General features: G+C 44.1%; 35 protein-coding genes (2 of these 35 cut by a window edge). 12 read left to right on the plus strand and 23 right to left on the minus strand.

The genetic code is table 11. The features are described 5' to 3' along the window. From bamB to OTK50_RS00165, 6 genes are all read left to right on the plus strand, one after another. Nucleotides 1-14,148 carry the 3' portion of a bacillomycin D non-ribosomal peptide synthetase BamB gene (gene bamB, locus OTK50_RS00140; RefSeq protein ID WP_224224330.1) on the plus strand. Its footprint begins 1,944 nt before the window's first position, so the window shows 14,148 of its 16,092 coding nt (coding positions 1,945-16,092); its start codon lies beyond the left edge, outside the window; it ends in the stop codon at nucleotides 14,146-14,148. Between the two features lie 83 nt (nucleotides 14,149-14,231). After that, a complete protein-coding gene (gene bamC / locus OTK50_RS00145; protein ID WP_224224329.1) occupies nucleotides 14,232-22,091 on the plus strand; it encodes a bacillomycin D non-ribosomal peptide synthetase BamC in 7,860 nt (2,619 codons plus the stop codon). A gap of 324 nt (nucleotides 22,092-22,415) precedes the next feature. Next, entirely contained in the window at nucleotides 22,416-23,954 is a 1,539-nt protein-coding gene (locus OTK50_RS00150; protein ID WP_224224328.1) for a glycoside hydrolase family 43 protein, read from the plus strand. 51 nt (nucleotides 23,955-24,005) lie between these two features. Further along, the gene (locus tag OTK50_RS00155; protein WP_224224327.1) at nucleotides 24,006-25,277 is read left to right on the plus strand and encodes a glycoside hydrolase family 30 beta sandwich domain-containing protein; all 1,272 of its coding nucleotides are present in this window, start codon (nucleotides 24,006-24,008) and stop codon (nucleotides 25,275-25,277) included. 143 nt (nucleotides 25,278-25,420) lie between these two features. Next, a complete protein-coding gene (locus OTK50_RS00160) occupies nucleotides 25,421-26,128 on the plus strand; it encodes a response regulator transcription factor (protein WP_059367382.1) in 708 nt (235 codons plus the stop codon). A 2-nt stretch (nucleotides 26,129-26,130) separates the two neighbouring features. After that, nucleotides 26,131-27,531, plus strand: a complete 1,401-nt coding sequence (locus OTK50_RS00165; protein WP_101670431.1) for a sensor histidine kinase — start codon at nucleotides 26,131-26,133, stop codon at nucleotides 27,529-27,531. 49 nt (nucleotides 27,532-27,580) lie between these two features. On the opposite strand, the gene OTK50_RS00170 is transcribed toward OTK50_RS00165, so the two are convergent. Beyond that, the gene (locus OTK50_RS00170; protein ID WP_224224326.1) at nucleotides 27,581-27,892 is read right to left on the minus strand and encodes a DUF4870 domain-containing protein; all 312 of its coding nucleotides are present in this window, start codon (nucleotides 27,890-27,892) and stop codon (nucleotides 27,581-27,583) included. 459 nt (nucleotides 27,893-28,351) lie between these two features. Here OTK50_RS00170 and OTK50_RS00175 point away from each other — a divergent pair, with 459 nt between their 5' ends. Together OTK50_RS00175 and OTK50_RS00180 are read left to right on the plus strand one after the other, a co-directional pair. Then, entirely contained in the window at nucleotides 28,352-29,851 is a 1,500-nt protein-coding gene (locus OTK50_RS00175; protein WP_224224325.1) for a cellulase family glycosylhydrolase, read from the plus strand. A gap of 243 nt (nucleotides 29,852-30,094) precedes the next feature. Then, a complete protein-coding gene (locus OTK50_RS00180; protein ID WP_224224324.1) occupies nucleotides 30,095-31,231 on the plus strand; it encodes a choline esterase in 1,137 nt (378 codons plus the stop codon). Nucleotides 31,232-32,099: 868 nt separating this feature from the next. On the opposite strand, the gene OTK50_RS00185 is transcribed toward OTK50_RS00180, so the two are convergent. The 4 genes from OTK50_RS00185 to OTK50_RS00200 all read right to left on the minus strand — a co-directional run bounded on the left by OTK50_RS00185 (nucleotide 32,100) and on the right by OTK50_RS00200 (nucleotide 35,561). After that, complete coding sequence (locus tag OTK50_RS00185; RefSeq protein WP_032858823.1) at nucleotides 32,100-32,309, minus strand: bacteriocin-like WGxF protein; 210 nt, start codon at nucleotides 32,307-32,309, stop codon at nucleotides 32,100-32,102. A 13-nt stretch (nucleotides 32,310-32,322) separates the two neighbouring features. Beyond that, nucleotides 32,323-32,943: an ATP-binding cassette domain-containing protein gene (locus OTK50_RS00190; RefSeq protein ID WP_130570943.1), complete on the minus strand. Its 621-nt coding sequence runs from the start codon at nucleotides 32,941-32,943 to the stop codon at nucleotides 32,323-32,325. Beyond that, nucleotides 32,940-35,105 (minus strand): DUF1430 domain-containing protein, encoded by a 2,166-nt coding sequence (locus OTK50_RS00195; RefSeq protein WP_224224323.1) that lies wholly within the window; start codon nucleotides 35,103-35,105, stop codon nucleotides 32,940-32,942. The genes OTK50_RS00190 and OTK50_RS00195 overlap by 4 nt, the downstream gene beginning before the upstream one ends. Nucleotides 35,106-35,201: 96 nt before the next feature. Continuing rightward, complete coding sequence (locus tag OTK50_RS00200) at nucleotides 35,202-35,561, minus strand: lactococcin 972 family bacteriocin (protein WP_130570945.1); 360 nt, start codon at nucleotides 35,559-35,561, stop codon at nucleotides 35,202-35,204. A 310-nt stretch (nucleotides 35,562-35,871) separates the two neighbouring features. Between OTK50_RS00200 and OTK50_RS00205 the strand changes: the two genes are divergently transcribed. Continuing rightward, entirely contained in the window at nucleotides 35,872-36,660 is a 789-nt protein-coding gene (locus OTK50_RS00205; RefSeq protein WP_224224322.1) for a hypothetical protein, read from the plus strand. 477 nt (nucleotides 36,661-37,137) lie between these two features. On the opposite strand, the gene OTK50_RS00210 is transcribed toward OTK50_RS00205, so the two are convergent. The 4 genes from OTK50_RS00210 to OTK50_RS19895 all read right to left on the minus strand — a co-directional run bounded on the left by OTK50_RS00210 (nucleotide 37,138) and on the right by OTK50_RS19895 (nucleotide 39,330). Continuing rightward, complete coding sequence (locus OTK50_RS00210) at nucleotides 37,138-37,416, minus strand: hypothetical protein (RefSeq protein ID WP_224224321.1); 279 nt, start codon at nucleotides 37,414-37,416, stop codon at nucleotides 37,138-37,140. Nucleotides 37,417-37,588: 172 nt separating this feature from the next. Then, a complete protein-coding gene (locus OTK50_RS00215; RefSeq protein WP_224224320.1) occupies nucleotides 37,589-37,729 on the minus strand; it encodes a hypothetical protein in 141 nt (46 codons plus the stop codon). Continuing rightward, entirely contained in the window at nucleotides 37,726-38,823 is a 1,098-nt protein-coding gene (locus OTK50_RS00220; protein WP_224224319.1) for a Rap family tetratricopeptide repeat protein, read from the minus strand. The genes OTK50_RS00215 and OTK50_RS00220 overlap by 4 nt, the downstream gene beginning before the upstream one ends. Before the next feature lie 363 nt (nucleotides 38,824-39,186). Next, nucleotides 39,187-39,330 carry a putative holin-like toxin gene (locus OTK50_RS19895; protein ID WP_219622380.1) on the minus strand — a complete coding sequence of 48 codons (144 nt, stop codon included), beginning with the start codon at nucleotides 39,328-39,330 and terminating at the stop codon, nucleotides 39,187-39,189. Between the two features lie 240 nt (nucleotides 39,331-39,570). On the opposite strand from OTK50_RS19895, the gene OTK50_RS00225 reads away from it, so the two are divergent. Further along, nucleotides 39,571-39,906 carry a hypothetical protein gene (locus OTK50_RS00225; protein ID WP_031379082.1) on the plus strand — a complete coding sequence of 112 codons (336 nt, stop codon included), beginning with the start codon at nucleotides 39,571-39,573 and terminating at the stop codon, nucleotides 39,904-39,906. 120 nt (nucleotides 39,907-40,026) lie between these two features. Here the strand turns inward: OTK50_RS00225 and OTK50_RS00230 are convergent, their stop codons facing one another. From OTK50_RS00230 to OTK50_RS00285, 12 genes are all read right to left on the minus strand, one after another. After that, nucleotides 40,027-40,629: a hypothetical protein gene (locus tag OTK50_RS00230; RefSeq protein ID WP_101670441.1), complete on the minus strand. Its 603-nt coding sequence runs from the start codon at nucleotides 40,627-40,629 to the stop codon at nucleotides 40,027-40,029. Between the two features lie 1,184 nt (nucleotides 40,630-41,813). Then, nucleotides 41,814-43,442: a YndJ family protein gene (locus OTK50_RS00235; RefSeq protein WP_224224317.1), complete on the minus strand. Its 1,629-nt coding sequence runs from the start codon at nucleotides 43,440-43,442 to the stop codon at nucleotides 41,814-41,816. Next, nucleotides 43,436-44,044 (minus strand): DUF4166 domain-containing protein, encoded by a 609-nt coding sequence (locus OTK50_RS00240; RefSeq protein WP_044801495.1) that lies wholly within the window; start codon nucleotides 44,042-44,044, stop codon nucleotides 43,436-43,438. The genes OTK50_RS00235 and OTK50_RS00240 overlap by 7 nt, the downstream gene beginning before the upstream one ends. After that, nucleotides 44,041-44,856 carry a hypothetical protein gene (locus OTK50_RS00245; RefSeq protein ID WP_266121815.1) on the minus strand — a complete coding sequence of 272 codons (816 nt, stop codon included), beginning with the start codon at nucleotides 44,854-44,856 and terminating at the stop codon, nucleotides 44,041-44,043. Before OTK50_RS00245 ends, OTK50_RS00240 begins: the two co-directional genes overlap by 4 nt. Before the next feature lie 118 nt (nucleotides 44,857-44,974). Then, entirely contained in the window at nucleotides 44,975-46,246 is a 1,272-nt protein-coding gene (locus OTK50_RS00250; RefSeq protein WP_266121816.1) for an MFS transporter, read from the minus strand. 66 nt (nucleotides 46,247-46,312) lie between these two features. Continuing rightward, nucleotides 46,313-47,314 carry a substrate-binding domain-containing protein gene (locus tag OTK50_RS00255; protein WP_077722392.1) on the minus strand — a complete coding sequence of 334 codons (1,002 nt, stop codon included), beginning with the start codon at nucleotides 47,312-47,314 and terminating at the stop codon, nucleotides 46,313-46,315. Between the two features lie 83 nt (nucleotides 47,315-47,397). Beyond that, complete coding sequence (locus tag OTK50_RS00260; RefSeq protein ID WP_168984958.1) at nucleotides 47,398-48,234, minus strand: SDR family oxidoreductase; 837 nt, start codon at nucleotides 48,232-48,234, stop codon at nucleotides 47,398-47,400. After that, nucleotides 48,231-49,307, minus strand: coding sequence for a mannonate dehydratase (gene uxuA, locus OTK50_RS00265; protein ID WP_266121817.1), 1,077 nt, complete (start codon nucleotides 49,305-49,307; stop codon nucleotides 48,231-48,233). The genes OTK50_RS00260 and uxuA overlap by 4 nt, the downstream gene beginning before the upstream one ends. Before the next feature lies 1 nt (nucleotide 49,308). Beyond that, nucleotides 49,309-49,944, minus strand: coding sequence for a bifunctional 2-keto-4-hydroxyglutarate aldolase/2-keto-3-deoxy-6-phosphogluconate aldolase (locus tag OTK50_RS00270; protein ID WP_012117658.1), 636 nt, complete (start codon nucleotides 49,942-49,944; stop codon nucleotides 49,309-49,311). A 13-nt stretch (nucleotides 49,945-49,957) separates the two neighbouring features. Next, entirely contained in the window at nucleotides 49,958-50,977 is a 1,020-nt protein-coding gene (locus tag OTK50_RS00275; protein WP_266121818.1) for a zinc-binding alcohol dehydrogenase family protein, read from the minus strand. Between the two features lie 29 nt (nucleotides 50,978-51,006). Continuing rightward, nucleotides 51,007-51,963: a sugar kinase gene (locus tag OTK50_RS00280; RefSeq protein ID WP_070081888.1), complete on the minus strand. Its 957-nt coding sequence runs from the start codon at nucleotides 51,961-51,963 to the stop codon at nucleotides 51,007-51,009. A gap of 203 nt (nucleotides 51,964-52,166) precedes the next feature. Then, nucleotides 52,167-53,585, minus strand: a complete 1,419-nt coding sequence (locus OTK50_RS00285; RefSeq protein WP_071391774.1) for an alanine/glycine:cation symporter family protein — start codon at nucleotides 53,583-53,585, stop codon at nucleotides 52,167-52,169. Nucleotides 53,586-53,961: 376 nt separating this feature from the next. On the opposite strand from OTK50_RS00285, the gene OTK50_RS00290 reads away from it, so the two are divergent. Both OTK50_RS00290 and OTK50_RS00295 read left to right on the plus strand, forming a co-directional pair. Further along, on the plus strand, nucleotides 53,962-54,315 hold the full coding sequence (locus OTK50_RS00290; protein WP_065180810.1) for a hypothetical protein: 354 nt from the start codon (nucleotides 53,962-53,964) through the stop codon (nucleotides 54,313-54,315). Nucleotides 54,316-54,339: 24 nt separating this feature from the next. After that, nucleotides 54,340-54,465, plus strand: a complete 126-nt coding sequence (locus OTK50_RS00295; RefSeq protein WP_003153957.1) for a hypothetical protein — start codon at nucleotides 54,340-54,342, stop codon at nucleotides 54,463-54,465. 51 nt (nucleotides 54,466-54,516) lie between these two features. Here OTK50_RS00295 and parC read toward each other — a convergent pair whose 3' ends face one another. Next, nucleotides 54,517-56,940 (minus strand): DNA topoisomerase IV subunit A, encoded by a 2,424-nt coding sequence (gene parC / locus OTK50_RS00300; protein WP_032858581.1) that lies wholly within the window; start codon nucleotides 56,938-56,940, stop codon nucleotides 54,517-54,519. Nucleotides 56,941-56,942: 2 nt separating this feature from the next. Beyond that, a protein-coding gene (gene parE / locus OTK50_RS00305; protein ID WP_007611767.1) for a DNA topoisomerase IV subunit B crosses the window boundary here: on the minus strand, nucleotides 56,943-57,671 show its final stretch. It continues 1,239 nt past the right edge of the window; 729 of the gene's 1,968 nt are visible here — the last part of the coding sequence; its start codon lies off the right edge, out of view; the stop codon is at nucleotides 56,943-56,945.

A 57,671-nucleotide genomic window follows, 5' to 3' on the forward strand; every position in this document is an offset into this window, starting at 1 on the left:
ATTGAATATTTAGGGCGGATTGATCATCAAGTGAAAATTCGCGGCTACCGGATTGAGATCGGCGAGGTAGAGGCAGCCATGTTCAATCTGGAAAACGTTCGTGAAGCCGCAGTCGTCGCGCGGGAAGACGCAGACGGGGCCAAGCAATTGTATGCCTATTATGTCGGCGAGCCTTCTTTGACCGCTGCGCAGTTCAGAGAAGACTTATCCCGGGAACTGCCGAATTATATGATTCCCTCCCGCTTTATCCCTTTGGAACGCATTCCGCTCACTTCCAATGGGAAGATTGATCTGAAAGCTTTGCCTGCTGCTGACGAAAATACGCGGGCGGAATACGAATACATAGCCCCGCGGAACACAATAGAAGAACTGCTGGCGTCCATCTGGCAAGAAGTATTAGGAGCAGAACGTATAGGAATTCTGGATAATTTCTTTGATTTTGGCGGAGATTCGATTAAATCAATTCAGGTGTCATCCAGATTGTATCAAGCCGGATACAAGGTTGATATGAAGCATTTGTTTAAACACCCCTCGATTGCTGAACTTAGTCAGTTTGTAGCGCCGGTCAGCAGGGTGGCTGATCAAGGAGAAGTGAATGGCGGAACCAAGCTGACCCCGATACAGCATTGGTTTTTTGAGCAAAAAATGCCGCATGCACACCATTACAATCAGGCCGTCATGTTATATTCGGCGGAAGGCTTTAAAGAGGGCCCGCTTCGCCGGACGATGGAACGGATCGCGTCGCATCACGATGCCTTGAGGATGATTTTTGAAAAAACGCCGGATGGATACGCTCCGCGAATTACAGGAACAGATGAAAGTGAACTATACCATCTGGAAGTGATGAATTATAAAGGGGAAACCGATCCGGCTCAAGCGATTGCCGATAAAGCGAATGGGATTCAAAGCAGCATGGTATTAGACAAAGGGCCATTGATGAAGCTCGGTTTGTTCCAATGTCCGGACGGAGATCATTTGCTGATTGCAATTCATCATTTGCTGATTGACGGAGTATCCTGGCGTATTTTACTCGAAGATTTTGCAAGCGGATATGAGCAGGCAGAACGCGGACAAACGATCCAGCTCCCGCAAAAAACAGACTCGTTTCCATTCTGGGCCGATCAATTGTCCAAATATGCGGCGGAAACCGATATGGAAGAGGAGATTGCGTATTGGACTGAGCTTTCAAGTATAAAGCCTCAGCCATTGCCTAAGGACACTATCAGCGAAGGATCGTTATTAAGAGACAGCGAAGAAGTGACGATTCAATGGACAAAAGAGGAAACGGAGCAATTATTAAAACATGCGAACCGAGCCTACAACACGGATATTAACGATCTGCTGCTGACTTCGTTAGGGCTGGCTGTTCACAAGTGGACAGGCACGGAAGACATTGTCGTGAATTTGGAAGGCCACGGGAGAGAACCGATTATTCCGGATGCTGACATTTCCCGCACGATAGGATGGTTCACAAGCCAGTACCCTGTCGTCCTGAGGATGGAAGCCGGAAAAAACCTGTCGCAGCGGATCAAGATCGTGAAAGAAGGGCTGCGCCGCATCCCTGACAAAGGAATGAATTACAGCATCATCAAATATATATCCGGGCATCCGGAAGCCGACAGCCTGCAGCTGAATCCGGAGATATCGTTTAACTATTTGGGACAATTTGACCAAGACCTGAAGCACCAGGCTTTGCGCATCTCGCCTTTTTCCACAGGGTTATCAATGAACGAAAACCAAGAGAGAACGGCCGTGCTTGATTTGAACGGCATGATTGCCGAAGGGACATTATCACTGACACTGAGCTACAGCAGCAAACAATACGAAAAATCTACTATGACGCAATTTGCCCGGGGGTTGAAAGAAAGTCTGCAAGAAGTCATTGCGCATTGCGTGAGCCGGCAGCAGACTTCTCTCACACCAAGTGACATCCTGTTAAAAGACATCTCAATCGACGAACTGGAACAGCTTTTGGAGCAGACGCGTGAATTAGGCGAAGCGGAAAATATTTATCCATTAACGCCGATGCAGAAGGGCATGCTGTTTCACAGCTTATTTGATCCGAATTCAGGTGCTTATTTTCAGCAAACGATGTTTGATCTGCATGGAGACCTGGAGATTGATTCATTTTCAAAAAGCTTGGACGGCTTATCGCAAAAATATGATATTTTCCGCACGAATTTTTACAGAGGCTGGAAGGATCAGCCGCTCCAAATCATATTCAAAACGAAAAAAATCGGTTTTCAATTCAATGACATACGAGAGATGAAGGAATCACAAAAAGAAGCGATGATTCAGGAATATGCCAGAGAAGATAAGATGCGGGGGTTCGACTTAGAAAAAGGCGCGTTAATGCGGTTATTCATCCTTCGTACGGATGAAAAGACATACCGTTTTATCTGGAGTTTCCACCATATTTTGATGGACGGCTGGTGCCTGCCGCTGATTACAAAAGAAATATTCGAGAATTACTTTGCCTTGCTTCAGCAAAAGCAGCCTGAACAATCATCAATTACTCCGTACAGTCAATATATTGAATGGCTCGGCCGGCAAGATGCGAAAGAGGCCACGGCTTATTGGGATCAGTACTTGGAGGGATATGAGGAGCAAACCGGCCTTCCTAAGGATCACCATGCAGCGGAAGACGGACGATACGTTCCTGAAAAAGTGACGTGTGACATAAGCTCCGATCTCACTTCAAAAATGAAGCGGACGGCAGGCAAGCATCATGTCACGCTGAACACGCTGCTGCAGACGGCATGGGCGGTTTTGCTGCAGAAATATAACCGTAGCCGGGACGTTGTGTTTGGAAGTGTTGTATCCGGAAGACCTGCTGGAATTCCAAACGTGGAAACCATGATCGGCTTATTCATTAACACCATTCCCGTCCGGTTCCGATGTGAAGCCGGGACAACGTTTGCTGAGCTTATGAAAGAGGCGCAGGAAAGGGCTGTAGCGTCTCAACAATTTGAGACACACCCGCTGTACGATATTCAAGCGCGTACAACGCAAAAGCAAGATTTAATTACACATTTAATGATATTCGAAAATTATCCGGTTGATCAGTATATGGAAAGTATAGGCCGCCAGAACGGAACATCCATCAAAATTTCCAACGTACAAATGGAAGAACAGACCAACTACGATTTTAATTTGACCGTTATACCGGGCGACGAGATGAACATCTCTTTTGAATACAATGCAAATGTGTATGATCGGGCAAGCATAGAGCGGGTTCGGGAACATTTCATGCAAATCCTGCATCAAGTCGTGACAAATGCGGATATCCGGGTGGATCAAGCGGAATTGTTAACGGAAGGCGAAAGAAGAACCCTTCTGCAGACGCTGAATGACACGGCCGCGCCGTTCCCGCAGACGCCGGTTCATCAATTATTTGAAGAGCAATCGCAGCGTACGCCCGATCAAGCAGCCGTCATTGATAAGGACAGGCAGCTCACGTACGGAGAGCTCAATAAGCGGGCCAACCGACTGGCGCGAACGTTAAGAGCGAAAGGAGTGCAGACGGATCAGCCTGTAGCCATCATCACAAGAAACAGCATCGAATCGGTGGTCGGAATCCTTGCCGTTTTAAAATCAGGCGGAGCCTATGTCCCTATAGATCCGGAATATCCGCAAGACCGCATCCGGTATATGCTGGATGACTCCCAAGCCGGAATCGTTTTAATGCAGCGGGATGTCAGGAAACAGCTTGCCTATGAAGGCGCCACGGTTTTACTTGATGATGAAAGTTCTTATCACCAAGATGACTCTGACCTTGCTCCGAGAAATGATGCGAGCCATTTGGCATATGTCATTTATACGTCAGGTTCCACAGGGCGGCCAAAAGGCGTATTAATCGAGCACGGAGGCTTGACCAATTATATTTGGTGGGCGAAAGAGGTTTATGTAAAAGGCGAGAAAGCCAACTTCCCATTATATTCGTCAATTTCTTTTGATCTGACGGTGACTTCTATTTTCACGCCGCTTGTCACAGGAAATGCAATCATCGTCTATGACGGAGAGGATAAAACAGCTCTGCTTGAATCGATTGTGCGGGACCCGAGGGTGGATATCATTAAATTGACCCCGGCCCATTTGCAGGTTCTGAAAGAAATGAACATTGCCGATCAAACGGCTGTCAGAAGAATGATTGTGGGCGGGGAAAACTTAAGCACCCGGTTAGCCCGCAGCATTCATGAACAGTTCGAAGGCCGGATTGAAATATGCAATGAGTACGGACCGACGGAAACCGTTGTCGGCTGCATGATTTACCGTTACGATGCCGCAAAGGACAGACGGGAATCGGTACCGATCGGAACCGCTGCGGCAAACACGAGCATTTACGTTCTTGATGAGAATATGAAACCCGCGCCGATCGGAGTGCCGGGAGAGATCTATATCAGCGGCGCCGGTGTGGCAAGAGGATATTTGAACCGTCCCGAATTAACGGCAGAGAAATTTGTCGATGACCCGTTTGAACCCGGAGCGAAGATGTATAAGACCGGAGATTTGGCGAAGTGGCTGGCGGACGGAAACATTGAATATGCGGGCAGAATAGATGAACAAGTGAAAATCAGAGGCTATCGTATCGAATTAGGCGAGATCGAGGCGGCACTACTTCAAGAAGAAGCGATCAAGGAAGCTGTCGTTACAGCCAGAGAGGACGTCCACGGGTTTAAACAATTGTGTGCATATTACGTGAGCGGCGGGCAAACAACGGCAGCCCGGCTCCGGAAACAATTGTCTCAAACCCTTGCAAGTTATATGGTTCCGGCTTATTTTATCGAGCTTGATGAAATGCCTTTAACTTCTAACGGAAAAATAAACAGAAAAGGGCTGCCGGCTCCGGATTTCGAACTGCAGGACAGAGCAGAGTATAAAGCTCCCCGAACAAAAGCTGAAGAAATATTAGTTTCTGCCTGGGAATCGGTATTAGGCGCTGAAAACGTCAGTATTCTTGATAATTTCTTTGACCTTGGCGGAGATTCCATTAAATCCATTCAAGTATCCTCCAGATTAAATCAGCAAGGATACAAAATGGAAATCAAAGACTTGTTTCAATATGCAACAATTGCTGAATTGAGTCCGCATATCAAGCAGAATCTGCGTATAGCCGATCAAGGTGAGGTCAAAGGAAAAGTCAGCCTGACTCCTATTCAGCATTGGTTTTTCGAACAAACAACAACAGATCAGCATTATTATAATCAAGCCGTCATGCTGCATGCGCCGGAAGGTTTTCAGGAAACGCAGCTTCGTCAAACCCTGCAAAAGCTTGCTGAACATCACGATGCGCTCCGCATGACGTTCCGGACTACGGAAAATGGCTGCGAGGCGCAGAATGAAGAAATCGCCCAAAGCGGACTGTACCGCTTAGAAGTCCTGAATCTGAAAGAAGATCCCGATCCGGGGCGTACAATTGAAGCCAAGGCTGATGAGATACAAAGCAGTATGCGTTTAAGTGATGGGCCGTTAATGAAAGCCGGGTTGTTTCAATGCGCAAATGGAGATCATCTGCTCATTGCCATCCATCATTTGATTATAGACGGGATTTCATGGCGCATTTTACTGGAAGATATCGTTAGCGGCTACAAGCAAGCCGAGAACGGGCGAGTAATTCAACTGCCGCAAAAAACAGACTCTTTCCAATTATGGGCTAAGAGACTTTCAGAATACGCGCAAAGTGAAACCATAAAACAAGAACAGGAATATTGGACAAAGATCGAACAAACCGAAGTCAAACCGCTGCCTAAAGATTTTCATGAAACCCATACAACTGCAAAAGACAGTGAAACAGCAACTGTGGAATGGACGAAAGAGGAAACGGAGCTGCTATTAAAACAAGCGAATCGCGCTTATAACACGGAAATAAACGATTTGCTTTTAACTTCTCTGAGTCTTTCCATATCGCATTGGTCAGGACTGGAACAAATTCCGATTCATTTAGAGGGACACGGCCGAGAACAGGTTATACAAGATATAGATATCTCCCGCACGGTCGGGTGGTTTACAAGTCTGTATCCGGTTGTGCTGCACGCGCAGCCGGGCAAAGAAACCTCTGATTATATCAAGACGACCAAAGAAGGATTGCGCCAAATTCCGCATAAAGGGATCGGATATGGAATAGCAAGGTACTTAAGCGGCGGAATGCCATCGAACCTCAATCCTGAGATCAGCTTTAACTACCTTGGACAGTTTGACCAAGATTTACAGCAGCATGGGGTTCAATTATCTTCTTATTCTTGCGGTTCAGACTCAAGCGAAAATCAAGAAAGACCGTATGTATTGAATATAAACGGAATGATCACCGAGGGCCGGCTGAAGCTTACGATCAGCTACAGCAGCAAACAGTACGCAAAAGAAACGATCATGCGGTTATCGGAAACGATTCAAAGCCGCCTGCGGACCATCATTACGCATTGCGTTCATAAAGAACAATCGGAACTGACACCAAGCGATATTTTGTTAAAGGGCATGTCCATTGACGAATTGGATCAGCTCCTCATTCAACTGCCGCATGCAGGTGAGGTTGAAAACGTGTATCCGCTCACTCCGATGCAGAAAGGAATGCTCTTCCACAGCCTGCTGGACGAGGCCTCAAGTTCTTATTTTGAACAAGCATCGTTCGATTTGCAGGGAGAGTTAAAGATTGATTGGTTTAAAGCAAGCCTTGAACGATTATTTGAAACATACGCCGTGCTCAGAACCCGTTTTTACAGCGGCTGGAACGATACTCCTTTACAAATTGTCTATAAAACGCAAACACCGCAAATTCATTTTACAGATTTGCGTGATATAGAGGGGCACCTACGCGAGGATGCAATTGCAGCCTATCAAAGAGAAGATAAGGCAAAAGGATTTGACTTGGCTCGGGATCCGTTGATGCGCATAGCGATTTTCCGGATGGAAGCCCGCAAATATCATTTGATTTGGAGCTTCCATCATATTGTGATGGATGGCTGGTGCCTGTCTCTTATCACGAAGGAAGTGTTTGATCATTATCGCGCCTTACAGGAAGGCAGGGAACCAGAACCGCCATCGGCAGCTCCTTACAGCGACTATATCGAGTGGCTTGGCCGCCAAGATCAGGAAGCGGCAAAGCGGTACTGGAGCGGGTATCTTGAAGGATATAAAGGTGAAACCACGCTTCTTCATAAAATAGCGCAGCATGAACAAAAAGAATACGCCTATGCCAATGTGATCTGTCGATTTGATCACGAACAGACAAAACAATTACAGCAGATCGCAAATCAGCATCAGGTTACATTAAATACGTTGATCCAAACGTTATGGGGAGTATTATTACAGAAATACAGCGGGTCCGCAGACGTTGTCTTCGGCAGTGTCGTGTCGGGAAGGCCGGCGGAAATTCCTGATGTGGAACAGATGATCGGCCTGTTCATCAATACGATTCCGGTTCGCATCCGCTGCGATGAGGACAGCACTTTTGCTGATACGATGCAAATGGTTCAACAAAACGCGCTGGCTTCCCAATCGTACGATACCTATCCTTTATACGAAATTCAGGCCCAAACGGAACAAAAGCAAAACTTAATTGATCATATCATGATCTTTGAAAATTATCCGATAGGGCAGCAAGTCGAAAAGGGTCATGATGCTGCGGATTTAAATATCGTGAATTTCCATATAGAAGAACATACCCATTACGATTTTAATGTAGTTGTCATCCCTGGCGAACAACTCACCATTCATTTTGATTTCAACCAAAATGAATATGGACAATCAGAGGCAGAGCGGATTCGCGGACATTTTGAACAGCTCATTCACCAAATTTTGCAGCAGCCGTCTGTCAAAATAGAAGAAATGGAACTTCTGACGCAGCAGGAAAAAGAACAGCTGCTCACTCCGCTTTCCGGGGGAACAGAGAAGCCTGAATACGAAACGATTCATACTATGTTTGAACGCCAGGCGGCACAAACGCCGCAAGAAATCGCAATTCAATACGAAGGGGCGGAGATTTCTTACAAAGAGCTGAACGAAACGGCCAATAAACTGGCGCGGATTCTCCGAAAGCGAGGTGTGAAGCATCAAGAGCCGGTGGCTGTGATCGCCGGGCGTTCACCATCATTAGCGGTTGCTGTTTTAGGCATTTTAAAAGCGGGCGGTGCCATTGTTCCGATTGATCCGAGCCATCCTGCCGAACGAATCCGCTATATCATTGAAAACAGCAGCTGCACTCATGTTGTAACAGAGAAAGACCGGTCAGTCCCCGAGGCAGCAACGCAGATTGTCACATTCATAGAAGAAGCGGAGACAGAACCGGACGGGAGCAATGTGCAGACGATAAACACGGCGGAGGATCTGCTTTACGTTATTTATACATCAGGAACAACGGGGAAACCGAAGGGTGTGCTGCTTGAACATAGAAATATGGCCAATTTGCTGTATGACCAATTTACAAACTCAGGCATCGATTTCAAAACCAATGTGCTTCAATATGCATCTCCGGCATTTGACGTCTGCTATCAAGAGCTGTTTTCAGCCCTGCTCAGCGGCGGCACACTCCACATCGTGCCTGAATCAATAAAGCGGGACGCGGCTCAGCTGTTTTCGTTTATTAATAAACATCAGACGGACATCGTCTTTTTCCCGACTGCTTTTGCCAAAATGCTTTTTAACGAAGAGAGCTATGCATATTCATTTCCACGCTGTGTGAAGCATTTGATTACTGCAGGAGAACAATTAACAGTATCCCGTTTATTTCAGCAAGTGCTCCGCACACACGGCTTGCATTTGCACAATCATTACGGTCCGTCAGAAACTCATGTAGTGTCGACGTATACCATTCAACCGGGAGATGATATTCCTGAATATCCGCCGATCGGCAAACCGATATGCCATAACAATATGTATGTCATCAACAAGAACAAACAGCTTCAGCCCTTGGGCATTGCGGGAGAACTGTATATTTCCGGAGCAAATACCGGGAGAGGCTATGTGAATAACCCGGCTTTAACGGGAGAGAAATTTTTGCCTGATCCGTTCAGAGAGGGAGCCGTTATGTACCGCACCGGAGATTTGGCAAGGCTGCGTGAGGACGGGCAAATCGAATACCTCGGCCGCATTGATGATCAGGCGAAAATAAGGGGCTACCGGATCGAACCGAAAGAAGTTGAGGTCATATTGGCCAATCACCCGGCGGTGAGAGAAGCAGCGGTCCTTATTCAAAAAAACGCTTTGGGTGAAAATGAATTGTGTGCGTACTGCAGCGTCTCAAAAGCGACTGATCCTTCAGCATTACGGAAAGATCTGGCCAAAAACCTTCCTGACTATATGATTCCTGTGAAATGGGCTTTTGTTGAATCTATTCCGCTCACGGCAAACGGAAAAGTCGACCGCAAAGCATTGCCAGCACCAGAAGGAGGCGTGCAAACGGGGGGCGAATACGTTGCTCCCCGTACAGCGGCGGAAGCGCAGGTGGCGCATATCTGGCAAGAGGTGCTTGGACTTCCGCGTATCGGCGTGAAAGACAACTTCTTCGACATCGGCGGTCACTCGCTGCGGGCAACGACTCTGACGGCGAAGCTGCACAAAGAGATGGGGGTCAGCCTGCCGCTGCGGGAAGTGTTCCGATCGCCAACAATTGAAGAAATGGCAGAAACGATTACCGGAATGAAACACACGGCATATACATCTATCCCGACCGTTGAAGCAAAAGAATACTATGCCGTCTCCTCGGCGCAGAAACGGCTGTACATTTTGAATCAGCTGAAAGGCGGAGAGCTGAGCTACAACATGCCGAGTGTCATGAGAGCCGATGGAGCTCTGGATCGGGAACTTGTCGAGAAGGCGATCCGCAAGCTGATTCAGCGCCATGAAACGCTGCGTACCGGCTTTGAACTAATAGATGGAGAACCGGTGCAGCGGATTTATGACGACGTCCAATTTGCAGTGGAATTCACTCAGGCGAAAGAAGAACAGGCGGAAGCCCTCGTTCATGGGTTTGTGCGGGCATTTGACTTGGAGAAAGCGCCGCTGTTGCGGGTAGGACTGATCGAGCTTGCAAAAGACCGCCATTTGTTGCTGTTTGACATGCATCATATCATTTCAGACGGCGTATCTATCAAGAATTTGATTGAAGAGTTCGTTTCATTATATGAAGGAAAAGAATTGCCGCCATTAAGGGTTCAGTATAAAGATTATGCGGCGTGGCAGCTGTCGGATATGCAAAGCGAACGGATGAAGAAACAGGAAGCGTACTGGTTGGATGTGTTCAGCGGAGAGGTTCCGGTGCTTGATATGCCAACCGACTATGGAAGACCGGCTGCGCGGAGCTTTGAAGGAGGACAAATCGAGTTTGTCATCGGGCCGGAGTTGACGGAACAGCTGAAAGGCTTGGCGGTGAAGAGCGAAAGCACGCTGTACATGGTGCTGCTGGCTGCTTATACGACCATGCTTGCCAAATACAGCAGGCAAGAAGACATCGTAGTAGGCAGCCCGATTGCCGGAAGAACCCATTCGGATTTGGAAAGCTTAATCGGCATGTTCGTGGGCACGCTGGCGATACGAACGAATCCGGTCGGGGAAAAAACATTCCGGGAATACGTGCAGGAAGTCAAAGAGCATACATTAAAAGCGTACGAAAACCAGGAGTATCCATTCGACGAACTGGTGGACAAGCTGAATGTGTCCCGGGATTTCAGCCGCCATCCGCTGTTTGACACGATGTTCATATGGCAAAACACAGAACGGGGAGAATTGAGCCTAGATGATGTGCGTTTTACCCCTTATCCGGACAACCATGCGATGGCGAAGTTCGACCTGACGTTCCAAGCGGCAGAAAACGAAGATGGAATTACAGGTATGATCAGTTACGCGTCAGCGCTGTACAAGCAGGAAACTGCGGAACGCATGGCAAAGCACTTCATCCAATTGATCGAGGAGATTGCGAATGACCCGCAGGCGCCGCTTTCATCGCTGGAGATGATCACCGCGAAGGAGAAAGAGCAGATTGTGGAGAGATGGGGCCAACCGGCGATAGACTGCCCAAGGGACAAAACAATTCACCAATTGTTCGAGGAGCAGGCGGAGCGCACGCCGGAACATACGGCCGCAGTTTACGAGAAAAGCAGATTCACATACCGTGAGCTGAATGAGCGGGCCAACCGCCTGGCGCGGATTTTAAGAAGCGAAGGCGTGCAGCCTGACCAGCCTGTGGGTATTCTGGCAGAACGTTCTCTGGAAATGATCGTGGGGATTATGGCGATCCTGAAAGCCGGGGGCGCGTATGTGCCGATGGATCCGGACAGCCCGCAGGAACGCATCCGCTATATTCTGGAGGATTCAGGAGCAAAGGTTCTGCTGGCACAGCCCCATTTACAAGATCGTGTATCCTTTGCCGGAGAGATTTTACTGCTGAATGACGAACGAATGAACAGCGGGGACGGCTCGAATCTGGTGACGGCAGCCGGACCGGATCACTTGGCGTATGTGATTTACACATCAGGCACAACCGGCAAGCCAAAAGGCACGCTGATTGAGCATCGCCAGGTCCTTCATTTGATGGAGGGGCTCCGCGGACAAGTGTACGGTGCTTATGATTCGGGATTGCGTGTGTCTCTGTTGGCACCGTACTATTTCGACGCATCGGTCAAGCAAATTTTCGCGGCACTGTTAGGGGGACATGCACTGTATATCGTCCCTAAAGCATCAGTATCAGACGGTTATGCCTTGTCAAACTATTATCGCACCCGCCGCATTGACGTAACAGACGGAACACCGTCACATTTGCAATTGCTTATCGCTGCAGACAGCCTTCATGGGGTAACGATCCGGCACATGCTTATTGGAGGAGAGGCGCTCCCGCAGGCGACGGTGGCGCAATTGCTTGAATTGTTTGCTTCGAACGGGTCATCAATGCCGCTCATAACCAATGTATACGGTCCGACGGAAACCTGTGTGGATGCATCGGTCTTTCATATCATACCGGGGACATTGGCATCCGCTGACGACGGCGGTTACGTGCCGATCGGCAAACCGCTGGGCAACAACCGTGTGTATATTGTTGATTCCCATGATCGGATGCTGCCTATAGGTGTAAAGGGTGAGCTGTGCATCGCCGGAGACGGAGTAGGACGAGGGTATCTGAACTTGCCTGAATTAACGGGTGAAAAGTTTGTGGACGATCCGTTTGTAATCGGAGAGCGGATGTATAAAACAGGCGATCTTGCCCGTTACCTGCCGGATGGAAACATTGAATATGCCGGAAGAAAGGATCATCAGGTCAAAATTCGCGGTTACCGGATCGAACTTGGCGAGGTGGAAGCCGCTTTTCTCAACATCGAGCATGTACAAGAAGCGGTGATTCTGGCCAGAGAAAATGCAGAGGGGCAAAGCGATTTGTATGCCTATTTTACAGGGGAGAAGTCACTGCCGATCAATCAGCTTAAAGAAAAACTCTCCAATCAAATACCAGGCTACATGGTTCCTTCATACCTGATGCAACTGGAGCAAATGCCGTTAACCTCCAATGGAAAAGTGAATCGCAGCGCGTTACCGCTGCCTGAAGCAGGCTTGCAGACCGGGATTGACTATGTTGCTCCAAGGACAAGACCGGAAGAGCAGCTGGTTCACATCTGGAAAGAAGTATTGAAGGTAGAACAAGTCGGTGTGAAAGATAACTTTTTCGATCTCGGCGGGCATTCGTTACGGGGGATGACGCTCGTTACCAAGATCCATAAGCAATTCGACAAAAGCATTTCATTGAGAGAAGTGTTTCAATACCCGACGATTGAAGAAATGGCGAGGGTCATTGCAGGTGCGGAAACCAGCGGACCGGATGAAATCCCTGTTGCAGAAGCCAAAGATGTTTATCCTGTATCTTCTGTGCAAAAGATGGTTTACCTGTCTACACAAATTGAAGGCGGAGAACTAAGTTACAACATGCCGGGGATTTTGACATTGGAAGGCAGGATCGACATGAATCGTTTACAATCTGCGTTCCAAAGTCTGATCCAGCGCCATGAATCGCTACGAACCGGATTTGAAATGGTCCGCGGAGAGCTGGTGCAGGTGATCAAGCCGCAGACGGATTTCTCTATAGAAAGGTACAAAGCAGCTGATGAAGAGGTCGAGGAGCTGTTCCGCAATTTCGTGCGGCCTTTCGATCTCAGTCAGGCTCCATTGCTTCGGGCCGGACTCATCGAATTAGAACAGGACAGATATGTTTTCATGTTTGACATGCATCATATCGTTTCAGACGGCGCTTCTATGAATATTTTTGTTGAAGAACTGATTCAATTGTATGACGGCAAAGAATTAACCCCGCTCCGGGTTCAATACAAAGATTACACTGTATGGCAGCAGCAGGCGGAGCAGAGGGAACGCATCAAAAGGCAGGAGAACTATTGGCTGAATGTATTTCATGAGGAACTCCCGCCATTTGAGCTGCCGAAAGATTTTGCCAGACCGCGAATTCGAAGCTTTGAAGGCAAGCGATACAATTTCGCTCTCGATGAGACTGTGGTTCAGGGGATAAAACAGATGGAAGAATTGACCGGATCGACCGCTTACATGATCTTGCTGTCAGCCTATAACATACTGCTGGCCAAATACAGCGGTCAGGAAGATATCGTCGTCGGTACGCCTATTGCGGGAAGAATGCATGAAGATTTACAGCATATTATCGGGATGTTTGTGAATACGCTGGCCATCCGTACGGCTCCGGCTGGAGAAAAGACCTTTATGGACTATGTAACGGAAACAAAAGAAACGATGCTGAAAGCTTATGAAAATCAAGAATATCCTTTTGAAGAATTAGTTGAGAAACTGGGAGTGAAACGGGACTTAAGCCGGAATCCGTTATTCGATACGATGTTTGTTCTGCAAAATACGGAACAAACGGATATCGAATTGGACTCTCTCGCGGTCAGACCATATGAACAAACAAATACGGCGGCCAAATTTGATTTACAGCTGACCTTCGTGATGAATCCGCACGAGATACAAGGAAGCTTTGAGTACTGCACGAAGCTGTTCAAACAGAAAACCATCGCTACGCTGAGCAAGGATTACGCCATGATTCTGTCGGCGATCATAAAAGACCCATCGATTCCTTTAAAAGAAATTCAATTAAGTGAGAAAGTAAACAAAAGTGAACACTTTGCAAGCGAAATCGAATTGAATTTCTAAAAACGGCCGGTACCGGCTGTCCCCGGCATGGTGTTTTTACGGGGACAGCGGTCAGCCGGCTAAAACTTACTGGAGGGATATTAATGTCAGAATTTAAGCAACAGGAGTTGTTCTGGAGCAGCATGTTCGATGCGGAAGATCGTCCCAGTGCAATCCCTTCGTTTCAAATGTCGGACTCAACAATAGAACATGATGCGTCGAGTGCACCCAACCGTATTCACAGTTCATTGAGCTCCGATGTATCCCTGCGCATCATGAAGATGACGAATAAATCGCCAATGGCCGTTTATATGGTTCTCCTGGTCGGAATCGAGTGTCTTTTGTACAAATATACGGGGGAAGAGGGCGTTATTGTAGGTGTACCGACCTTTGAAGACGAAACCGATGAAGACCTTCGTTTAGACCAAGTCATGTTAATCAAACAAAACATAAATGCGGACAGCACGTTTAAATCCATATTTAATGAATTCAAACATACGCTGAACGGAGCCATCTTACATCAGCACGTTCCTTTCGATAAAATGGCCGGTCCATTAAATCTGAACTACGATTCAAATCATTTGCCAATGATCCATACGATCGTATCACTAGATCAGCTGCACCCCATTCGTTTTATAGAAACGGCTGCTGCTGATACATTATTTCAGTTTTCCATAGAAAATGATTCGATTCATTTAAAGTTAACTTATAATGAACAAGCTTATGATCGCCAGTATATGATGCAAGTGATCGAACATGTAAACCGGATTTTTTCGATTTTGTTTTTCCAACCCGACCTTATGATCCGCCAGCTTAATATTCTGTCAGACTCAGAGACAAATCAACTCATCGCCTATAATCAAACGGCTGCAGAGTATCCAAGAGAAAAAACGATTCATCAATTTTTGGAGGAACAAGCGGAACGTACCCCTGATCAAACGGCTGTTGTCTACGAGGATAGCCGTCTGACGTATCGTGAATTGAATGAAAGGGCGAATCAACTCGCTCGGACACTGCAATCTGAAGGCGTGCAGCCGGATCAGCCGGTCGGGATTATGGCCGAACGCTCCCTGGATATGATTGTAGGGATCTTCGGGATCTTGAAAGCCGGCGGGGCGTATGTACCGATTGACCCGGGCTATCCCGAGGAACGGGTTCGATACATATTGGAGGATTCGGATACGAAGTTGTTACTCGTGCAGAATCAATCGCAAGAGAGAGTACCTTTTACGGGAAAAGTGCTGGATATGAAAGATCCGCAAAACTTTTGTGAAGACGGGTCGAATGTAGAGCCGGCTGCTGGTCCGAATCATTTGGCCTATGTTATTTATACATCGGGTTCAACCGGCAAGCCGAAAGGGGTTATGGTTGAGCACCGGTCGGTCATCAATCGGCTGGTGTGGATGCAGGAAAAATACCCTCTCGATGAACGGGATGCGATTCTGCAAAAAACTGCGATCACCTTTGATGTATCAGTGTGGGAACTGTTCTGGTGGACGATATCAGGTTCCAGATTGGTTCTGCTGCCAAACGGAGGAGAAAAGAATCCCGAGCTGATTTTAGATACAATCGCACAAAAAGGTGTCAGCACAATGCATTTTGTACCGGCGATGCTGCATGCCTTCCTGGAATCCATGGATCAGAAGCCAAGCGGGATGTTGAAACAAAAATTAGCGTCATTAAGACATGTGTTTGCAAGCGGTGAGGCTTTGAAGCCTGTACATGTCGCAGGCTTCAAACGCATCATCACATCGGTGAGCCAGGCTCAAATCATCAACTTGTACGGACCGACTGAGGCAACAATTGATGTATCATACTTTGATTGCCAGACGGAAGAAACATATGCATCGATTCCGATAGGCAAACCGATTTCCAACATTCAATTGTATATATTACATGCTGATTTGGAACATTTGCAGCCGATCGGTGTGGCGGGAGAACTGTGCATCGCGGGCGATGGGCTTGCAAGGGGCTACTTGAATCGTCCCGAACTGACGGCCGAGAAGTTTATAAACCATCCGATTGCATCAGGAGAACGGATATACCGGACGGGAGACTTGGCAAGATGGCTGCCGGACGGCAATATCGAGTATTTGGGCCGGATTGATCACCAGGTGAAAATCCGCGGTTACCGCATTGAAATCGGCGAAGTCGAAGGCGCTTTTTTTCAGCTGCCGGCGATCAAAGAAGCCATCGTTATCGCTCGGGAAATCGATGGGGAAACATCCTTGTGCGCCTATTATACCGCACAACATGCTTTAACTGCAGGCGAGCTCCGTGAAGAGCTGTCCCGGCAGCTTCCATCCTATATGATACCTGCGTATTTCGTTCAGCTGGAAGAGATGCCGCTTACTTTCAACGGGAAGATAGACCGTAAATCCCTTCCTTCTCCAAGAGAGAATCTTACAGGCATGAACTATGAAGCTCCCCGAACAGAACTGGAAAAAATACTGGCCGCGGTGTGGGAGTCGGTCTTAGGCTTAGAACGGGTCGGAATCTCAGATCATTTCTTCGAATTGGGGGGCGATTCCATTAAGTCGATTCAAGTGTCCTCAAGATTATACCAAGCCGGGTATAAGTTTGAAATCAAACACTTGTTTAAATACCCAACGATCTCCGAGCTTGTTCCATACGTAGAGCCGGTAACCCGAATCGCAGAACAAGGAGAAATTAAAGGCCGGGCGCTGCTGACACCGATTCAGCATTGGTTTTTTGACCAGAAATACCCGGAATTACACCATTATAATCAAGCGGTTATGCTTTATTGGAAAGAGGGACTGGATGAATCAAAGCTTCGGGACGTCATGAAGAAGATCACAGAGCATCACGATGCTTTGCGCATGGTCTATGTTCCGACAGAAGATGGATATGAAGCCCGAAATCGGGGGATCGAAGAAGGTGATCTGTTCAGCCTTGAAGTGATCTCATTACGCGAAGAAAAAAATGTGTCCCAGACGATAGAAACCATTTCCAATGAGATTCAGCAATCCATTCATTTAGCCGAAGGACCGCTCATGAAACTGGGATTGTTCCGGTGTCAAGAGGGAGATCATTTGCTGATTGCGGTTCATCATCTGGTCATCGACGGCGTATCGTGGAGGATTTTACTTGAGGATATAGCGGCAGCTTATGAGCAGCTTCAAAACGGCGAAGCGATCCGGCTTCCGAAGAAAACGGACTCTTACCTGTTATGGGCTGAACAGTTGAATCGTTATGCAGAAAGTCAGGAATTCGAAGCGGAAAATCAATACTGGTTCAGACAGAAACATAATCCGCAGCATACATTGCCAAAGGACAATGAACAGGAGACCGGTCTGGCCAAAGACAAGGAAACGGTCATCGTTCAATGGACCGTTGAGGAAACCGAACGTTTATTAAAAAACGCTCACCGGGCTTATTCGACCGATATGAACGATTTATTACTGACCGGTCTGGGAACTGCTATTCATCGTTGGACCGGATATGAAGACATTCTCATTGATCTTGAAGGACACGGCAGAGAGTCTATCATTCCGGATCTCGATATTTCGCGTACGGTGGGATGGTTCACAAGCCTATATCCGGTTTCGCTTCAAATCAAAGCTGATCAGGATATCCCCGGGCGGATTAAAACAGTGAAAGAAAATTTGCGTCAGATCCCCCAAAAAGGAATAAGTTACGGCCTGATCAAATATTTATCCGATCACCCGAAGGCACATGAATGGACCGGACATCCGGAAATACGTTTCAATTATTTGGGTCAATTTGATCAAGATGTCCGGAACGGCAAGATGGAGGTATCCCCTTACTCAAGCGGGAAAACAGCCAGTGACAACCGTCCCTTGACCTATACACTTGATATCAACGGCATGATTTCAGACGGCCGATTGTCGCTGGCCATCAGCTATTGCGGTAAACAATATCAAAGAGAAACAATGGAAGCCTGTGCCGATCTCTTGAAAAACAGCCTGCAGCAAGTCATCGCACATTGTGATGCTCAAGATCAAATTCACCTGACGCCAAGCGATATTTCGTTAAAAGGTATAACGATCGGTGAATTGGATCAATTTGTGCAGCAAACGAGTCATCTCGGTGACATTGAAAATATATACCCATTAACCCCTATGCAGAAAGGAATGTTGTTCCACAGCTTGATCGATTCGGCTTCCGAAGCTTACTTTGAACAAGCCGCTTTTGATCTGAAAGGTTTCTTGGATATCGATGCATTCAAGATGAGTTTGGCGCATCTGGCCGAAAAATATGACATTCTTCGGACTCTTTTTTATACAGAATGGAAAGATCAGCCTTTGCAGATTGTATTCCGGCAAAAGCCGATTGAAACGGCCGTTGAAGATATTCGCAGCATGAACAGTCATCAGCGCAGTGAGTTTATTGCCGATTTTGCAAGAAGAGATAAGGCGCGGGGATTCAATCTCACCCGGGATGCTTTAATGCGCGTATCGATCCTGCGGACAGAGGAAGACCAAGCGCGGTTGATATGGAGCTTTCATCATATTTTAATGGATGGCTGGTGTTTGCCTCTTGTTACGAAAGAAGTGTTTGAAACCTATTATGCAATACTTGAGCAAAGGCAGCCGAAGCGGGGAGCCGTCACCCCATACAGCCGATATATCGAATGGCTGGATCAACAAGATCACAAGCAGGCGTCAGCCTATTGGCGCAACTATTTAGAAGGTTATGAAGGGCAGACTGTTTTGTTACAAGAACAATCTTCCGGCCAGGCGAAAGGATACGAAAAAGGTGAGCATGAGTTTCGTTTAGGAAAGCGGCTCACAGACGAAATAAAACGGGCCGCAAGCCGCCAGCAAGTCACCGTCAATACATGGATACAAACCGCATGGGGCTTATTGCTGCAAAGATACAACGGGAGTCAGGATGTCGTCTTCGGCACGGTCGTATCCGGCAGACCGGCAGAAATTCCGGGAATTGAAACCATGGTCGGTTTATTTATCAATACCATTCCCGTACGTATTCATACGCAGTCTGAAATGACAGCTGCACAAGTATTGAAAATGAACCAGGAGCGGGCACTGGCTTCTCAAAAATATGATACATTTCCGTTGTATGACATTCAGGCTCAAACTGAGCAAAAGCAGCAGTTGATCAATCATATTATGGTATTTGAGAATTACCCGGTTGAGAAACAAATAGAACATATGAAGCAGGATGACAACGCATTAGACATTCTCGATTTTCATATGGAAGAACATACTCATTACGATTTTACTTTTATAGTGATGCCGGATGGAGAAATTGACATTCGTTTTGTATACAATCGCGATGTTTATGACCAAGCAAGTGTCGAACGGATGCAGACGCATTTCATGCAAATTATGAAGCAAATGGCGGACGATCAGGAAATTCGCGTTCAAGACCTTGATATCGTAACAGCGGATGAGCGATCGCTCCTGATAGATAAGTTCAACGATACAGCGGCTGAGTATCCAAAGGAAAAGACGATTCATCAATTGTTTGAAGAACAAGCGGAGCGAACGCCGGAGCAAGCGGCGATTGTTTTTGAAGATAAGAAGCTGACGTATCAGGTAGTAAATGAACGCGCCAATCAGCTGGCCCGAACCTTGGTTGCCAAAGGACTTCAGGCCGAGGAGCTTGTCGGCATTATGGCGGAACGTTCACCGGAGATGGTGATAGGCATCCTTGCTATTTTGAAAGCCGGGGGCGTTTACGTACCGATCGATCCGGATTATCCGAAAGAACGCATCCATTATATGCTTGAGGATTCTAACGTCTCTATCTTATTATTGCAGCATCATCTTCTGGAAGGTACCGATTATCAAAGTCATACTGTCTTTCTTGACGATCCGTCATCATACGGCGCCGAAGCATCTAATCTCAATCTGAACGTAATGCCAAATCAATTAGCCTACGTTATTTATACATCAGGAACAACGGGGAATCCGAAAGGCACGCTCATTGAACATAAAAACGTGGTTCGTCTGTTATTTAACAACAAAAATGTTTTTGATTTTAATGCATCGGACACTTGGACTTTGTTTCATTCCTTCTGCTTTGATTTTTCAGTATGGGAAATGTACGGAGCGCTGCTGTATGGGGGCAAATTAGTGATTGTTCCGAAACAAATAGCAAAAAACCCGGAAAGGTATTTGCAATTGTTAAAATCGGAAGCTGTGACCATTTTAAATCAAACGCCAAGTTATTTCTACCAACTGATGCAGGAGGAGAGAGCAGATCCCGAATCCAATTTAAACATCCGAAAAATCATATTTGGCGGAGAGGCGTTAAATCCATCCTTCTTGAAAGACTGGAAGCTTAAATATCCTTTAACCCAATTAATCAATATGTACGGCATCACCGAAACCACCGTTCATGTCACATATAAAGAAATCACGGAACGGGAAATCGACGAGGGCAGAAGCAACATCGGACAACCTATTCCTACTCTGCAAGCTTATATTTTGGACGAATATCAGCACATTCAGGTAATGGGCATACCGGGCGAACTCTATGTGGCAGGAGAGGGACTGGCCAGAGGATATTTGAACCGCCCGGAATTAACGGCTGAGAAATTTGTTGAACACCCGTTTGCCGCAGGCGAAAAAATGTACAAAACGGGAGATGTCGCCCGGTGGCTGCCTGACGGCAATATCGAGTATTTGGGACGAATCGATCATCAAGTGAAAATCCGAGGCTACCGGATAGAACTCGGCGAGATCGAAGCATCTTTATTACAACTCGATGCAGTCAAAGAAGCGGTCGTTATCGCGATTGAAGAAGAGGGCTCAAAGCAGCTGTGCGCCTACTTGTCAGGAGACGGGTCAGTAAATACGGCGCAGCTGAAGCGTCATTTACTGAACAAACTGCCCGCGTATATGATACCGGCTTACTTTGTCCAAATGGAGAAGATGCCGATAACCGCAAATGGAAAAATTGATCGAAAAGCTTTGCCGGCTCCTGAGGGAAATAGGCTCACCGGAATCGAATACGAAGCGCCCGGAACGTTAATTGAAAAGCAGCTGGCCGAGATATGGAAGAATATTTTAGCTATCAGTGACCCGGGAATTAAAGATAACTTCTTTGACGTTGGCGGCCATTCGCTCAAAGTATTGCAAGTTATTCATCAAATCAACGACCGTATGGGAATCAAAATGCATTATCAAGCCGTATACGATTTCCCTACCATTGAAACAATGGCACGCGCCATACAAGCGGCAGTTTTCGAGTCCAGAACGGATAACGTCTTCGTCAAGATGAATCAGAACGGTTCAATCCCTGTGTTCTGTTTCCCGCCTTTATTCGGGTACGGGCTGGTTTATAATGAAATGGCGAAAAGACTTGACGGCCGCTGCACCGTCTATGCCGCTGATTTCCTAGAAGAGCCGTCTTACGAGCAAGAGATCGTAGACCGGTATGCAGAAAGCATGATAGGCATTCAGGAACAAGGGCCCTTTGTTTTACTTGGTTACTCCTCGGGGTCGAATTTGGCTTTTGAGGTTGCCAAAGCCTTGGAGAAGCGCGGACGCATCGTATCGGACATTATGATGCTTGATTCTAAAAGAGCCGTATCGGTGAATTATATTTCGGAAAAGGAAACCGAAGAGATCATTCATCGGAATCTGGATATCATTCCGGATTATTATAGAGAATTATTAACCATTCCTTCCATTAAGGATAAAATCAGAAGCTATCTCACATATCACAATAAACTGATCAATTCCGGCGCGGTGAACGCCAACATTCATCATTTTCTATGCGGCGAGTTGACCGATAGAGGATGGAAGCAATCAACCGCACAGCATTACCTTGAGTACAAATTAAAAGGAGACCATGTGACGATCTTTGACCCTCACAATATTGAAGAAAATACGGATACAATTCGATCTATTATCAAAAGGATTGAAGAACGGCATTATCACGGACTTGTTCTTGAAGAACAACTGTCAATGGGATCGTTTGCGGGAGACGCAAAGTTTGACAAAATGTAAATGATCAAGTGTAAAACGCCGCTGGCCTGGCACTCAGCGGCGTTTTTATTAAAAAGGCGAGAGTCATACCCCTGTATTCGCAAGGCTTACTCCAGAGCCGTTCTCCACGACCAGTTGTCATCAAATGGTAAAAAAATCATCATACATTTTAAGGAAAAAGGAGGATGTCAAGTTATTAGAAAAAAGTGTAGCGTACGTTTATAGGTACTAGCTCTATTATTGAGTTGCTTCACTGCGGAGTCTGCTTTTTACTGCCGGTACTGCAATTTGTTCTCTAATGGTAAAAGTTCCCTAAATTTAAAGAAAAAGGAGGAGCGTTAAGTTATGTGTAAAAAATGTTGCGTATGCCTATGGGTCCTTGCTTTATTATTGAGTTGCTTCACTGGGAAGTCTGCGTATGCTGCCAGCACTCCAATTGCAAAACATGTTGGGAATTCAAATCCGCTTATAGACCATCATTTGGGAGCAGATCCGTTTGCGCTGACCTATAACGGAAGAGTCTACATCTATATGTCAAGCGATGACTATGAATATAATAGCGACGGAACGATTAAGGATAATTCATTTGCCAATTTGAATAAAATATCCGTCATATCTTCAGCGGATATGGTGAACTGGACAGATCACGGAGCGATTCCCGCAGCGGGTGCCAATGGGGCGAATGGCGGCCGGGGGATTGCCAAATGGGCAGGAGCATCATGGGCCCCGTCAGCCGCGGTGAAAAAGATCAATGGTAAGGATAAATTTTTCCTTTATTTCGCAAACGGCGGCGGAGGTATCGGGGTTCTCACCGCAGACAGCCCGACCGGCCCATGGACAGATCCGATCGGAAAAGCGCTGGTAACGCCAAATACGCCAGGAATGTCCGGTGTTGTATGGCTTTTTGATCCGGCAGTATTCGTAGATGATGACGGTACCGGTTACCTATATGCCGGCGGAGGCGTTCCGGGCGGTTCAAATCCAACGCAGGGGCAATGGGCCAATCCTAAAACAGCAAGAGTCATGAAATTAGGGCCTGATATGACCAGTGTTGCTGGAAGTGCATCGACCATTGATGCGCCATTTATGTTTGAAGACTCAGGGATGCATAAGTATAACGGGAAATATTACTATTCCTATTGTATCAATTTCGGGGGCGCGCACCCGGCCGATAAACCTCCAGGTGAGATTGGCTATATGACCAGCTCAAGTCCTATGGATTCTTTTTCGTATAGAGGGCACTTTCTGAAAAATCCGGGAGCATTTTTCGGAGGCGGCGGGAACAATCACCATGCTGTTTTCAATTTTAAAAACGAGTGGTATGTGGTGTATCATACTCAAACTGTCAGCTCCGCTCTTTACGGGGCCGGCAAAGGATACCGTTCTCCCCATATTAATAAGCTTGTGCATAATCCAGATGGCTCCCTGCAAGAGGTAGCGGCAAATTTTGCAGGTGTCAAACAGCTATCCAACTTGAATCCATATCACCGGGTAGAAGCGGAAACGTTTGCCTGGAACGGACGGATTTTGACAGAGGCATCCTCAGCACCCGGCGGGCCGGTCAATAATCAACATGTCACAAACATTCATAACGGAGACTGGATTGCTGTTGGAAATGCAGACTTCAGCTCAGGCGGCGCCAGGACGTTTAAAGCAAATGTAGCGTCCGCTCTTGGCGGGAAAATAGAAGTGCGGCTAGACAGTGCAAACGGTAAGCTTGTCGGAACCTTGAATGTCCCTTCCACAGGCGGAACGCAATCCTGGAGAGAAATAGAAACTGCGATAAGCGGCGCAACAGGTGTTCACAACGTATTCTTTGTATTTACGGGAACTGGTACAGGAAACTTGTTTAACGTTGATTACTGGCAGTTTACACAAAGATAAGCAAAGGTACGTTTTCTAAGTCCATAAAAGACATATGAAAGAGAGGAAAAAATGATGTCGAGCGTAAAAAAATCAATTTGTGTATTATTGGTATGTTTCACAATGATGCCCGTCATGCTCTTAGGACCGGGAGTTACTGAAGTTTCAGCAGCAAGTGATGCAACAGTTAATATATCTGCAGATAGACAAGTGATTCGCGGTTTTGGAGGAATGAACCACCCAGCTTGGATTGGAGACTTGACTGCAGCCCAACGGGAGACCGCTTTTGGCAATGGACAGAATCAGTTAGGTTTTTCGGTCTTAAGAATTCATGTAGATGAAAATAGAAACAATTGGTACAAGGAAGTGGAGACTGCAAAGAGTGCGATCAAACATGGAGCAATCGTTTTTGCTTCCCCTTGGAATCCGCCAAACGATATGGTTGAGACTTTCAATCATAATGGTGACACATCAGCTAAGCGGCTGAGATATGATAAGTACGCCGCATACGCGCAGCATCTTAACGATTTCGTTAATTTCATGAAGAGTAATGGTGTGAATCTGTATGCGATTTCTATGCAAAACGAGCCTGATTACGCTCACGAATGGACATGGTGGACGCCCCAAGAAATCCTGCGTTTCATGAGAGAGAATGCCGGTTCCATTAATGCCCGCGTGATTGCGCCGGAATCATTTCAATACCTGAAAAATATATCGGACCCCATTTTGAACGATCCGCAGGCGCTTAGGAATATGGATATCCTTGGAACCCACCTGTACGGCACTCAGGTCAGTCAGTTTCCTTATCCTCTTTTCAAACAAAAAGGAGGAGGGAAAGAGCTATGGATGACGGAGGTATACTATCCGAATAGTGACAACAATTCAGCGGATCGCTGGCCTGAGGCTTTAGGTGTTTCAGAGCATATTCACCATTCAATGGTAGAGGGAGATTTTCAAGCTTATGTGTGGTGGTACATCCGCAGATCATACGGCCCTATGAAAGAAGATGGGATGATCAGCAAACGCGGATACAATATGGCTCATTTCTCAAAATTTGTGCGCCCTGGCTATGTAAGGATTGATGCAACGAAAAATCCTGAACCGAATGTTTACGTGTCAGCCTATAAAGGAGACAATAAAGTCGTGATTGTTGCCATTAATAAAAATAACACAGGGGTCAACCAAAACTTTGTGTTGCAGAATGGAACTGCTTCGCAAGTATCCAGATGGATCACGAGCAGCAGCAGCAATCTTCAACCTGGAACGGATCTCAAAGTAACGGACAATCATTTTTGGGCCCATCTTCCGGCTCAAAGCGTGACAACATTTGTTGTAAAGCGTTAAAGGCATCAGCATCGCAATAAGCCAATTTTCTTACTCGAAAAAGAAAATTGGCTTATTTTCTGTGGGATAGAAGTGTTGATTTTTTTAACGATACACAGACATTGGGTATAATAATGACAATGACTTCAAGGAGTGATCAATATATGTCACGGCTTCACAGCAAAGTATTAATCATAGACGACGAAAAAGAAATTTTAGAACTGATCAAAACCGTATTAATAAGAGAAGGCATTGATCGCGTGATCACCGCTTCGACTGCCCGTGACGGATTGGCTCAATTTCATCAAGAAAATCCCGATCTTGTGATATTGGATATCATGCTGCCAGACGGTGAAGGCTATGATATCTGCAAGCAAATAAGAGACATTTCACACGTTCCTATTATCTTTTTGTCTGCAAAGGGGGAGGAAACGGATAAAATTGTAGGACTTGCCATCGGCGGAGACGACTACATTACAAAACCCTTCAGCCCTAAGGAAGTTGCATATCGAGTCAAAGCGCAGCTGAGACGGGTCTCTTACTTACAGCCTTCTCAAACCGGAACCGTAATAAAAAAAGGACCATTTGAATTAAACCAACAACAAGCCGAGCTCACCAAAAATGAAGCGGCTATTGAGTTAACACCTAAAGAACTTATGCTTATGACCTATTTTCTGCAGCATCCCAATCGGGTGATCAGTAAAGAAACACTCTATCAAGCTGTATGGGGAGAAGATTTCTTCGGTTCTGACAACACGGTGATGGTTCATATACGCAGGCTCCGTGAGAAAATAGAAAACACCCCATCAAAACCAGACTTTCTCGTCACTGTGAAAGGGTTAGGCTACAAATTTGTTGTAAAGGATGCGTAAGGATGAATTGGCGATTAACAGGCAGATATATGGTCTCTGTCATTATCGTGACCATCATTACAGTCTTCATTAATTTATTTATTTTTATGTTTTGGCTCGTTTTCCAGGCGAACAGCCAACATGACGAAGAAAGTACACCGGAAACTTTCACAAGATCATTCCGACAATATGTCACGTTATCGAACAATGGTATCACAGTAAACAAAGAGGGCCAAAAAGCTTTAAAAGAGCAGAATGCATGGATTCAAATATTAGATGAAAACGGACAGGATGTTTATCATGATAGAGAACCTAAAGGACTGAAGAAAAAATATACGCCTATTGAAATTGTAAATTTACATAAATATAAGGATGAACGATTATTATCAACCATTTACGCCGGCGGAAAAAAAGTAAACGGCAAGGAGTACAGTTACTTTATAGGGTTTAAAAATCCCTCTCTCGGAAAATATGTCCTCTCATATGATACCAAGGAATTTGTGACGAAGTTCAATGCAGGGACCATCATATTATTATCAATAGATGCATTGATCGCGTTACTCATCGGCTATCTATTCAGCCGGCAGCTCACAAAACCGCTCGGCCGTGTCATTCAAGGAATCCAGCGGTTAGCTAATGGAGATTATACGATCAAAATGAAATCCAAAGGCATTTATAAAGATGTCTTCTATAATGTCAATCATTTATCGGAACAACTATCTTCAAGCAAAAAAGAAAAAGATAAATTAGAGCAAATGCGTGAAGAGTGGATCAGTCATATTTCTCATGACATTAAAACACCATTAGCATCTATTCAAGGCTATGCAGAAATCATCCAAGATCCAAATTACCATCTCACAGTCGAACAGATCAGAGAGTACGCCCAGATCATTGAGAGTAAATCCCTCTATATGAAAGATGTGATGGAAGATTTAAATTTAACGACAAGGCTGAAAAACAACGATGTGATGTTACATACAGAGCGGGTAAACCTTGTATCGCTGCTGCGGGAAACGTTAATTGATATGTTAAACGATTCTAGATATGCGGATAAATCCATTGAACTTCAAACGAACCTGGAAAAGCTGATGCTGAACCTTGATGCGATATTGATTCGGAGAGCGGTCACGAATCTCATTTTAAATGCCCTCGTTCACAATGATCCTGATGTGAAGATCGTTGTACAGCTTGAACAAAAAGAACGAACTCATGTGACAATTAAGGACAACGGCAAAGGGATAGAAGAAGAGGAGCTGGAAAAAGTGTTTGATCGCTATTACAGGGGTACAAATACAGGAACGACGCATGCAGGCTCTGGTCTTGGAATGGCCATAGCAAAGGATATTATCCAAAAGCACGGAGGGGACATCACCATTCAAAGCACCGCGGGAGAAGGGACAACGATAGATATACAATTATCATAATGGCTATACAAAAAAAGGTTCTGTTGATCAATAACAGAACCTTTTTTTCCTATTGTTCCGAAAACACTTTGATTCCTTTGACAATGTTCCAAATGAAAAAGTAGATCGCCACAAGGAATGTAACAGCATACGCCGCAAGCAGGAAAGGCCCGGCGTGCCTGATGTCATTCATACCAAGTAAACCTGAAGCGATGATGCCAATTACAAAAATCAAATAAGGAATCAGATGCGTCCATAAAGATTTTTTCGCATGATATTTCACATCGTCCTGACCTAAGAAATAGACGATAATCGGAAACAGAAACGGCGCAAAAAATATACTGAAGTAACATAATGAAGACAAAATTTTATTTTCTCTCAAACCTTTTCACCTCTATGATTTATTGAAGGGGGAATTCTTCTGGCTGAATCCCTCACTGAAGTACAATCTTATTGTACAACTCCAACCTTAACCCGTATTAATCCGAACCTTACATCAACCTTAAATTAACCAGTACAGATAAGGGATCGTCCTCTTACAGCAATCATAAGATACAATGCCATATTGAGACTCATCACATTCAGCGTGTCTACGTTGGAAATAAATTTAATTTTTCGATTCGATTGAAAAATGACGTGTAAAGTCCCGATTCAGTCCGGTTTTCTTTGTACTATATGTGTCAGGTGTGTCTTATTCAATAGAGATAGAGCAAATTGACAGGCTTTTACACCTCCCAAAAACAAGAAATTAGGTTGATAGACAATCATAAGAAAGATTTTTACAATGAGTTCGAGCTCATAAGAAAGAGCCAAAATGATGCGAAGGAGGAAAAGATCAGATATGAAACGGTCAATTTCTATTTTTATTACGTATTTATTGATTGCGGTATTGACAATGGGCGGCTTGCTGCCTTCGCCGGCATCAGCAGCAGGGACAAAAACGCCAGTAGCCAAGAATGGTCAGCTTAGCATAAAAGGTACACAGCTCGTAAACCGAGATGGCAAAGCGGTACAATTGAAAGGGATCAGTTCACATGGATTGCAATGGTATGGCGATTTCGTCAATAAAGACAGCTTAAAATGGCTGAGAGACGATTGGGGCATCACCGTTTTCCGCGCGGCAATGTATACGGCAGACGGCGGTTATATTGACAACCCGTCTGTGAAAAACAAAGTGAAAGAAGCAGTTGAAACAGCAAAAGAACTTGGGATATATGTCATCATTGACTGGCATATCTTAAATGACGGCAACCCAAACCAAAATAAAGAGAAGGCAAAAGAATTTTTCAAGGAGATGTCAAGTCTTTACGGAAACACGCCAAACGTCATTTATGAAATTGCAAATGAACCAAACGGTGACGTGAACTGGAAGCGTGATATTAAACCGTATGCGGAAGAAGTGATTTCCGTTATCCGCAAAAATGACCCCGACAATCCCATCATTGTCGGAACCGGTACATGGAGCCAGGATGTGAATGATGCTGCCGATGGCCAGCTAAAAGATGCAAACGTCATGTACGCGCTTCATTTTTATGCCGGCACACACGGCCAATCTTTACGGGATAAAGCAAACTATGCACTCAGTAAAGGAGCGCCTATTTTCGTGACGGAATGGGGAACAAGCGACGCGTCTGGAAATGGCGGTGTATTCCTTGACCAGTCGCGGGAATGGCTGAATTATCTCGACAGCAAGAAAATCAGCTGGGTGAACTGGAATCTTTCTGATAAGCAGGAATCATCCTCAGCGTTAAAGCCTGGAGCATCTAAAACAGGCGGCTGGCCGCTGTCAGATTTAACTGCTTCAGGAACCTTCGTAAGAGAAAACATTCGCGGCAACAAAGATTCAACGAAGGACGGCCCTGAAACGCCAGCACAAGATAATCCCACACAGGAAAAAGGCGTTTCTGTACAATACAAAGCAGGGGATGGGAGTGTGAACAGCAACCAAATCCGCCCGCAGCTTCACATAAAAAATAACGGGAATACGACGGTTGATTTAAAAGATGTCACTGCCCGTTACTGGTATAACGCGAAAAACAAAGGCCAAAACTTTGACTGTGACTACGCGCAGATTGGATGCGGCAATCTGACCCACAAATTTGTGACGCTGCATAAACCTAAGCAAGGTGCAGATACCTATCTGGAACTGGGGTTTAAAAAAGGAACGCTGTCACCGGGAGCAAGCACAGGGAATATTCAGCTTCGTCTTCACAACGATGACTGGAGCCATTATGCACAAAGCGGTGATTATTCCTTTTTCCAATCAAATACGTTTAAAACAACGAAAAAAATCACATTATATCATCAAGGAAAACTGATTTGGGGAGCAGAACCCAATTAGTAAGCTTTAGGCGGACATCAGCAACGATGTCCGCTTTTATCATCTTAAACAGCAATACATGGAGGTTTACGTGGCGGATGAAACTCTGAAACAGTATATGGGCCTGTACAAATGTTGTTAGCAATCTCAAGAAAGCCAAGGAGTAGCTATGATTCACTGAACATATGATGTAATGAAAAAGTTTGTAGCGCAATGTATGTATTTCACATCCGAAACTTTTATTACTTAAGGGGGAACAAGAGAATGAAAAGGTATGACGCGTTTCCAGAGCCAATTGGCGGCTATACTGTCGGCCGAACCCAGATAGATTTTGAGTACACGGCACCAGATCATACAAAAAGAGAACTGACGGCGTTTGTGTACTATCCGTCCGACAGCAGCGAAGGGAAGACTACATCAACGTACATGTTTCCTGAAGTCTGCGAAATGCTTGATGAGCAGCCGCTTCTCACTGCGTTGAAGGATGCTTACACTATAGATATCAAGACCCAATGTTACGACGGCCTTGCTCTCTCCGGGAAGGAAAAACGCTATCCGGTGTTATTTTATGTTTGCGGCGGGGGCGGTTCTCCAGAATGGGGTACAGTGATCTGTACAGACTTGGCAAGCATGGGATATGTTGTGGTAAGCATCGGCCATCAGAATAGCACGATGTATAAGCGTAAAGATGGGCGCCTGTTTAATATATCAAAGGATTTTTCGGATATTATTATGGCGTTTTCTGAAGATCCGGAGATGATGGCGTTGGCTGGTAAGATGGAGATGCGTCCTGACGATGAAACTGCCATTGAGATGTGCCAAAACGTGCTTACACTGCCGATACTTGACAAGTTAACAGAGTATAGTGAATTACAGGCAGAAGATGTAAGGTATGTAGCCGATTATCTTGTCAAATTGGACTCTGGAGAGCTGAATTCCATCTTTAAGGGCAGATTGTTGCTTGACATCGGTATGGGCATAGTCGGACATTCTTATGGAGGGGCTACGACGGCGATTGTTTGCCGGGACGACGACCGGTTCGCCTGCGGGATTGGCTTAGATAGCGGAGCGTTCGGCCTTCAGGGCAGTGACCTTAAGAAACCCTTTTTGCTGCTGTTTTCTGAACCGAACTATAACATGAATGCGATCATTGGCGCTAACAATAGCATGGATACCTATTATTTCTCTGTTGATCGTGCTGCGCATTTAGATTACTGCGACATCGTGTTTACCAGTGTGAATGAGGAACTTAGAGGCGAACGGGATGCCACGGAGATGCGAAATCTTGTTACAGACTATACGAAGAACTTTTTTGATCATTACATACTGCAGAAGGCTGCAAGTGTGGAAAGTCTGGCATACGATGGCGTGGACTTGATCAAGAAGACCAGCAACAAGTGACATAACCGATTAAAATACTCAAACTGAAAAACCTTTATGACCAATTTAATTTATTAAGGACGTAGAGGTTTTTTAATATTACCTTACAAAAAGGGGATGCTCTTAGAATATAAATCCACTTTTATATTCTCTTCACAATTTCTAGTTTACATAATATATATTCTAGGAAGTTAAATCTTTGATGAAAATTCTGTCTCGTTATCTTAAGTATACTTAGTTGATGAGACAGAATAAGAAAAATAGGACATATTACGATTTATCTTCAGTATATATTATGAATAAGACATCTTCATTCATATACATAACAAACTCCGCCTTCTGTAGTTACACACTCAAAATCTTCCCAATAATATTTTCCTTCACTGTCTCTAAAGAAAATTCTTACAGTATCATTACCAACACCAAGCCATCTGTATTCTTCAACCTTATCATCAAATTGTTTGTTTCGAATTGGGATTAAATTTCCTGGTTTAGTTGCTGCCTCAGCTGCTTGCTTGTACTCCAGATACTAGCAAGGCCCCACCAGTGCTGTAGCTCCTGCTATCTTCTTGAATTTACTTTTTAACATTTATTGCCCCCTTTTGATTTGTTGCCTGCTGCTTACTCACTTAGCAGGCAATCTGATTTTATCACCTTGCAAGAGGGAAATTTGTCATATTTTGCAGATGAGAGTATTACTTTCGGAAAAAATACAAAATTATGTCAATTCTTTTCCATTCTTGAATTCTGAAACTTTTCGGAGGGCTTCTGATAGCGATCCTCTTTGCAAATGTGCTTACATAAAAAAAACCGGCGTGCTGGGCCGGTCTTTTCTTCTAGACAACATGTCACCTTCTTGACTGCTTGGTGAGGATGCATTAAGACTTTATTAAGCTTCGTAGTTTCTGCTGTTTGAACCTAAATTCCTAAAAAGTAAAGAAGAAAGCAGAGCTAACACAAAATAAACAACAACGAATCCGCCCCAAAAGAAGATAGCCTGATCAAATGGGAAGCCAAACACTCTAAAAATGATTCTGTGTACCACTCCGGCAATAATGACCAGGATGCTTGCCGATAATGCAAAAGCAATGTGTTTCAATTTAAACCTCTCCTTATGAAAGATTGATCACTCTATCCGAACCATTGGCGATTTCTTGATCATGAGTAACACAAATAATCGTTTTCCCCATGCCTTTTAACTGATGAAATAAAGACAAAATAATGTTTTTATTATGCTCGTCTAAGTTTCCTGTCGGTTCATCAGCCATGATAATATCACAAGGTTTCAAAATAATTCTTGCGATAGCTACACGCTGCTGCTCTCCGCCACTCAGTTGATAAACCTTTTTCTTTAAAAAGCTTTTATCCAGGCCAACCATTTCTAAAGCTTCTGTCAACTTTTCTTTCTTAAAGTCTTTTGCATAAGCCGTCGAAAGCTGTAAATTTGTTAATACTGTTTCATTGTCCATAAGCACGTAATTTTGAAAGATATACCCTAAGTTTTCTCTCCTTAGTTTCATCACCTCTGTAGGTTTAGGATTTCGAAAGCCTAAAATTTCAACATTTCCTGAGTGTGGAGTATCAAGAAGACCTATGATATTTAGCAGGGTAGTCTTCCCTGAACCGCTCTTACCAACAATTGAAACAAATTCATTTTCTTTTATCTGAAGAGAGAAATTCGAAAGAACAGGTTTTTCATCAAACATCTTTGATATGTTGTTGAGTGTAATCATATTCTATCTCCTTTTAAGATCTTATGCATGTTTTTCTTGTTTAAATAGACACTCAGGAAATAAAGAATAAGCAGCTCGATTACAATAAACAGCGCGATGAAAATTGTTAATTCAAAGATTTTGTAATAAATACTGCATCCTAAACCTATAAGGCAATTGGTTAAAAGGGAAAAGATGATTAAATTTTTATTTCTGGCCCAATATGAATATCCAAAAAGCTCTTTAAGGTACAGCCGATATGCATTTGCGCTGTAATACGACCAAATATAAGCAACAAGAAAGGCTATGGACAGGATAACTGTTATTGTTAGTCCAATTAAATTCTGCAAGAATTGATTCTGAATTCTTGCTATACCGTCGCTTAGTTCTTGATAAACCGAAATTGATGAATCAATTAGATCTCTCGTATTGGTCTTCTCCAAATAAGGAACTATGCGGTCATACGCCATGCCTTTTGAAGAATCTGAAAAGAATAAACTTGAGGTTGAGTAAGCCCCTATAACAGATGGATCAACGTTGTCCGTGAAAATTTCAGCTATTGGATCAACAATGTTATTTTTATTGCCGGCATCCCCAAACTCACTATTAAAGGTGAAATACTCCTGCCTATTTTTAGTATAAATGATGTTGATTTTCAATTCATCTTTTTTGAGGGTGTTTAAAGGTTGATTAATCTCCTTGTTATACATATTATCTAATTCAACTTTGTCAAAGAAAAAGTGATCCCTGTATGCAGCTATTATTTTTTCTTTATATTTTTCATACTTTTGTGGAACAAGCAGGTTCAATGTATTTGAATCAACCCTTAATTGCTTTTGGCTTATGGCTTCCCCATTAGCGCCGATAATGGGATTCACCTTTAAATAATTAGGGCTGATTATAATGCTTCGTCCAGAAGGAGAGTAAATTTCATTTTTCTTTGTCGTATTTAAGGTGTAAAAATAAACAGGTTTTTTTCCATCTTTCCTTAGTACAGCATAGTTATGTGCATCAATGACGAACGCATTTTTATGCTTCTCTAATTGATGATACAACGCTCGTACTTTAACATTTTTCTCCCTGTCTAATTTTAAATCACTATAGTCTATCCCGGTATATGCAAAGCTTGTTTTATAAGTGTTTTGTGTCTTTTTCCAGTATGATTGATTATCAAGCTGCTGTTTGAGATCGAATAAGTTAGAAAGTGAAAACGCAACAATATTGAAAAGCAATATCGTGATAACAATTTTAAAGCCTACAGATAACCATTGGAATTTTTTAATCGGTGTGCTGCCTTTGATCGAGCCACTAATGTCGCTGTTGTTATACAAGACGAGGGTAACCATGATGGTGTATACCATCATGATGAGCGCGCCAATCACCGCGTTTCTAATGTAAATTCTAAGATATGCAGCCAACCAGTCATTTAAACTGAAAGAAAAGGCTAGCAAAGCCACAATAATTGCGCCGCAAAATATGATTATAATTAGAGGCTTCAAAAACATTGCTGGGTAAGAAAGCAGTGTTTTAACTTTGGAATACCCCCATAACTTTTGCAGCAGAAGTCTTTTTCGATTTTTAATTACAAAATAGAGGACACCAATAAACAAAATCAGCATAGAGAGCAACACTAGCATAAGTAAAGTTTTGTTAAACATAAAAGCAGTATTCTCAGTGATGTCATCAAAACTTACTTCACCATAGTCAGCAAAAAGATTTTGGGCTTTTTTCAATACCTTATAATCCTTAGAAGAAATGTAAAATTTGCTTCCTATGCCTATATTCTTTATTTGATTGAAATCAAAATATCTGATTTTCCATGTCGAAAGTGGAAAAGTAATGCTGCCGATCATCTTCTGCTCTGAATGGCCTCTTAGAAAATTTGACACAATTTTATTGCCGTTATGTATTGATGGTTCATTTTCAGAGTTTGTAGAATAGATGTTTAAGCTCTTCTCATCCAAGAAATTGTATTGAGAAATGTTCACTTTGTTTTCTTTTGAGAAGGCGACCAATCTCTTTACAAAGTCCTCACTTTTAAATTCTGAAGTATAATTGATTATCAATGCTTCTTTATTGGAGAATAAAGTGTAATAGATTTGTTTGTTAAGAGTGTAATGATAGCTTGACATATTCATTGAGAGCAAAACCAAAATGAACAATATGTAGATTGTTTTCTTCATTGGACAGCCTCCATAAAAAGAAATCCGGTGCTGACTTGTATTCAAGTTTGACCACACCGGAAGAAAAATTAAAAAATCACTTTGCTATCGTTTTCTTTATTTTGTATCCCAAAAAGCCTTGTTTCCGAAAAGGGCTTCATATACAGAAGCGTAAGTATACCCTTCATTTTTTGTATTCCATCTAGTTTCATAGAATCTTGCTCCAGCCGCAGCACTCGATTTGTGAGTCTTTTTCTTATGATTGTAATTGGAATGAACTTGGCCTTTTTCGAAGCCATGATACCACGTACCACCGCCCGGTGTTGATTTATCAAGCTTCATGGCGCTCATTAAATCTCTTGTTTCGTCCAAATTAACTTCCCCGTGATTGACATCGTTCGACTGACTAGCAAAAGCAGCTTGTCCTCCTAGTAAACCTATACCTAATACAATTGAAGCAAGAACCTTCTTTTTCATTGAAATCTCTCCTTCCAATTAGGGTTTATTTGGTATTACAAATCAAAATTACCATATTGAGAAAGTGTTTACAATGATAATTTTGATAATATTACAATATATTTGCATTTATTTGGAAAATGGATATAGATAATGGACAAATCAGAGCTTGATAGACTCATAATTCTTGTTAACATGTACTGATAGAATACAAGAGGTTTAATCGTAATAGCCCAAAACCTTCTCCTCTTCCCAAACCGTGTCTTATAGCTATTTGAGGGTTAAATCAACTTCCTATATGATATAAGTAATCATAAACTGAGGTGCTTTTATGTATAAGGAACTCTTTAATTTTGTTCAAAGTGAAGTGAAATGCATAGCTGAAGAGTTAGACAAGCATAACTTTTCCCAATCAAAACAAATGATTGAGGAAAGATTAGAGTTGCTTGATATATTACAAAGGATTCAGCCGTTAGAAAATAAAGACCCTGATCCTGAGAGTCAGACTGTCGAGGAAACATTATCTGTCGAAAACGATCAAAGCTCAACTAATGAAAAAGATGAAATAGTTAACCAATCACTTTATGAATTTCAAAGAAAAGCAGTTGGCGGAGAACTTCAATCACTTTCAGAGTCACACCCCTCTTTGTTTATTCCAGAAACCGTAATTCGGGATCTTGAAATAGCTTCAGGTGATATCATTCAAGTTGATCCTACAGAGGTTGATGGAAGATATGATTTTTCGCTTTACAAAAAAATCAATATAGATGGGATTGAACCAGATAGAAGAGAATTTAGATACTGCATTGTAGAAGCTGTGAATGATCAACTAATTGTACAACAAAGCGCTTTGGATGGTCCTATTCACATAGACGGTAAGGAGAAAAGCCTATTTATTAACGATTACACAAAAGAAAAATTTAATTTGACTGAGGGTTCAATCGTAGATGTAGCCTACCTTGTATCAGAAGAGAAATTACAGATTGCATGGAGACATAACCTAACCCTTCTTCGCAATCGTTTGTTGCCAGTCCTTCTTCATCTTCAAAATCTACAAAGAAAGAATCCTCTGAAAAGGCTGCTGCTCCTTCAGACCCTTTTAGGGAAAGCTGAAGGATAAAACTGTAACAATAATGGGGGCAGTCGAGTCCACAGGAAAATCCCAAAAAAATATTCGGTTCAGCCGGCATCAATCATCAGTTATTAAAAGGTGATGAAAATGGAGTGCAGATTAGTGATGCTGTTATAGCTCTTACACCTTTCACTGAAAGACATGCAGGAAGCCAGCAAACAAATAAATATTGTAAAGAGTACAACGTCCCTTTTAGGCAATCAAAAACATATGGAGTGAAAAAAATAACTAACTTGATATCTGTCCTGATTTTCTTAGGATTGAATTTGGCATCTATGCTAACTTGTATTTCCGCCTTTTGATTATGCAGCCGAACTAGCTCAAATCGATTTTGAGCTGATACCAAGCATAAACAAGCATCTTTGCCTTGTGCGATGTATTCAAACTCGTATTTTCCCTCACCATATAACTCGTTTAATGTACCTTTGTTCTTGAATCATTGTTTTTCTCTCCTCTTATGCTTGTTTAAAGTTTTGAATGTTCGAGTGCTTGCTTTATGCATGATACATAAAAGTGTCTTTTGCAGTTTAAGTTTTCTCCTTTTGAAAGCTTGCCGTTTTTTAAAAATTTAACACATTCATAGTGTGGAGAGTCACTGACATTTATGATTTCCCAAGTTCCTTTCAGGTTTTTTTGAAATCCGTAATTTATTGTAAACCGTTGGCCGACTTTAAAAATTGGGTCTTCTTTCTTTTTCGGCTCACTCCATCCCATAGAAGCATAAAGCTCTTTAGATGCACTCATATATAAGCTCTCCTTTCATGTTCGCAGTTTTCACTCATCAGTGTCCAAAAAATAAGCCCTTAATTAAGGCTTTTAACATAAAGGTTGGCAGCTGACATTCTCTCATTAAAAAACCGGCACTTTGGCCGGCTTAAAATACTTTTATCAGCGATCTTTTTATCCGTTTTTCTTCTTATCCCAGTGCTCCATTTTCGGCTGTTTGGAAACCGTTTGATATGCCGAGCCATCCGTTTTCTTTTTTCCCATAATCATTTCCTGACACAAGAAGCAGTCCGAGAATAGCAACAGTAATTAAAACAGTACGTTTTTTCATGACAACGCCTCCGTAAACTTTATTATTTTATCCTTAGCAGTACAAGCTTCCTCAAAGTATTTAGATGACAGATCAGCGTTTTCCTGCTTTTTGTAATACAATGCTGCATTTAGAGACAGGTCAGCGACATCCGACCACAAGTTTTTTCCCTTCAGTACATTCATATTCAAATCAAAGGACTCATGATCAGTCGCATCGTATACAAAGTATATGAGGTTCAATTTTGCCCTGTATACTTCTTCGTTTACTTTATCAGCATATGCAAGTGCTTTACTTCTCCATACCCGCGCTGATTCAATTGATCCTAATTTGTAAAAAACACGACTCAACATGTACATTGAGCGAATGGAATAGACGGAATCGCAATGTTCAGGAATATCCAAAGCCCTTAAAAAGCTTTCCTTGGCTAATTCAAGGCGTTCCTGTCTTTCATAGCATACACCTAGATTAAAATGCCCTAAACCTTCTGAAAGCCCGTCTTTAACTTTTTGAGCGATATGTATTGCGTTTTTATACAAACTGATCGCTTGCTCCCATTGCTGAAGGTCAACTTTATTCATGGCAAAGAGCATGGTGCATTTGATTACACGATTGATGTAATTATCGACTGCTCTGAAACTTTCTAGCGCTTTTTCAGCATGGTTGAGCGAGAAAAAGTTCTGGCGAATTTCATAGTAGGCAATCGCAGTTTGATAATGGAATTCTGCCCTCTCTATTTCGTCGGGTACTTTGCTGAGTCTGCTTTCAGCGATTTTGTAAAAGTTAATTGCTTCGATAAAATCCTTCTGATAGAAGTTATACAGGCCATTAAAGAGATAAAAATAATATTGAATCATGTCATCTGTACATGTTTCATAATCTGCTTTTCCAAGTAGATGACCTGATTCCCTATAGTTTTCTGTCATGAGTTTAAATCGTGAATCTATGAGATTGAAGTACAGCAGCACATTCTGATTTTCTTCCATGTCAGGTAATGCTTTAACAATTTTTTCCCTCATTGCTGTTGCTTTAGGGATATTGTTTTGCTTGATAACTGTATACCATTCATTAAGACTTTGGGCAACCTTTTCAAACTCTATCTTTTTGGTTTCCACCTTCCTCATCCTTTCTTTAAATATTCAGAATTTTGATTTTAGATTATGCGTACTATTTCATAATCTTTTTCAGAAGTCCCAATCAGATGTGCGTCATATTCATTTGTCGTCACCTAATATTTTATCACAATTCTAATTAATGGAAACGTATTCTTCACATCTTTGCGGTTGATTTTCGGTCAACGAAAAGATACAATCAGTATAGATTCAATAAGCATTACATGATTATATTTCTCCTTTCTGATGATATTGTGAATATAATACACAGAAAGAGCATACAATAAAAAAGATCGAAGATGCTGGTAACATCTCCGATCGGCAATAGAATAGCTCCTGCAAGGGAGTCGGCTTTTTTCCAAAAGTCTAGTTTATGAGTGGGAACGCCAAGATGTAGGAGTCTGGGGCGTTCTTACTTTTTTTGTTTGAGAAACTATAGGCAAGCGTTAGAATCCCTACAATGAGGATTCCGAATTGAAACATCAATCCAAGTGCGCTTTCTACTGCCATATTCTCACCTCCCTTCTTTCCAGATATGGAGGTGAGCCGAACGCCCCTACGAAAAGCCGATCTATTGCTAACTCCACTTTATCTGAATTGACTTCTTTCTTCTATTATAGCAACTTCTTCATCCCACCGTTTCAGTTCTTTAAAATTTTGAGGTAGGGTGTGACTTTGCCATCAAAATAACCTATGATATACTTTGGATTAAGAGATATATATTTACTTTTCAAGAAAAAGGAGGAACAGATGAAAAAAACAGTAGTTGGAATCTTAGTTGTAGCCTCTTCTTTATTCATGTTTAGTATTGCTCTATATGCAGTAAACGGTAATCAAAAAACACCAGATGAAGTGTTAGACAATGCTTGGGAGAAATTCGGATTGGTCAGCTACGGAATCGGAGAAACAGATCCGGTTATTTCAATTGGAATGGATAAAACCAAAAGCGAGACGAAGCTGCGAGAATATTTAAATGACAATTTGTCTGAAGACGTAAAAGAGAAATACAAAATCGAAGTTATTAAAGAGGATAGAAAAGTCTTGGAAAAGGAACATCAAAAATATTTAAATGATACAAAGCAATAAAAGACTGTGTGTTCCGAAACCCGACAAGGCAAAAGGGTTTCTTTTTTTGTATTCAGAGGTTTCCTGTGACGCTTATTAGCCTCCTATAATTAAAGCAGGCCCTAAAGGGCCTGCTCTTCTTTACCAGTTATACCACACAATTACTTCCTTAATTTTCACAGTTACATCACTGCTGCTGTCATTAATAAAGTTAAAGTGATAGCTTTTTCCTCTTTTCAAATGAGTCCAGTTCATATGAATCTGGCCTGTCCATCCGCCGGGTAATGATACTTTCCCTGCTTGGCCCCCTACTCCACCTTTCCCATTGTCATACTTTGCTACTACCGAGAACTTTTTTGCAGTTCCTTGCGGTGTAATCAACAAAGTACCAGGGTTTTTAAATGCTCTCCCGTATGTTCCTCCACCAATGGAAAAATTATATTTGAAACTAAAGGCTTTGCTTGTATATGTTGAATATAAAGCATGAAATGAGGCATCCAACGGCATTTCTTCCTGTAGCTTGATCGTATCTTTTAATTCCTTCAACGTGTAAGGATGAATCTGATTATTTTCTTCATCATAGATTTTTATTTGAGAAGCTACCTCTTCTTTCTTAGCATCGAGTGTGATATCTGTGGTTGCATTGTCTTTTTGGGCGGCATGTGCTTGGCCTGTCCCGATAATTCCATAAAGAACAATACTTAAAACAAACGCAATTGACCAGAATTTAAAATGCACCTTCATATTAAACATACTCCTTCCATTTTCGGGTTATTTATGTTTGTTCTTATTGATGAAGTTAGATTTTAGCTTGATAGCTATTTCGTGGTGTCTAAATGTTTGAGGCCAGTTATTTCTAGGAGAGTTTCTTCCTGTGCCCTATTACGGGCCAGCTACGAACTTTTAGAGTCAGAATTTTGCCAAAGATGCCATTAGGCTCTTGTGTTTCTTGAATTACGCTTTATCATCAAATCACCCCTCCTTATGTTTGTTCTTCCACTACCAATTTACCCTATAATTATCCAAAATACAACAATTAATCCATTAATTATTTATCTTGAGAGGTACTCTCTCCTGTAAATGCTTGTTTTTGATCTTATAATCTATGTATCAATGTGCTTGGTGATGTGATTTGACGGCATGAATTATTTGTCTCAATAACTAAATTTACTTTAGTTATTGAGACGGAAGAGAAATTTATTCGCAATGAGATCATTTCTTTAGGCAAGTATATAAAAAAATCAGGTCTGATAATACTTTGCCGCATCTTCCCTGCATTTTTCCGACGATTTTTTCGCATCGGCTCCCCACATATGAGCTGAGCAAGTATGACAGCCGCCAGCCCAAGCACTGCCGCGAAATAAAATCCGGCTCTGAGCCCCAGCCAATCATTAAAAAATCCCTCGGCCAAAGGTCCTCCGAAAATACCGAGTGCATAAAGCGCCTGGTATGCCCATCGATGTTGCTCTCATGTCTGCCGGAACAGACTCAATCGACATTCCAAGCAGCAAAGAAAAAATAATGCCGAGTGAAAAACCTATTAAAACCTGAACCACATAAAGCGCCATCGGGCTGACGGTAAAAGGAATGATAAAAATAAAAACAGCTGCGAGTAAATAAAACAGCTTTAATGTTACCCAGTTTTCGCACTTGCAGGAATCTTTGCGGTCGTTTTCATTTCGCGAATCATGAAAGACAGGCAAAGACCGAGGCCGCTCCCGATCCAAAATGCCGCGTCCCATCCTCATTCACTGACAAATAACCGCTCATGCTCATCCCTGACAGCTGAGCTAACACGAGAATAAATGAGATCCAGCGGATGACTCCTTTCTTGTCATCCGCCGCAAAATAGCTCGCAAATAAAATGGTGAATATAACCCATGTAGATGAGAAAAATCCGCCTGATGATCAGACGGCTCTGCAGCTTGTTACTTGCTTCGGTTACCCGCGGAAGCATAAGTGATCCGATAATGCACAGTTAAAAATTTCAGTCCGAACAGCCACATATGATGAACGGCCTTCAGGCTGGTTTCGCTCTGGGCTGAAATAAGAAATGTCTCTGCCAGCGGAAGATGACACGCCCCCCATTTCGTCTGCAGATAAATCCCTTCATCACCCGCTCCGCTTTTTCGCCGTCTGCTTGTCAAAACAAGATTCTGCTTACGCGCATAAGGTTTTAAAATGCCCGTCATTTGGCCGTACGGCAGCGGAAGAGAGATATTCATGTATCCTTCCCCTTTTGACCTGTACGCTGAATACAGCGCAGTAAAAACGGTTTCCTGCTTTTCATTTGTTCTGATCCACGCACGGACATTTTTTCTGCCATCTTTGTCAGAGTCAACTCCTATAATATCACTGTGCATGATATACCAATCCGGATTCATGGACAGGTGAATCTGCCCCGCTCTTCTGCTGAACGGCTCGTACATGCGCGCGAACGGACGAAACCATCTGCTCCACGTCACTTTTGCCATGATGTCATAATCAATTGTCTCTTCATAAAAGGAAATAACGGCCGGCGCCAGTTTTTCAGTTGAAAAGTCTTCAGAATGCAGTTCTCTCAGCTGATCCAGAAGGCCGGTATAATGGATGTCATTTGCTGCATGAATATCAGTCAAAAATTCTTTGCCTATCGTTCTCTTCCCGTAAATACGGCTGAACGTTCTTTCACTGCCCTCATCAAACGGTCTCGGATTTTCCAACCTCCACCCCGCCAAAGCCGGCAGGATAACGCCGAATGCATTGACGGCCCCGTGAATCCAAATCATCTGGCTGATCGTGAGCGTTGCCTCCTCGCGGCAGACACCGTACGAATATATCAAAGAAAAAGCAATTGTGATCATTAACACAGCCGAAGAACTCCTGATCAAGATCCTTCCTGTTTTCGTAACAAACGGCGCCGTAAAGACGAGATATGCATTTACATACAGACCCGCCAGATACAGAGCGACAGCAATCACATCAAGTGTCTTTGAAAATGTAATCCCCAAGGCAATAAGGATCGGCGAAATCAAAATAATGACCGTGCTCCACTGGTAAAGTTCGCGTTTCTCCCGTATGATCCTGCCGAGCAATCCGTTAAAGATCGGAATGAGGAAAGCGGAATAGTGAAAGTGCACCGCCGTCAGCAGAACGATAAGCGGGCCGAAATTCATGACGGGAATCTCAAGGACATATGCGAAGAACCAGAATCCGCCCCCGGCCAAATAGATGAAACCCGCCATAACAGATATCTCTTCTGTTCTGTGAATATTTGTTTTCATCAGCCGCCAGACAGCATACAGTGCCAGCCCAAGCGTATAAATGAGCCACACAAAGGCAAAAAAACTGAAGTCTGTGACAAGCGCAAGCACCGCACATAAAGCGGCAACAGGATAACTCCGTAATAACACATTCTCTAAGGTCTTTGACGGCTGAAAAGCAAAATCGAATACAGCGGGAACGAAAAAAAGTACGGAAAATAAAACAAACGTCTCAGCAGCTGATATATGCGGAGCTTCAGCCGCCGCAAATCCCAAAAAGCAAATCACGCTTACCATGAGATGACGCTTCAGCATGTTTCTCCCTCTGTTTCCCGGAAAGTCCCCCGGTAAGAGAAAAGAGTGCCGAGTATCCGGTTTTTCACATGAACCTTTATGCTGAAGCAATTCATTTCCTCATCATAAGCCTCGTAAACGGTTGAACTGCCGCACAGCCATGCCGGAAGCGGGATTTTCTTTCCGCCTATCAGGAGCCACTGCCTTCCGGATGTAATAACAAGCCCTCCTTCTGAAGACGCTTCTAAATGCAGTTCAGACAGTAGGATGTGAGGTTTGCCGAAGTAATCAAGAATTCTGTTTTCCCGCTCATCATATTCCATAACCGCATCAAAAAAACGCGTTTTGCCTTTAAAGAAAAAGGTACGATTCCATTCCACGCCATTTTGCCTATTTTTGTTTTCGATAGTGAAAGGGATATCGTTTCCCCTCTCTGAGAAAAAACATCTGAAAAAAACACCTGTCTTTAAAAGCATTCTGACAAGAAAAGAACCTCCCTTTATTTCTGACATAACGCCTTCTCCGCAAAACGTGCGTGATTCGTCAAATCTGTACCGTTTCTGCAGCATCGGGTGCAGTGATTGATAATGAGTAATCGCTTTTTCATACATTGAATCCGTCATTTCACTTCTCTCTTTCGTTTTGTATGCCAGGCGCTCGGCAGCTTGAGCTTAAGAATCATGCCGGCTATCGTAAGCACTCCTAATGAGATCACGAATCCGCCGCCGGAATATAACAGTGCCGTTACACAAAAGAAGACTGACTGCCCGGCGTGAATCAGCCACTTTCTCCGCATGGGAAGCAGCCATAATACCCCTAACCCTGTCTCCAGCGCTCCCCTCACGATCTCTGCATCGGCACAGCCATCATGAAATCCTTGAAAAAACCAATACAGACTGAATACGAGACACATAAAGACATAGACAAACCCGGAACGGACTGATATCTTCGGATGTCTGTTTTGTTCTATCCAAAGCCGCAACGCATCAAAACTCCATGCGGTAGCCCAGCTTAGCAGAGGACGAAATAAAAACCGGTCTATCCAACTTCCCGGCAGACCGCGGGCCGTTTCATATTGATATTGAGTCAAAAATGAGGTTTGTCCGTTATCCCGCTCTATATACTTCCAGTAGCCCCTGCCTTCTTTTATAAGTGACAGCGGATGATCAGAGGCAAAAGCGAGCGAAGACGCTCTTTCTGACGAGCGAGGCCTTATGTCACCTATTGATTCGCCTGTGCCGGATACCTTCAGCCCAAAACCGATTCGTGTTTCATATAGAAATCTCTGCGGTTCATCTGGCAGCCTATGAAGATATGTAATGTCAGAAAAACGCAGATCCCATTCCTTATGAAGATGCGGGTTTTGCGTATATTCCCAAAGCGTTTCTATATCAGATGCAATATTGATTTCGACATATATCGGCTTCTGTTTCATGCTCCCTCCTCTTCCCTTCTTATGTAAACAATTCCTATATTATCATAGGAACAGGTCAAACGGCAGAACGAAAAGGCCATCCCGTTATCGGCAGGACAGCCTCAATGACTTTGATGACTTATGAATAAGGTATCGTGTCTTTTTTATCTTCTGAAACTGTTTGAATGATAATCGGACGCACGAAACGGATTACCGCAGCCGAGGCCAAAACAGCTAATCCGCCTGCAAGCAAAAACGCCCCTGAGAATGATCCGCTTTTATCCGCGATAAAGCCGGTTAAAGCAGGCCCGATAATACCGGCCGTGTTTGCAAGAAAATGCATAAAGCCGCCGACTGACCCGACATTCCTTTGATCAACCACATCGTGAATCACCGCCCAATAGATAGAGCCCGTTATATATAAAAAGAAGACTGATAAAGCAACGAGAATAACGGCACTTACGATAGTGGTAACAAGTCCGGCAAATCCGATCAGTACAGCGGAAGCGAACAGGCAAGTGACAAGAATGACTTTCCGTGAGAACAAAACTCCTTTTCCGGCGGTTTTTTTGTATACATAATCAGAAATCATTCCGCCTGCCGCCAAACCGATAAATCCAAGGATCCAGGGGATAACAGTCACCACGCTCATAAATTCAACACTTAAACCGCGTTCTTTCACCAGATAGCTCGGAAACCATGTTAAGAAGAAAAATAAGATGTAATTGTAGGCGAAAAAGGCAAAAGCCGTGAAGAGAACCGTTTTTTGTTTCAAATAAAAGGTCATCGGGATATGCTGCTCATGCGATTGAATCGCCGCTTTCATTGCCGGGGCGTCTTCCGTCTGTGCCGGCCGTTCTTTGACAAATTTAAACCAGATAAACGCCCAGACTAAACCGACGATCATGATCAGGACAAAGGAAACCTTCCAGCTGAATGCCACAGCAATCATCCCGACAATCGGGCCGGAAATCGCTCCGCCGAGCGGCGTGCCGCTGTTTGTCAGGCCGATGACCGTGGCGCGCTGAGACGGAGGAAACCAATTGTTGACCATTTTGCTTATGGCAGCCGACAGCGGCCCCTCGCCCATACCGAATAAAACACGGATAATCAAAAGACTTACAAATCCGAAAGCAAGCGCAACCGCCCCGCTGAAAAGAGACCAAACGATCATCGCCGTACACAATGTCAATTTAGCCCCGTACCGGTCAGATGCAACACCGCCGAGAAAGTTAAACACAGCGTATCCGACAGAAAAACTGCTGAAAATCAGCCCCATTTGGGTTGCAGACAATGTGAGATCCTGCTGTATGAACGGCGCTGCAATAGACAGCGCTGAGCGGTCTAAATAGTTAATCACCCCGGCTGAAAATAAAAGAAGAATAATAGGGAATCTATCCTTTGAGAACATAAAATCCCTCCCTCTTATTTCATAATTTAAATTGCCGGAGTAAACCGGTTTATGCAATGAAACCGGTTATCCGGATTGCCTTGCGAGAAGCGCCGGTTTATAGCGGTGAATCCGTTTTTCACCGCTATCTTTTTCTTGTATCTGGCGAAGAAGAAGGCTTCCCGCTTTTCGCGCCATTTCTGCCGCAGGCTGGACGATCGTCGTAATCGGAGGAGTAAAAAAACCCGCAAAAGGAACTTCATCAATTCCGATGACGGCTGCCTTATCAGGAATTGTCATATCATGCTCCTTCATATACTTCAGCACCTCAACAAGAACAATATCGTTTGCCGCCAATATCGCTTTCGGAGGCTCCTGAAGGGAGAACAGCTCTGACAAAACATTGGAAATATCAGCCGCATCGGCTGTTTTGATATATTCGTTCCGCACCATCATTCCGTGGCGGTCAAGCGCCTTTTTATACCCTTCAATCCTTTCTACCCTCGGACTGATTTCCCGAATAATGGACGTCGTAATAATCGCGATTCTCTTAATGCCGCTCTCGATAAACCGGTCAACGGCAAGACCGGCTGCATGATGGTTATCAAGCATCACTGTCGGAATCCCGAGTTTTTCAATGGTTCTGTCCATAAACACAACCGGAAACGTATCGCGTTTCATCTTTTCATATAAAGAGAGATTTTCGCCCGTCGGAAAAATAATAATTCCGTCCACCTGCTTGGCCCTGAGCATTTCAATATATTTCTTTTCTTTTTCCGGTTCATCATCCGCATTGCAGACAATAATATGAAATCCTTGTTCATGAAAATAGTCTTCCACCGCCCTGATGACCTGAGTGGAAAAGGTGTGAAGAATATTAGCCACCACCACACCTACCGTAAATGTTGATTTCTGTTTTAAGCTGCGGGCGACAAAATTCGGCTGATAGTTCAGCTCTTGAATGGCCGCTTCTATTTTTTGTTTCGTTTTCTCGCTCATATAATCATAGCGCTGGTTTAAAAATTGAGATACGGTGCTTTTAGATACGTTTGCATATTTCGCCACATCAGAAATTGTAATGGTTTTCATAGACTCATCCCCGTCTGTCTTCATTTTTCACTAGTATAAGTCAGAAGTAAATCGTTTACAATCTGACAGGGACAGGGATTCTGTCACACTCCCGAATAAGCCATAAAACCTCCGTCGACGGGAACGGTGACCCCGGTGATAAAGCCTGAGCATGAATCATCCGAAAGCCACAGGAGCGTTCCCAGAAGGTCTTCCGGTTTCCCGAAACGTTTCATCGGTGTATGTGCCATAATCTTATTGGATCGGTCTGTCAGACTTCCATCTTCCTGTAATAACAACTCACGGTTTTGCGCAGTCAAAAAGAAACCCGGAGCGATGGCATTCACCCGCAGCCCTTTTTTTGCGAAATGAACAGCCATCCACATCGTAAAATTCTGAACCGCCGCCTTAGCCGCGCTGTAGGCAGGCACCTTTGTCATCGGTGTATACGCGCTCATAGAAGAAACATTAATAATCGCGGGATATTCCGCCTTCAAAAGGTCTTTTCCAAACACTTGCGATGCCAGAAATGCACCGGTAAAGTTGCTTGAAAATACGCTGGAAAATCCCGTTTCGTCCATATCAAAAAATGATGGGCTCTGCTCATCCTCTTCATACGTCTCACTGGCAGTGATCGCATCAGCGTGGTTTCCCCCGGCTCCGTTAATTAAAAGATTGACAGAACCGAACCGGCTGATAATCTCGTCTTTTGCCTTTTCGAGCGAATCACGGGCTGAAACATCAGCCGGTACAGAAACCGCGGTTCCTCCAGCGTCAGCAATCTCGCCCGCCGCACGCTCTGCTTTATCAGCATTCCGGCTGACGATCGCAATTTTCATCCCCTGCCGTGAAAGCTCCTTTGCCATTGCTGAACAGAGAACACCGCTCCCGCCTGTTATGACAGCGGTTCTTCCTGATAAACGTTCATGAATCGGTCTCATCCCTTCACCTCTTTCTCATGAGACGAGAATGCATCCCACAGTCCGCTCAAGTACATAATTCCTAAGGCACGATCATATAAACCATAACCCGGCCGGCATTGTTCGCCCCAGATATGACGGCCGTGATCAGGCCGTACATATCCTTTGTAGCCTTGGCCGTGCAATTCTTTTACCACACCGGTAATATCAATGGACCCATCACTGGTAAGATGCGAAGTTTCCGTAAAATCACCGTTATCACAGATTTTCACATTTCGTATATGGGCAAACGGCGCAGCTCCCGCATAGTGTTTGGCGATCTTCACCATATCATTGGCGGGATCCGCTCCCATCGAACCCGTGCACAACGTAATACAGTTGGCGGGTGAATCTGAAATCTCTCGCAGCTTTTCATAACTTTTCTCACCGGTGATAATACGGGGCAGGCCAAAAATTGACCAGGGCGGATCATCCGGATGAATGGCCATTTGAATGCCGTGTTCCTCCGCTACAGGAAGGATTTCATATAAAAAGAATTCTAGATTGGCCCAAAGCTGTTTTTCACCGACCGTTTGATAGGCCTCAAACAGTTCCTTGATCCGGGCCATTTTCTCCGGCTCCCACCCGGGAAGCGTCAAATCAGAAGATTTCTCAACCGTGCGGATCAGTTCCTCCGGAGGCAGACTTTCCACTTTCGCTTTTTCAAAAAACAAAGCGGTTGACCCATCCTCCAGCGCTCGGAACATATCGGTACGCGTCCAGTCAAATATCGGCATGAAATTGTAACAGATGACTTTCACGCCGAATTCGGACAGATTGCGAATGGTCTGTTTATAGTGTTCGATATATTGTCCGCGTTCTTCATGGCCGAGTTTAATGGCTTCATGAACATTCACGCTTTCCACGACCTCTGCATGAAACCCATAGGATTGAATGAATCTGACTTCCACTTCAATGTCCTCCTTTTCCCATACTTCGCCCGCGGGCTTCTGGTGAAGAGCCCAGACGATGCCTTTGACCCCGGGAATTTGTCTGACATGTTCAAGAGTCACCGTATCATTACCTTGGCCATACCAGCGAAACGTGATATTCATGTTACACCCCCGTATATTCGTTTTTTCGGCAGACGTATTCTTTGCTGAGGGATACGGCAGCTTCATAGCCGCCCTTTTGATATGCTTTTGTCAAGTCACTTCCCACTCCGACCGCGACCGCTCCGGCAGAAAGCCAGTCATTCATGCTGTTTAATGAGATACCCCCGGTCGGCATAATGCGGACATTCGGCAGAGGTCCGTTGACCGACTTGATAAATGAAGGGTCAAACGAATTAGCGGGGAACAGCTTTACCACATCACATCCGGCTTCGAGCGCCAAAGCCATATCAGACACGCTCATGCATCCCGGAAGATACGGTACGCTGTACTGGTTGCATAGAGATGCTATCTCTTTTACAAAATGAGAGCTGACGATAAATGAGGCGCCTGATAAAATGGCGTGTCTCGCCGTTTCTGTATCCATTACAGAACCGGCTCCAAGAAGAATATCTTGATGCCGGAGTTCCTTAAAGACATCTTCCACTTCAGGAGTTGTGTATGTAAGCTCAATGGCGCTGATACCTCCTGAAATGGCCGCTTTTGAAACTTCAAGCGCCTCTTGGCTGTTTTGTCCCCTTATGACAGCCACCACTTGTGCATGCAGAAGTTTTTCGTAAATGGCGTACTTAGGCAGCATTCTCGCTCCTCCTTTAATCAAACGTAATGATTGCTTTTCCCACCTTGCCCGGGTGCTGTTCGATCAACTGAAATGCTTGATGGACGTCATCTGCTGAAAATGTATGTGTAATAAGACCGCCGTGCGTTAACAGGCCTTTATTCAGTAAGTCTGTAATGTACGGAAACTGATTCGTCTGCAATCTTGAACCGGTGATCGTGACTTCCTTTTTTGTGATCGGAAGCTGAGAAATGCCGGCAGTCCTCTCATCAAAACCTAGCACAACCACATGACCGGCCGGAGACACCGCGTCAATGGACGTTTCAAACGTTGAGGGGAGACAGACAGCATCAATGACGACATTGGCGCCTTCATTTTTTGTCCATTCGTTCACCCGCAAAACGGGATCTTCTTTTTGCGCGTTGACGGTAACGTCCGCACCGTTTTTTTCAGCGAATGCTAAGCGTTCATCATTCAAGTCGGTTATCATGACGGAAGCGCCTTTGAACTTTGCCATTTTTAATATGCAGATTCCGATTGGCCCCGCTCCTTGAATCAAAACGGTATCTTCCTTTTCGACGCGGCCTCTCCAAACAGCCTGGGCGCCGATCGTATATGGTTCTGCCATGACCGCTTCCTCCCAGGGCAGATCGGGCGAAACAGCATGCAGCTGCTTTTCCGGAAGCACGATATATTCCCGCATCCCGCCATCTTCATGAACGCCGAACACCGAAAGCGCTTTGCAGACGTTCGGACGTCCTTTCCGGCAGGCATAGCATGTTCCGCAATAAGATATCGGTTCAATCACTATCCGGTCACCCGGCTTGAAACGCCGGACATGAGAACCGGTCTTTGCGACTTCCCCTGTGACTTCATGTCCGATTACTCTCGGCAGGGAAGCTAACGGATTTGTCCCATGATAAATATGCAAATCTGATCCGCAAATTCCGACCCGCTTCACCTTGACAAGAACATCATCCGCGTGGAGAACTGACGGTTTCTCACATTCCGTCACCATCAGATCAAATGCTTTCCGTACTTGAACCGCTTTCATTTTTTCACCCGCTTTTTAAGTTGTGCTTGCTACCGTTCAATCACAGTCTCTTTGTTTACAAATGACAGAACCTCTTCTAGGCAGGGAAGCCCTTCATTGTCACCGGAAACTGTGGTGACGAGCGCACCGACTGCATTTGCAAACTCCAGACGTTTTTCCGGTTCAAAACCATGCAGATAACTGTACAGGTAGCCGGCATTAAAGCCGTCACCCGCTCCTACCGTGTCGACAGGCGCAACCGGGAAAGCCTCTTTGTGAACCCACTTATGATCATGATACAGCGCAGAACCTGCTTCACCGTCTTTTATGACAAGCTGACTGATTGAATAGCTCTCTGCAAACCGGGCTAATGCTTCATTTTCTCCTATACCTGTCAGCTGTTTCATTTCGTCCCGGCCCGCCAGAAGAATATCAGTATGCGGAAAGATTTGATGAAATGCCGCACGCGCCTCCTCAATCGTCCACAGCTTCAGCCTGATATTCGGATCAAAAGATACGGGAATCTTTCTTGCTTTGGCGATGGAAAGCACTCTTTCAGCAATTTCAAGATTTTTCTTATCAAGTGCGAGGAACACACCGGTAAGATGAACGATGTGAATGCCGGCAAACATATTCTCTGTTATATCTTCCGGTGCAAGAGTCAGAATTGGTGAATTGAAACGATAGTAAAACGTCTTGCCTGAACCGTCATTTCTGATCTCTTTGACATTTAAAGATGTAGGAAAGCCTTCAACATAGGAGACGTCAGTCACATCAATTCCTTCTCCTTTGGCAAACTGATAAATCACCCTGCCGAACTCATCCTTCCCCAGTCTGCTGACCCACTTTGAGTGCAGGTTCAATCTGGCGCATGCAATCGCAAAATTCAGTTCAGCTCCTCCTGCTTTTCGTTCAAAATGGGTAACAAAACGCAAAGGTCCTGTGCTTGCGGGATTTAAGGTGATCATCGCATCACCGATCGTAAAAATGCCATAATCAGAAGCCACATCAATACTCCTTTCCTTTAAGACTAAATCGGTTTGGTAAACCGGTTTAGTTAAACTTTATATGAAAGCCCTTACATACACAAGAGAAAAATACAATAAATTCAAAAAAATCTGTTTTCAGTAAAAATAACCCGGTTTTTCACATAAAAAACCCCTCACAACAAAATGTAAGGGGTTTTTTTGAAAATTGTATGCATGTGTCCTCAGTTAGCAGTCTTACGTTCAGGGCTTGTACCTTCTTCTTCCGCCCATGTTTCAATATGCTGGAGCTCCGGGGTATTCTCGGCTTTGAATACAGGATCAAGACCTTTTTTGCGCTGAGCGGCATAATCCTTATAGATCTTGTAGGCTACATTACTCAGCAGTAAGATTGCCACTAAGTTAATGAGAGCCAAGAGTCCCATAAACAAGTTTGCCATGTCCCAGACGATCTGGAAGTCAGCCAAACATCCGTATACCACCATCACTACGACGAATACGCGGTAAATATTAAGCCATGTTTTGCTTGTTTTAATAAATTCGATATTCGTTTCACCATAGTAATAGTTGCCGACGACTGAGCTGAATGCGAATAAAAACATCGCAATCGCAATAAATGTCGGCGCCCATCCGCCGAGATGGTGCTGCAGTGCGGCTTGCGTCACTTGGATGCCGTCGCCTTTAGGCGTAAAGCTGTACAATAAAATGATAAAAGCAGTCGATGTACAAACGATAAACGTATCAAAGAACACGCCGAGGGTCTGAATTAATCCCTGCTTAGCCGGATGCGACACATGTGCAGCTGCTGCGGCATTCGGCGCGCTTCCCATACCCGCTTCGTTTGAAAACAGGCCGCGCTGCGCTCCGATAATAATGATGCTTCCTAAGCTTCCGCCGACGATCTGCTCAAAACCGAACGCATTTTTCACAATGGTAACAAGCAGCTCAGGTACCGCCGAGATATTTACAATCACGACATACAGCGCGATCAGAATATACATTCCCGCCATAACCGGAACGATTAATTGCGAGACAGATACAACACGCTTCAGACCGCCGAATATAATGAAAGCCGTTAATACAGCTAAAATGATTGCGATAACTGTTTTATTCACATGGAATGCTTCGTCAAACGCCACAGAAATCGTATTTGACTGCACCGCGTTAAAGATAAGTCCGAAAGAAACGGTAATCAATACGGCGAATAAAATACCGAGCCAGCGGGCGCCCAGTCCCTTTGCCATGTAATATGCCGGACCGCCGCGGAATTCGTCACCGGAACGCACTTTATACAGCTGCGCCAAAGTGCTTTCCACAAAGCTGGAAGCCATACCGACAATCGCTACGATCCACATCCAAAATACTGCGCCGGGACCGCCTGTTGCAATCGCCAGCGCGACGCCGGTCAAGTTTCCGGTTCCGACACGAGAAGCGGCTGAGATAAAGAATGCCTGCATTGAAGACACTCCTTTATTTCCTTGCGGCTTCTCCCCGACGATTCTGAACATTTCAAAAAAGTACTGGAATTGAATAAAGCGAAAACGGAACGTAAAGTACAATCCGATCCCGACTAAAATATAAACAAGATACTTCCAAATAAAATCATTTGGAACATTTATGATTTCACTGATGAAAGCCTCCATGTTTAACCTCCCTTTTACATATCTTTTACTGTCATTTTTGCTGCATATGTTAGATCTTTTAACACAACGGGTATTATTATATCACAACAACAGTGGTTGAGAAGTTTTTTTAAGAAAATGTTTCGGTTTCTTCATCACATCTTTTGCTGTCATGCCCCGTTTTTTATCTTACAGCCCGAAAAATGTTGTCACGTCATAAGGAATGCGTGCATATCATAACAAATAGGTCTTTAAGAAAAAAGAGATGAAAAGATGGATGGAATGGTATATACTTAACCAGGATAATAATTTTTTAAATTTAATAAATGTGTTTACTTTACATTTAAATTAGGGTATTATAATAAAAATATTCAGACTTATGAAGGGGGGAGAACATTTGAAAAAAATCTTGTTTTTAAAAGCTTCTATTTTATTTTTAGCGATTGCAAGCTTTCATTTGCTCTCCATTCCCCATGCGTTTGATACCGCTCATCATTTTAAAGCGGTAGCCGACCAGCAGGAAATGCACGAAATGAAGGCCGGCCAAAATGCTGATGATGAGAAAAAATCGCTGACGGGCTCATATATCTTGACGGCGCTTTTTGCCGCTTCTGTCTCACTGATCGTGATATCAGACAGGAGACTCCCCGCTTCCCGGAGAAGACAGCGAAAGAAAAGCTTTTTAATCGCTAAATTTTATCAGTCCTCGTATTTCGATGAGCTTCATGTTCAACATCGCCTATCTATGTAACATAAAATGAGGAGGTTGTTAAACATGTTGTTTATCTTACGAATGGTGATTTTAGGGTTGTTTTCATTCACTGCGTTGAATTTATTTGTATGGCAGGGAATCGAAGTCATTCACGCTATCACTGACTTATTCGGCAGCCATGAAAGCTAAATAGTAAAACCTCCGCTCAATGAGCGGAGGTTTTTTATTTTAATTTTACTCTTAAACATCGTATGCAGGGATACGCCATACATCTGTTACCGGCCCTGTCTCATCTTCATCGGTAAAGAAGGAGCCATTGCTGTATCGGTCATTCGCCCGCAAGGACTTCACGGCGATTTCGATTCTTTCGCCTTTTTCTGTTTCCGCAGCGATCATATCGGCCAAAGCGCACGCAAATACGCCGACTGCCCGATGCGGGTTCTTTTTAAGCTCACGCAGCATGATGACACCGCGTTTCGCCCTGGATGTTTTTTCGAATTCAGATAGGTTCATCCGTTTGATTGCTCCCCGCTGTGTGACAAGGACGAGCGAATCTGTTTCATGCAGAATTTGCCCTGATACGACGGTATCACCGTCTTTTAAATTTATGCCCTTTACGCCGGCCGCACGGGCACCGACTACATTTACTTCATCTTCACCGAACCATAAACCGTACCCGAGGCGGGTGGCGATAAACAGCTGGCTGCCGCCGTCTGTGACATGAACATCAATCAGCTCATCATCCCCTTTAAGGTTAAGGGCAACAAGCGCTTTCGAGTAACGCTGCGCTTTGTAATGCGTCATTTCAGTTCTTTTCACCATGCCGTTTTTCGTCATGAACAATAAATATGAAGATGGATCAAATTCTTTTACCGGTATAGCTTTCACGATGGTTTCATCACGGTCAATCGTGATGATGTTCGTTACGTGCTGCCCCATGTCTTTCCACCTGATATCGGGAAGCTGGTGAACCGGACAATAAACATAGCTTCCCTTATTGGTAAAGAGCAGGAGAACATCCGTTGTATTCATTTCAAATTGGTGAATCAGCCTGTCAGTATCCTTCATACCGAAATCCTGGCCGTTAGAAGCGGCAAATGACCGCTGGCTTGTTCGTTTTACATAGCCGTCTTTAGTGACTGTCACATATACGTCCTCAGAGGCAACCATGACTTCAAGATTGATTTTAATTTCCTCAATCTTTTCTTCAATGACAGACCGTCTGCTGTCAGCATAGGTCTTTTTCAATTTTTTCAGGCTGCTTGTAATGACTTTTAACAGCTTTTTATCATGACTTAAAATGGCTTCGAGCTCCTGAATTTTCTTGCTGAGCTCTTCCGCTTCCTCTTTTAGCGCCGTAATATCCGTGTTTGTCAGACGATACAGCTGCAAGGATACGATTGCTTCGGCCTGAGGCTCCGTAAATGCGAATTTAGAAATTAAGTTTTGTTTCGCATCTTTCTTGTCGCTGCTTGCCCGGATGACCGCTATGACCTCATCTAACACAGACAGCGCCTTCATCAGTCCTTCAACGATGTGATGCCGCTCTTTTGCTTTTTGCAATTCAAAGACGGAGCGGTTTGTCACCACTTCCTTCTGATGGGAAATATACGCATCCAGGATGGCCGTAAGACTCATCAGCATCGGCCGGCGGTTATGTATGGCGACCATATTAAAGTTATATGTTGTCTGCAGATCAGTGTTTTTATATAAGAAATTCAGGATGCCTTTTGCATCGGCTTCTTTCTTTAACTCAACGACCACCCGAAGCCCCGTGCGGTCAGTTTCATCCCTGACTTCAGAAATGCCTTCGACTTTTTTGTCTATGCGGTATTCGTCCATTTTCTTAACGAGATTGGCTTTGTTTACTTCAAACGGAATTTCTGTAATGACGATCTGCTCCCGTCCGCCTCTTACGGATTCCACTTCAGCCTTGCCACGGATAATAATTTTGCCTTTACCGGTTTCATAAGCCTTCCGAATGCCGTCGACTCCTTGAATAATGCCTCCTGTCGGAAAGTCAGGCCCTTTAATCACCTGCATCAAGTCATCGACGGTGCAATCCGGAGATTCAATCCGTTTAATGACGGCATCAATGACCTCACCCAGATGATGAGGGGGAATATCAGTCGCATAGCCCGCTGAAATCCCGGTTGATCCGTTGACAAGCAAGTTAGGGAACATGGCGGGCAAAACAACCGGTTCTTTACTAGTGTCATCAAAGTTCGGAACGAATTCAACCGTATTTTTATCAATATCACGCAAAAGCTCTGACGCGATAGAAGATAATCTTGCTTCTGTATAACGCATGGCAGCCGGCGGATCACCGTCAATGCTTCCGTTGTTGCCGTGCATCTCAATCAGCACATTCCGCACTTTCCAATCCTGGCTCATCCGCACCATCGCTTCATAAACGGAGCTGTCACCGTGCGGATGATAATTACCGATAACGTTTCCGACCGTTTTCGCCGCTTTACGGAAATTTTTATCGAATGTATTTCCGTCTGCGTGCATGGCGTATAAAATTCTCCGCTGCACCGGCTTTAAACCGTCACGAGCGTCGGGCAGCGCCCTGTCTTGAATAATGTATTTACTGTAGCGTCCGAAACGGTCGCCGATTACTTCTTCTAACGGTAAATCATGAAATAATTCTGGCTGTGCCACTATTAAACCTCCTCAGCGACCGACAAGTTTTCATTTTCTAAAATATTGCTTTCCTCATCTAATCCGAAGGCAACATTCTTTTCAATCCATTTTCTTCTCGGTTCTACTTTGTCTCCCATTAATGTCGTTACGCGGCGCTCTACCCGTGCCGCATCGTCGATCTTGACTCTGACGAGCGTTCGCGATTCGGGATTCATCGTCGTTTCCCAGAGCTGGTCTGCGTTCATTTCTCCCAGACCTTTATAGCGCTGGATGGTATACCCTTTGCCGACTTTCTTTAAAACGCCGTCCATTTCTTCGTCGGACCAAGCATATTCAATAATCTCTTTCTTACCGCTTCCTTTGCTCACTTTGTAAAGAGGCGGAAGGGCGATGAAGACTTTTCCGTGCTCGATTAAAGGTTTCATATAGCGGTAGAAAAACGTTAACAGCAAGACTTGAATGTGCGCGCCGTCGGTATCCGCGTCCGTCATGATGATGATCTTGTCATAGTTGATGTCGTCTATCTCAAAATCTGCGCCGACACCGCCGCCGATCGCATGAATAATCGTATTGATTTCTTCATTTTTGAAGATGTCTGCAAGCTTTGCTTTCTCTGTGTTGATGACCTTTCCGCGAAGGGGCAGCACGGCTTGGAATTTCCGGTCTCTTCCCTGTTTTGCAGAACCTCCCGCAGAGTCTCCCTCCACAAGATACAATTCATTCTTCGCCGGATTTCTGGAACCGGCCGG

It is taken from the genome of Bacillus sp. NEAU-CP5 (assembly GCF_026420705.1).
In the GTDB taxonomy this organism is placed as follows: domain Bacteria; phylum Bacillota; class Bacilli; order Bacillales; family Bacillaceae; genus Bacillus; species Bacillus velezensis.

What these genes read in the sequence shown, in the direction of transcription:
- OTK50_RS00235 (WP_224224317.1), bottom strand. Translation starts at nt 43,442, where the DNA reads ATGCTGAAGCGTCATCTCATGGTAAGCGTGATTTGCTTTTTGGGATTT.
- OTK50_RS00165 (WP_101670431.1), top strand. Translation starts at nt 26,131, where the DNA reads ATGAATTGGCGATTAACAGGCAGATATATGGTCTCTGTCATTATCGTG.
- uxuA (WP_266121817.1), bottom strand. Translation starts at nt 49,307, where the DNA reads ATGAATATCACGTTTCGCTGGTATGGCCAAGGTAATGATACGGTGACT.
- OTK50_RS00210 (WP_224224321.1), bottom strand. Translation starts at nt 37,416, where the DNA reads ATGAGTGCATCTAAAGAGCTTTATGCTTCTATGGGATGGAGTGAGCCG.
- OTK50_RS00250 (WP_266121816.1), bottom strand. Translation starts at nt 46,246, where the DNA reads ATGTTCTCAAAGGATAGATTCCCTATTATTCTTCTTTTATTTTCAGCC.
- OTK50_RS00205 (WP_224224322.1), top strand. Translation starts at nt 35,872, where the DNA reads ATGTATAAGGAACTCTTTAATTTTGTTCAAAGTGAAGTGAAATGCATA.
- OTK50_RS00175 (WP_224224325.1), top strand. Translation starts at nt 28,352, where the DNA reads ATGAAACGGTCAATTTCTATTTTTATTACGTATTTATTGATTGCGGTA.
- OTK50_RS00155 (WP_224224327.1), top strand. Translation starts at nt 24,006, where the DNA reads ATGATGTCGAGCGTAAAAAAATCAATTTGTGTATTATTGGTATGTTTC.
- OTK50_RS00225 (WP_031379082.1), top strand. Translation starts at nt 39,571, where the DNA reads ATGAAAAAAACAGTAGTTGGAATCTTAGTTGTAGCCTCTTCTTTATTC.
- OTK50_RS00200 (WP_130570945.1), bottom strand. Translation starts at nt 35,561, where the DNA reads ATGAAAAAGAAGGTTCTTGCTTCAATTGTATTAGGTATAGGTTTACTA.
- OTK50_RS00180 (WP_224224324.1), top strand. Translation starts at nt 30,095, where the DNA reads ATGAAAAGGTATGACGCGTTTCCAGAGCCAATTGGCGGCTATACTGTC.
- OTK50_RS00275 (WP_266121818.1), bottom strand. Translation starts at nt 50,977, where the DNA reads ATGAAAGCGGTTCAAGTACGGAAAGCATTTGATCTGATGGTGACGGAA.
- OTK50_RS00245 (WP_266121815.1), bottom strand. Translation starts at nt 44,856, where the DNA reads ATGAAACAGAAGCCGATATATGTCGAAATCAATATTGCATCTGATATA.
- OTK50_RS00195 (WP_224224323.1), bottom strand. Translation starts at nt 35,105, where the DNA reads ATGAAGAAAACAATCTACATATTGTTCATTTTGGTTTTGCTCTCAATG.
- OTK50_RS00295 (WP_003153957.1), top strand. Translation starts at nt 54,340, where the DNA reads ATGTTGTTTATCTTACGAATGGTGATTTTAGGGTTGTTTTCATTCACT.
- OTK50_RS00240 (WP_044801495.1), bottom strand. Translation starts at nt 44,044, where the DNA reads ATGACGGATTCAATGTATGAAAAAGCGATTACTCATTATCAATCACTG.
- bamC (WP_224224329.1), top strand. Translation starts at nt 14,232, where the DNA reads ATGTCAGAATTTAAGCAACAGGAGTTGTTCTGGAGCAGCATGTTCGAT.
- OTK50_RS00270 (WP_012117658.1), bottom strand. Translation starts at nt 49,944, where the DNA reads ATGCTGCCTAAGTACGCCATTTACGAAAAACTTCTGCATGCACAAGTG.
- OTK50_RS00160 (WP_059367382.1), top strand. Translation starts at nt 25,421, where the DNA reads ATGTCACGGCTTCACAGCAAAGTATTAATCATAGACGACGAAAAAGAA.
- OTK50_RS00190 (WP_130570943.1), bottom strand. Translation starts at nt 32,943, where the DNA reads ATGATTACACTCAACAACATATCAAAGATGTTTGATGAAAAACCTGTT.
- OTK50_RS00215 (WP_224224320.1), bottom strand. Translation starts at nt 37,729, where the DNA reads ATGAAAAAACGTACTGTTTTAATTACTGTTGCTATTCTCGGACTGCTT.
- OTK50_RS19895 (WP_219622380.1), bottom strand. Translation starts at nt 39,330, where the DNA reads ATGGCAGTAGAAAGCGCACTTGGATTGATGTTTCAATTCGGAATCCTC.
- OTK50_RS00255 (WP_077722392.1), bottom strand. Translation starts at nt 47,314, where the DNA reads ATGAAAACCATTACAATTTCTGATGTGGCGAAATATGCAAACGTATCT.
- OTK50_RS00260 (WP_168984958.1), bottom strand. Translation starts at nt 48,234, where the DNA reads ATGAGACCGATTCATGAACGTTTATCAGGAAGAACCGCTGTCATAACA.
- OTK50_RS00230 (WP_101670441.1), bottom strand. Translation starts at nt 40,629, where the DNA reads ATGAAGGTGCATTTTAAATTCTGGTCAATTGCGTTTGTTTTAAGTATT.
- OTK50_RS00285 (WP_071391774.1), bottom strand. Translation starts at nt 53,585, where the DNA reads ATGGAGGCTTTCATCAGTGAAATCATAAATGTTCCAAATGATTTTATT.
- OTK50_RS00150 (WP_224224328.1), top strand. Translation starts at nt 22,416, where the DNA reads ATGTGTAAAAAATGTTGCGTATGCCTATGGGTCCTTGCTTTATTATTG.